Source organism: Arthrobacter oryzae (assembly GCF_030812315.1).
Taxonomy (GTDB): domain Bacteria; phylum Actinomycetota; class Actinomycetes; order Actinomycetales; family Micrococcaceae; genus Arthrobacter; species Arthrobacter oryzae_B.
Window position 1 is genome coordinate 1 of the sequence record NZ_JAUSSM010000021.1, and the last position, 41707, is coordinate 41707.

General features: G+C 65.3%; 37 protein-coding genes and 1 tRNA gene. 21 read left to right on the plus strand and 17 right to left on the minus strand.

What is annotated here, in order from left to right:
• Positions 1–322: 322 nt before the first annotated feature.
• The 4 genes from J2S97_RS22880 to J2S97_RS22895 all read left to right on the plus strand — a co-directional run bounded on the left by J2S97_RS22880 (position 323) and on the right by J2S97_RS22895 (position 4513).
• Positions 323–1633 (plus strand): ABC transporter substrate-binding protein, encoded by a 1311-nt coding sequence (locus J2S97_RS22880; RefSeq protein WP_307052225.1) that lies wholly within the window; start codon positions 323–325, stop codon positions 1631–1633.
• Positions 1634–1765: 132 nt separating this feature from the next.
• Positions 1766–2737, plus strand: a complete 972-nt coding sequence (locus J2S97_RS22885; RefSeq protein ID WP_307052226.1) for a carbohydrate ABC transporter permease — start codon at positions 1766–1768, stop codon at positions 2735–2737.
• Positions 2734–3663, plus strand: coding sequence for a carbohydrate ABC transporter permease (locus J2S97_RS22890; RefSeq protein WP_307052227.1), 930 nt, complete (start codon positions 2734–2736; stop codon positions 3661–3663). Before J2S97_RS22885 ends, J2S97_RS22890 begins: the two co-directional genes overlap by 4 nt.
• A 58-nt stretch (positions 3664–3721) precedes the next feature.
• On the plus strand, positions 3722–4513 hold the full coding sequence (locus J2S97_RS22895; RefSeq protein WP_307052228.1) for a DeoR/GlpR family DNA-binding transcription regulator: 792 nt from the start codon (positions 3722–3724) through the stop codon (positions 4511–4513).
• Positions 4514–4544: 31 nt separating this feature from the next.
• Here J2S97_RS22895 and J2S97_RS22900 read toward each other — a convergent pair whose 3' ends face one another.
• The gene (locus J2S97_RS22900) at positions 4545–5573 is read right to left on the minus strand and encodes a LacI family DNA-binding transcriptional regulator (protein ID WP_307052229.1); all 1029 of its coding nucleotides are present in this window, start codon (positions 5571–5573) and stop codon (positions 4545–4547) included.
• 5 nt (positions 5574–5578) lie between these two features.
• Complete coding sequence (locus J2S97_RS22905; RefSeq protein ID WP_307052230.1) at positions 5579–6781, minus strand: Gfo/Idh/MocA family protein; 1203 nt, start codon at positions 6779–6781, stop codon at positions 5579–5581.
• Positions 6782–6995: 214 nt separating this feature from the next.
• On the opposite strand from J2S97_RS22905, the gene J2S97_RS22910 reads away from it, so the two are divergent.
• The 4 genes from J2S97_RS22910 to J2S97_RS22925 all read left to right on the plus strand — a co-directional run bounded on the left by J2S97_RS22910 (position 6996) and on the right by J2S97_RS22925 (position 12653).
• Entirely contained in the window at positions 6996–7937 is a 942-nt protein-coding gene (locus J2S97_RS22910; RefSeq protein WP_307052231.1) for a carbohydrate ABC transporter permease, read from the plus strand.
• Positions 7938–7946: 9 nt separating this feature from the next.
• Complete coding sequence (locus J2S97_RS22915) at positions 7947–8873, plus strand: carbohydrate ABC transporter permease (protein WP_307052232.1); 927 nt, start codon at positions 7947–7949, stop codon at positions 8871–8873.
• A gap of 56 nt (positions 8874–8929) precedes the next feature.
• Positions 8930–10270 carry an ABC transporter substrate-binding protein gene (locus J2S97_RS22920; protein ID WP_307052233.1) on the plus strand — a complete coding sequence of 447 codons (1341 nt, stop codon included), beginning with the start codon at positions 8930–8932 and terminating at the stop codon, positions 10268–10270.
• A gap of 160 nt (positions 10271–10430) precedes the next feature.
• Positions 10431–12653 (plus strand): alpha-galactosidase, encoded by a 2223-nt coding sequence (locus tag J2S97_RS22925; protein ID WP_307052234.1) that lies wholly within the window; start codon positions 10431–10433, stop codon positions 12651–12653.
• A gap of 105 nt (positions 12654–12758) precedes the next feature.
• Here the strand turns inward: J2S97_RS22925 and J2S97_RS22930 are convergent, their stop codons facing one another.
• Positions 12759–13727, minus strand: a complete 969-nt coding sequence (locus tag J2S97_RS22930) for a hypothetical protein (protein WP_307052235.1) — start codon at positions 13725–13727, stop codon at positions 12759–12761.
• A gap of 165 nt (positions 13728–13892) precedes the next feature.
• Between J2S97_RS22930 and J2S97_RS22935 the strand changes: the two genes are divergently transcribed.
• From J2S97_RS22935 to J2S97_RS22945, 3 genes are read left to right on the plus strand one after another with little or no spacing between them, the layout of a single operon-like run.
• Positions 13893–14141, plus strand: a complete 249-nt coding sequence (locus J2S97_RS22935) for a hypothetical protein (protein WP_307052236.1) — start codon at positions 13893–13895, stop codon at positions 14139–14141.
• A 41-nt stretch (positions 14142–14182) separates the two neighbouring features.
• A complete protein-coding gene (gene aroQ / locus J2S97_RS22940) occupies positions 14183–14659 on the plus strand; it encodes a type II 3-dehydroquinate dehydratase (protein ID WP_307052237.1) in 477 nt (158 codons plus the stop codon).
• Between the two features lies 1 nt (position 14660).
• Positions 14661–15701, plus strand: coding sequence for a DUF2332 domain-containing protein (locus tag J2S97_RS22945; protein WP_307052238.1), 1041 nt, complete (start codon positions 14661–14663; stop codon positions 15699–15701).
• Positions 15702–15759: 58 nt separating this feature from the next.
• Here the strand turns inward: J2S97_RS22945 and J2S97_RS22950 are convergent, their stop codons facing one another.
• On the minus strand, positions 15760–16944 hold the full coding sequence (locus tag J2S97_RS22950) for a MarP family serine protease (RefSeq protein ID WP_307052239.1): 1185 nt from the start codon (positions 16942–16944) through the stop codon (positions 15760–15762).
• Positions 16945–17216: 272 nt separating this feature from the next.
• Between J2S97_RS22950 and J2S97_RS22955 the strand changes: the two genes are divergently transcribed.
• Positions 17217–17894, plus strand: coding sequence for a Crp/Fnr family transcriptional regulator (locus J2S97_RS22955; RefSeq protein ID WP_123254700.1), 678 nt, complete (start codon positions 17217–17219; stop codon positions 17892–17894).
• Between the two features lie 249 nt (positions 17895–18143).
• Here J2S97_RS22955 and J2S97_RS22960 read toward each other — a convergent pair whose 3' ends face one another.
• Genes J2S97_RS22960 through J2S97_RS22970 form a run of 3 tightly spaced genes read right to left on the minus strand, consistent with a single transcriptional unit; the run spans position 18144 to position 19798 of the window.
• Positions 18144–19055, minus strand: coding sequence for an NUDIX hydrolase (locus J2S97_RS22960; RefSeq protein ID WP_307052240.1), 912 nt, complete (start codon positions 19053–19055; stop codon positions 18144–18146).
• Positions 19056–19070: 15 nt separating this feature from the next.
• Positions 19071–19640 (minus strand): RidA family protein, encoded by a 570-nt coding sequence (locus J2S97_RS22965; RefSeq protein ID WP_307052241.1) that lies wholly within the window; start codon positions 19638–19640, stop codon positions 19071–19073.
• Positions 19641–19642: 2 nt separating this feature from the next.
• Complete coding sequence (locus J2S97_RS22970; protein ID WP_011693223.1) at positions 19643–19798, minus strand: DUF4177 domain-containing protein; 156 nt, start codon at positions 19796–19798, stop codon at positions 19643–19645.
• 37 nt (positions 19799–19835) lie between these two features.
• Between J2S97_RS22970 and J2S97_RS22975 the strand changes: the two genes are divergently transcribed.
• The 5 genes from J2S97_RS22975 (at position 19836) to J2S97_RS22995 (ending at position 27124) form a co-directional block, all read left to right on the plus strand.
• Positions 19836–22127, plus strand: a complete 2292-nt coding sequence (locus tag J2S97_RS22975; RefSeq protein WP_307052242.1) for a transglycosylase domain-containing protein — start codon at positions 19836–19838, stop codon at positions 22125–22127.
• Between the two features lie 7 nt (positions 22128–22134).
• Positions 22135–23079, plus strand: coding sequence for a metallophosphoesterase (locus J2S97_RS22980; RefSeq protein WP_307052243.1), 945 nt, complete (start codon positions 22135–22137; stop codon positions 23077–23079).
• 232 nt (positions 23080–23311) lie between these two features.
• Positions 23312–25129: an ABC transporter ATP-binding protein gene (locus tag J2S97_RS22985; protein ID WP_307052244.1), complete on the plus strand. Its 1818-nt coding sequence runs from the start codon at positions 23312–23314 to the stop codon at positions 25127–25129.
• Positions 25126–26958, plus strand: a complete 1833-nt coding sequence (locus J2S97_RS22990) for an ABC transporter ATP-binding protein (protein WP_307052245.1) — start codon at positions 25126–25128, stop codon at positions 26956–26958. Before J2S97_RS22985 ends, J2S97_RS22990 begins: the two co-directional genes overlap by 4 nt.
• Before the next feature lie 89 nt (positions 26959–27047).
• Positions 27048–27124: transfer RNA gene (locus J2S97_RS22995), tRNA-Pro, on the plus strand.
• A 68-nt stretch (positions 27125–27192) separates the two neighbouring features.
• Here J2S97_RS22995 and J2S97_RS23000 read toward each other — a convergent pair.
• Together J2S97_RS23000 and J2S97_RS23005 are read right to left on the minus strand one after the other, a co-directional pair.
• Positions 27193–27537, minus strand: a complete 345-nt coding sequence (locus J2S97_RS23000) for a hypothetical protein (RefSeq protein WP_307052246.1) — start codon at positions 27535–27537, stop codon at positions 27193–27195.
• 99 nt (positions 27538–27636) lie between these two features.
• Entirely contained in the window at positions 27637–27861 is a 225-nt protein-coding gene (locus tag J2S97_RS23005) for a hypothetical protein (RefSeq protein ID WP_307052247.1), read from the minus strand.
• A 131-nt stretch (positions 27862–27992) separates the two neighbouring features.
• On the opposite strand from J2S97_RS23005, the gene J2S97_RS23010 reads away from it, so the two are divergent.
• Entirely contained in the window at positions 27993–29267 is a 1275-nt protein-coding gene (locus J2S97_RS23010; protein ID WP_307052248.1) for a helix-turn-helix domain-containing protein, read from the plus strand.
• Between the two features lie 22 nt (positions 29268–29289).
• On the opposite strand, the gene J2S97_RS23015 is transcribed toward J2S97_RS23010, so the two are convergent.
• Complete coding sequence (locus J2S97_RS23015; RefSeq protein ID WP_307052249.1) at positions 29290–30243, minus strand: phosphoribosylaminoimidazolesuccinocarboxamide synthase; 954 nt, start codon at positions 30241–30243, stop codon at positions 29290–29292.
• A gap of 1 nt (position 30244) precedes the next feature.
• The gene (gene purD / locus J2S97_RS23020; protein WP_307052250.1) at positions 30245–31585 is read right to left on the minus strand and encodes a phosphoribosylamine--glycine ligase; all 1341 of its coding nucleotides are present in this window, start codon (positions 31583–31585) and stop codon (positions 30245–30247) included.
• A gap of 91 nt (positions 31586–31676) precedes the next feature.
• Between purD and J2S97_RS23025 the strand changes: the two genes are divergently transcribed.
• Genes J2S97_RS23025 through J2S97_RS23035 form a run of 3 tightly spaced genes read left to right on the plus strand, consistent with a single transcriptional unit; the run spans position 31677 to position 34746 of the window.
• The gene (locus tag J2S97_RS23025; protein WP_307052251.1) at positions 31677–33254 is read left to right on the plus strand and encodes a molybdopterin-dependent oxidoreductase; all 1578 of its coding nucleotides are present in this window, start codon (positions 31677–31679) and stop codon (positions 33252–33254) included.
• A gap of 57 nt (positions 33255–33311) precedes the next feature.
• Positions 33312–34328 carry an asparaginase gene (locus tag J2S97_RS23030; RefSeq protein ID WP_307052252.1) on the plus strand — a complete coding sequence of 339 codons (1017 nt, stop codon included), beginning with the start codon at positions 33312–33314 and terminating at the stop codon, positions 34326–34328.
• Between the two features lies 1 nt (position 34329).
• Positions 34330–34746 carry a sterol carrier family protein gene (locus J2S97_RS23035; RefSeq protein ID WP_307052253.1) on the plus strand — a complete coding sequence of 139 codons (417 nt, stop codon included), beginning with the start codon at positions 34330–34332 and terminating at the stop codon, positions 34744–34746.
• 111 nt (positions 34747–34857) lie between these two features.
• Here J2S97_RS23035 and J2S97_RS23040 read toward each other — a convergent pair whose 3' ends face one another.
• From J2S97_RS23040 to J2S97_RS23065, 6 genes are all read right to left on the minus strand, one after another.
• The gene (locus tag J2S97_RS23040; protein WP_307052254.1) at positions 34858–35169 is read right to left on the minus strand and encodes a hypothetical protein; all 312 of its coding nucleotides are present in this window, start codon (positions 35167–35169) and stop codon (positions 34858–34860) included.
• Positions 35170–35278: 109 nt separating this feature from the next.
• Positions 35279–36790: a cation:dicarboxylate symporter family transporter gene (locus tag J2S97_RS23045; protein ID WP_307052255.1), complete on the minus strand. Its 1512-nt coding sequence runs from the start codon at positions 36788–36790 to the stop codon at positions 35279–35281.
• Between the two features lie 200 nt (positions 36791–36990).
• Positions 36991–38004: an endonuclease domain-containing protein gene (locus J2S97_RS23050; RefSeq protein WP_307052256.1), complete on the minus strand. Its 1014-nt coding sequence runs from the start codon at positions 38002–38004 to the stop codon at positions 36991–36993.
• 134 nt (positions 38005–38138) lie between these two features.
• Positions 38139–38918, minus strand: coding sequence for an SDR family oxidoreductase (locus J2S97_RS23055; RefSeq protein WP_307052257.1), 780 nt, complete (start codon positions 38916–38918; stop codon positions 38139–38141).
• A gap of 42 nt (positions 38919–38960) precedes the next feature.
• Positions 38961–39704, minus strand: a complete 744-nt coding sequence (locus J2S97_RS23060) for an aspartate/glutamate racemase family protein (RefSeq protein WP_307052258.1) — start codon at positions 39702–39704, stop codon at positions 38961–38963.
• 29 nt (positions 39705–39733) lie between these two features.
• On the minus strand, positions 39734–41302 hold the full coding sequence (locus J2S97_RS23065) for an NCS1 family nucleobase:cation symporter-1 (RefSeq protein WP_307052259.1): 1569 nt from the start codon (positions 41300–41302) through the stop codon (positions 39734–39736).
• Between the last annotated feature and the right edge of the window lie 405 nt (positions 41303–41707).

Genomic DNA, 41707 nt, shown 5'->3' on the forward strand with positions numbered 1-41707 from the left:
CTGCTGAAGGACGTGGCAGAAGGCCGCGAAGTAGGCGACGCCACCACACTGGCAGACAACACCGTCATGGCCCAGATCGCACAGTCGCTCAAAAAGTAACAGGCGCTCCCGGAACGCGGCTCCACGGCCACCGGTCCGCGCGCGCATCCAGCGGCCCCGATTTCCCGTTTCACGACGGGAAAACGGGGCCGTATTTTTTTGTGACGATTCAAACACTGACCTTGGCAGAAATGTTGTTTCCCGTTCTTTCCTGTTCTCTTTTGAGAGGTTATAGTCGGGAATGTGAGGTGTCTCACAAGCGGCTTTTTTCAAGGGAGAGAACATGGCAGCACAGTTTGACGCGTCGGCAGTCCCGTATCCGAGCAGGCGGACCATCCTCAAGACCGTCGGAGTCGGTGCGGCAGGCCTGGCCGGCATCCCGTTCCTCGCGGCCTGCACCGGGGGCAGCGGGCCGTCGGCCACCGGCTCCGACTCCCCCGGCCTGACGTTTGGTTCGGGGTCCTCGGACGATGTCCCCAAGCGGGCGTACCAGGCTGTCACCGATGCATTCACCGCCAAGACAGGCAAGAAAGTCACCACCAACGTGGTGCCGCACAACGACTTCCAGAACAAGATCAACTCCTACCTGCAGGGCTCCCCGGACGACACCTTCACCTGGTTCGCCGGCTACCGCATGCAGTACTACGCGGAGAAAGGACTCCTGGCTCCCATCGACGACGTCTGGGAGAGTATCGGGGGCAATTACTCCGAGGCGCTGAAGAAAGCCTCCACCGGCCCCGACGGGAAGCTGTACTTCGTACCCAACTACAACTACCCGTGGGGATTCTTCTACCGGAAGAGCCTCTGGGCGGAGAGAGGCTACGAAGTTCCCGAAACCTTCGACGCACTCAAGGCCCTGGCCACAAGGATGAAGGCCGACGGCATCATTCCCATCGGCTTTGCCGACAAGGACGGCTGGCCGGCCATGGGCACCTTCGACTACATCAACATGCGGCTCAACGGCTACCAGTTCCACGTGGACCTGTGCGCGCACAAGGAGTCCTGGGACCAGCAAAAGGTCAGCGCCGTTTTTGACACGTGGGCCGAACTTCTCCCCTTCCAGGACCCGGCAGCCCTCGGCCAGACGTGGCAGGATGCCGCCAAGGCGCTGGAGGCCAAGAAGACCGGAATGTACCTGCTGGGCTCCTTCGTGACCCAGCAGTTCACGGATCCCGCCGTCCTGGCCGACATCGGATTCTTCGCCTTCCCGGAGATCGCCATGGAAGGCCGGGACGCCGTCGAGGCCCCGATCGATGGCCTCCTGCTGTCCAAGAAGGGCGGCGAGAACACGGCTGCCCGCGACTTCATGTCGTTCCTCGGAACCGCCGAAGCGCAGGACGCGTACGCCGCGGTGGACGCGTCGAATATTGCCACTGCCAAGGGGACGGACACGTCCAAGTTCAGCCCCCTGAACAAAACATGCGCGGACACCATCGCGGACGCCAAGTACATCAGCCAGTTCTTCGACCGCGACGCCCTGCCGGCCATGGCCAACAACGTGATGATCCCGGCACTGCAAAGTTTCATCAAGGACGGCAGGATGGACGTCAAGAACCTCGAAACCCAGGCCAAGACGCTCTACGCCGCGCAGTAGTTCCAGCCCAGTCGTTCCAGCCTGGTCGGCCCCGTATCACAGCCGGCCCGGCAGGAAGGAACGACGGCGGCGGCACCGCCTGCCGCCGTCGTCGTTCCTTCCCTGCATCCGGACCAAGCGAGGGAAAACGTTATGAGCAGCACCGCAAGAGAACTGGTTCCGCCCGAAGCAAGGGAGCCCGAAGGCGCTCCCGTCAGGCGTACCAAAGGCGGGCGGGTCCGCCGCCTGTCCGGACGCGACAAGCTTGTCCTGTCGCTGATGGTGGGCATTCCCACCCTGATCGAGCTAACGCTGGTGTGGCTGCCGACACTGATGTCGGTGGGCCTCAGTTTCACCCGGTGGAACGGCCTGGACCTTGGCGGCATCCGCCCGGCAGGCCTGGACAACTACCAGTACGTCACCCAGGACTACCCGCCGTTCTGGCCCGCCGTGCAGCACAACCTGCTGTGGCTCCTGTTCCTGGCCCTCGTGGCCACCCCGCTGGGTCTGCTCCTGGCCGTGCTGCTGGACCAGAACATCCGCGGCAGCAAGATCTACCAGAGCATCTTCTTTGCACCCGTCATGCTCTCGCTTGCCCTCATCGGCATCATCTGGCAGCTCTTCTACCAGCGCGACAACGGGCTGCTGAACTTCCTCCTCGGCACTGCCGGGACGCCACAGGCCGTGGACTGGTTCGGGGACTCGTCCGTCAATATCTGGGCCGCCATGATCGCTGCCACGTGGCGGCACGCCGGCTACGTCATGCTCCTGTACCTGGCAGGGCTCAAAGGTGTGGACCCCAGCCTCAAGGAGGCCGCGGCCATCGATGGCGCCAACGGCTTCCAGACCTTCTTCCGCGTCGTCTTTCCCGCCATGCGCCCCATCAACATCGTGATTGTGGTCATCACCATCATCGAATCCCTGCGCGCCTTTGACGTTGTCTACGTCATCAACCGCGGCACCAACGGCCTGGAGATGCTCAGCGCGCTGGTGATCCAGAACCTGGTGGGCGAAGGCCAGGTGATCGGCGTCGGCTCGGCACTGGCCGTGGTGCTGCTGGTCATTTCCCTCGTCCCCATCGTTTTCTACCTAAGCCGCACCTTCGGCAAGGAGGGCAAAGCATGAGCACCACCACCACCGCCCGGGGCGGCAGTCGCGCAGGCAGAACCGATTCGGCTGCCGGGCTTCGCTCCGGCAGCCGGCCAAAGCGCCACTACGGCACCCACATCTTCCTCGCCGTCATGGCCGTCATGTGGCTGGTCCCACTGGGCTGGTCGCTCTTCACCGCCCTGCGACCGGTGGCGTCGACCAACGAGCACGGCTATTTCAGCCTGGCCGGCGACTTCAACTTCAACAACTTCGCCCAGGCCTGGACGCAGGGCGGATTTGCCACCTACTTCTGGAACTCCGTGATCATTACGGTCCCGGCAGTGCTGCTGACCCTGTTCCTGGCGTCCCTGATGGCGTTCGCCGTGAGCCGCGTGAGCTGGAAGTTCAACATCACCCTGCTCATCATGTTCACGGCCGGCAACCTGCTGCCGCCGCAGGTCCTTGCCGCCCCGCTGTTCGAAATGGCAAAGCACTTCGAGGTGCCGTATTCCTTCAGCGATTCCGGCAACATGCTGAATACGTACATCGTGGTGATCGCCGTCAACACGGCCTTCCAGATGGGTTTCTGCACCTTCGTCCTGTCCAACTACATGAAGGCGCTCTCCGCAGATCTGACCGAAGCCGCGCTGGTGGACGGCGCCGGCATCTGGCGACAGTACCGGGAGATCATCATGCCGCTGTGCCGGCCCGCGTTTGCCGCCCTCGGCACCCTGCAGGTCATCTTCATCTACAACGACTACTTCTGGCCGCTGATCTTCATCCAGAGCGGCAACCGGCTCCCCATCACCACCGCAATCAACAACCTCCAGGGCCAGTTCCTGAACAACTACAACCTCCTGGCGGCCGGCGCCGTCATTACCGTGATCCCCACGCTGGTGATCTACCTGCTCCTGCAACGGCAGTTTGTTGCAGGGCTGACTCTTGGTTCCAGCAAGGGGTAGACCATGATGGACTCTGACGGGGACAGCCTCCCCCGAGCCGCAGCCCGAAAGGAATTCCATGCTTCCCGCAGCACGCCATCAGGCAATTGTGGACGCCGTCCAGCGCGAAAGGGTGGTCCGTGTCTCGGACCTCGCCCAGCAGCTGGGCGTGTCGCTGATGACCGTCCGGCGGGACATCGAGCTGCTCGAGGAAGGCGGCCGGGTGGAGCGGATCCATGGCGGTGCCAAGCTCCCCGGGGATGCCAGCACCCATGAGCCCGGCTTCGAGCAGAAGTCCACGCAGCTAACAGCGGAGAAAAGGGCCATTGCGCTGGAAGCGGCCTCCCTGGTCCATGAGGGGATGGCCGTGGGACTGGGTGCGGGAACCACCACGTGGGCGCTGGCAAAGGAACTGGTCAACGGCCCGCGCATCACGGTGGTGACCAACTCCATCCGCATTGCCGACCTCTTCCACCACGGCTCGTCCTCCGGTGCGGGACGTTACGGCTCCACGGTGATCCTGATCGGCGGCGAGCGCACGCCGTCGGACGCGCTGGTGGGGCCCATCGCAACGGCGGCCCTCAAGCAGTTGCACCTGGACCTGCTGTTCCTGGGCGTGCACGGCATGGACCCCGATGCCGGCTTCACCACTCCCAACCTGCTTGAGGCCGAGACCGACCGGGCGTTCGTGGCGGCCTCACGCAGGGTGGTGGTAGTGGCCGACCACACCAAATGGGGGACGCAGGGGATGAGCACCATCGCTGAGTTCGAGGAGGCCGACGAGGTCATCAGCGACGCCGGCCTCAGCGCGGACGCGCGGCGCCTCCTGGAGGAAAGCGTCAGCCGGCTGCGGATCGTCAGCGCGGGCTAACCCCGGCGCCGGGCCGTTTGCCGTCCTGCTGCTACGGGCAGCCGCAGGACTGCCTGACCAGCAGCCGTGTGGGGAAGACGTGGTGACGGGGCGGTTCGCCGCGGTCCGCTCCGACCAGCGCCCGCACCGCGGCGTCCGCCATGTCGCGCACCGGCTGTTCCACGGTGGTCAGCGGGGGCCACGAATATTCGGCCTCCACCGAACCATCGAAGGCGGCCAGGGCAATGTCCTCGGGAACGGAGAGTCCGGCTTCATGGAGGGCCCGGAGGATGCCCACCGCCTGCATGTCCGAGCTCGCGAAAATAGCGGTGGGGCGGTGGCCCGACGCCAAGAGGCGCTTACCTGCCGCGTAGCCCCCGTCCCGGGTGAAGGCGCTGCGCGCGATCGGGCCCTCCGGGAGGCCCGCGGCCTTGAGCGCCTGCAGCCAGCCCTGTTCGCGATCATCGGCCTCGTTGGCCGTGGTGGTACCCATGGCGAGTCCGATATTGGTATGCCCATGCCCGATCAGGTGTTCCACGGCAGTGCGGGCGCCCCCGGCGAGGTCCACGCCGACGCTCGTGACGCCGGCAGGCTTCTCGCTGTGGCTGAGCAGGACCGATGAAATCTCCGCCGATTCAAGATCCGCAAGGTCCGGTTCGGAGAGGACGCTCGCAAGCACGACGCCGTCCACCTGACGGGCGGCCAGGTTGCGGATGTGCCGGCGTTCCTTGGCAAGATCGCCGTCGGAGTTGGTCAGGAACAAGGCATAACCGAGTTCGCCGGCGGCGTCCTCCACGGCGTGCGCCAGCAGCGAAAAGAACGGGTTGCTGTTGTCCGGGATGATCAGGCCGATGGTCTCGCTGGATCCCAGTTTCAGCGCGCGTGCCGCCGCGTTGGGGCGGTAGCCCAGGACGCGGATCGCGTCCTGGACCTTCGCCTCGGTGGCCGGCGCAACCCGCTTGGGCCCGCCGTTGACAACGTAACTGACCACGGCCGTGCTCACGCCTGCGTAGCGGGCAACATCCTTGCGTGTTACCGGGCCTCGGGGAGTGTGCGTTGCGGAAGTGGTCATGGAGTACATGCTAGCTATGCACCCTGCGGAGCGTCGCCAAAATCGCGGATGGGCAGGCGTTCGCCGTTCTGCCGGGCCGAGGCATGGGCCACGATTCCGGGAAGCGTGAACCGCGCGGCTACCCAGGCATTGACGGGCGGCAGCGTTCCATCGTTGACCGCCGTCACGAAGTCGTCCACCAGGAACTGGTGGCTGCCTTCGTGGCCGGTCGGAGCGCCGAGGAATTCGTCCGGCAGGCGTCCACGGTCGTGCACCGGGGCAAGCCCGGAGATAAAGGCATCACGCAGTTCGGGGGCAACGCCGGACAGCGAGGGATCATCCAGCGGGATGCTGGGCCGGGTTTCCACCTGGTCCGAGATGTCGTGGACGTTTTCCTTGTCCTGCCACACCGTCACCTTTGCGAGCTGCTCGAAGCTGGCCTCGGTGCCGAAAAAGCGGAACCGGGATTCGCGGATGTGGGAGGGGTAGCCCACCCGGCGCATCTCGTTGGTGCGCATCGCACCGCCGTCGTTCAGCTCAAAGAGCGCGGTGGCGTTGGAGAAGTCGTTGTCGAACATGCTCACGTCCTTGTCGAAGACGCCGTCCCGCCGGTCATCCTTGACGCCGATGCAGCTGACGCTGACTGCGTGCGAGGGCAGGACACCCAGGACGCCGCCGATTGCGTGTGTGGGGTACAGCATCGGCGGGTAGCTGGCCGTCGCCTTCCATTCCTCTCCGCCGCTGTACTGGTAGGCGTCGTAGAAGCCGAGGTCCATGTCATGGACGTAGTCGCCTTCGCTGTAGAAGATCCTTCCGAATTTGCCGGCGGCGTGCTGGTTGCGGGCGTAGACCGTGGCGGGGTTGTAGTAGCTGGTCTCCCCCATGGCGTAAACGAGGCCGGTTTCCTTCACGGCCTTGATGATGCGTTCGATCTCTTCTTCCGAGACTGCCATGGGAACAGCGGAGTAGACGTGCTTTCCGGCGCGCAGCGCCTGCTCCACGAGGGGACCGTGGGTCCAGCGCTGCGTGAAAATGGCGACGGCGTCGACGTCGGACGCCAGCAGTTCCTCGAAGCTCGCCTTGGTGCCGTCGAGCCCCCAGTGCTCCAGCGCCGCGGCGGCGCGCTCCGGCCGTTCGTCCACGACAAAGACCTCGCTCACGCCCGGGTGGAGTTTGAAGAGGTGGGCAAAGTGGCCGCCGAACTGTCCGACGCCGACGACTCCGATAGAAAACGTCATTGTTTACCTTTCCTGACTGCCCGCAGGTCCGGGCATGAAGAGCCCCGTGTGGGCTTGCCGAAAGTCTTGCACTGCAATCTACTCGAGTCAACAGATTGAGAGAGTCCAGAAGTAACTTTCAATGTTTTCAAGGGAAATAGCTTGCCTCCCTCAATCTACTCGTGTAGATTTCTATCCAGTTGTTACCCACATCACAGTCAGGAAAGGGTCGAAGATGACCACCCTTACCAAGCACGCGAGTACTGCCCCGCTCCGGGCGGGAGCTCAAAAGCCACGCGGCGGCCTACGCCGGTTCGGCGACATCAAGATCGCACTCCTCTTCATTGCCCCGGCCATGATCGGGTTCATCTTTTTCTACGTTGTCCCAACCATCCGCGGCGTGTACCTGAGCTTCACGGAGTACAACATCCTCGGAGACCCGGAATGGGTGGGGATGGACAATTACTCGGCGATCGCCAAGGATCCGCTCTTCTGGAATTCCCTGGCCGTCACAGGCCAGTACGTCTTCCTCAACATCGTCCTCCAGACCGCCCTTGCCCTGGGCCTGGCCCTCCTGATGCACAAGGTCGCGAAGTCCACCCTCATCCGCGGCGCCTTGCTGCTGCCCTGGATGATGTCAAACGTCATCGCGGCACTGCTCTGGTTCTGGATGCTCGATTATCAGATCGGCGTCGTCAACCAGTTCATCGAATGGGCCGGCCTCCCCCGTGTCGCGTTCTTTGGAAGCGAGGAGTGGGCCATCCCCACCCAGGCCGTGATCAACACCTGGCGCCACATGGGCTACACCGCCCTGCTCATCTTCGCCGGCATGCAGGCCATCCCGGGCCACATCTATGAAGTAGCCAAACTCGACGGCGCTTCACCGTTCCAGACCTTCCGCAAGATCACTATTCCGCTGCTGCGGCCGGTGCTGGTCCTCGTCCTCGTCGTAACGGTGATCGGCTCCTTCCAGGTCTTCGACACCGTTTCCGTAACGACACAGGGCGGCCCGGTCAACGCCACCCGCGTCATCCAGTACTACATCTACCAGCGCGCCTTCACCGAGTCGGACTTCGGCTACGGATCTGCAATCGCCGTCATTCTCTTCCTCATCCTCGCCCTCGTGGCCTTCATCCAGATGAAGTTCCTCAAGGGCAACGAGTCGGACCTGGACTAGGAGCCCCGCATGACCACCACCACCAGCCGCGCACCGTTGCCGGCTCAAACCCGCCGCCGTCGTCCTTTCAACGCCCGCCGCGCGGGTGCCTGGGCCCTCATTGCCCTGGCCATCGCGGTCTCCGTCGTCCCGTTCCTGTGGGTGCTGCGCACGGCGCTGTCCACCAACTCGGCGCTGGCTTCCAACTCGGCCAGTCTGCTTCCGGCGGAATTCACCTTTGGCGCCTTTATGCGGGTGTTCGGGCTGCAGAGCCCGGCCGACGCCGTCGCAGAAGGCGGTTCCGGTGCCGCCATCGACTTCTGGCTCTACCTGCGGAACTCCATCATCTTCTCCTCCATCACCACTGCCGGGGCCGTGTTCTTCAGTGCGATGGCTGCCTACGCCTTTGCCCGGCTGCGCTGGAAGGGCCGGAACGTGGTGTTCAGCCTGTTCCTGGGCACCATGCTGGTCCCGCCGATCTTCACGGCCCTGCCCAACTTCCTGTTGATCAAGAACCTGGACCTGCTCAACACGATGCTCGGAATGGTCCTGCCGTACATCTTCATGACCCCGTTCGCAATCTTCTTCCTCCGGCAGTTCTTCCTGAACATGTCCCGCGAGGTCGAAGAGGCGGCCATGCTCGACGGCGCCAAGCACCTGCGCATCTTCTTCCAGATTGTCCTCCCCAACGCCGCGGCACCCCTGGCCACGCTTGCGCTGCTGACCTTCATCGGCCAGTGGAACGAATACTTCTGGCCACTGCTGGTCGGTTCGCAGGACGACGTACGGGTCCTGCAGGTGGGGCTCGGCGTCTTCAAGTCGCAGTCCCCGCAGGGCGCACCCGACTGGTCCGGCCTCATGGCCGCAACCCTGGTTTCCGCACTGCCCGTCCTGATCCTCTTCGCCGCCTTCGGCAAGAAGATCGTCAACTCCATCGGTTTCTCCGGCATCAAATAGGCGCCCCGCCTCCACCCCTCTCCTCTTCCCCTCCCATCCCCAACGGAAAGAAAATCATGAAGAAATCCCTCGGCACCGTCGCCGTCGCGGCAGCCATCGCGCTCTCCCTCTCCGCCTGTGGCGGCTCAGGATCCTCTGCAGAATCAGCCAAGGGCGAGCTCAGCTATTGGCTCTGGGACGCCAACCAGCTTCCCGCGTACCAGCAGTGCGCCGATGACTTCACCAAGGCCAACCCGGACATCAAGGTCAAGATCACCCAGCGCGGGTGGGACGACTACTGGAGCACACTCACGAACGGGTTCGTCGGCGGCACCGCCCCCGACGTCTTCACCAACCACCTCGGACGCTACGGCGAGCTTGCCGAGAACAAGCAGCTGCTTCCCATTGACGACGCCGTCGAAAAGGACAATGTCGACCTGGCCGCCTACAACGACGGCCTTGCGGACCTCTGGGTGGGCCAGGACGGCAAGCGCTACGGCCTGCCGAAGGATTGGGACACCATCGGGCTGTTCTACAACAAGGCCATGCTCACAAGCGCCGGTGTCACCGACGAACAGATGAAAAACCTCACCTGGAACGCGCAGGACGGCGGCACATACGAGAAGGTCATCGCCCACCTGACCGTTGACAAGAACGGCAAACGCGGGGATGAGGCCGGCTTCGACAAGAACAACGTCGACGTCTACGGACTGGGCCTCAACGGCGGCGGCGACTCGTCCGGCCAGACCGAGTGGAGCTACCTCACCAACACCACCGGCTGGTCCCACACGGATAAGAATCCGTGGGGCACGCACTACAACTACGACGACTCCAAGTTCCAGGAAAGCATGGACTGGTTCGCCGGACTGGCTGCCAAGGGCTACATGCCCAAGCTGGAAACCACTGTCGGTGCTGCCATGGCCGACACCTTCGCAGCGGGCAAGTCGGCCATCAACGCCCACGGCTCATGGATGGTCGGCCAGTACACAGGGTACAAGGGCATCGAGGTAGGCATCGCCCCGACCCCGACGGGTCCGGAAGGCAAGCGGGCGTCGATGTTCAACGGCCTGGCCGATTCGATCTGGGCCGGGACCAAGAAGAAGGATGCGGCCATCAAGTGGGTCGAGTACCTCGCCTCGGCACCCTGCCAGGATGTGGTTGCGTCCAAGGCTGTAGTCTTCCCCGCACTCAAGGCATCGTCCGACAAGGCTGCGGAGGCGTTCAAGGCCAAGGGTGTTGACGTGACTGCGTTCACCGAGCACATCAAGAACGAAACCACTTTCCTCTACCCCATCACTGACAATACTGCCAAGGTCAAGGGCATCATGGAACCTGCAATGGACGCCGTGGTATCCGGCAAGAAGCCTGCCAGCTCCTTGACCGAAGCCAACAACCAGGTGAACGATCTCTTCAAGTAGACCGCACCTGTAGTGGCTGCGTAAGTGGTCGCAGTCACAGCTCCGGATGCCGCCGCTTCTCCTCGCGGGCGGCGGCGTCCGGGCACCCCACCCCCACACACATACGAAACCCACGGGCCGCGTCGCAGTACGCTTACCGCCACAACGAAAGAGAACCCCTATGAAGCCCCTGCACCTCCGCTCCGCCGGCACCAGCCTGGTGATCAGCTTCGACAGCGGGGAGGCCGAGGTCATTCACTGGGGCGCCGATCTGGGCTCTTCACTGCCCGATCTGGCCATCCTCGGCGAACCGATCCCCCACTCTGCCATCGATGCCACTGTCCCTGCCGGACTGCTGCCGCAGGCATCCTCCAGCTGGCGCGGACGCCCGGCCCTCCGCGGACACCGCATCGCCGACGGCGTCCCCGGCTACGACTTCTCCGTCCGCCTACGCGTCGCCGCGGTCAACGCTGGCGCAAGTACCGCCGTCGGGAATTCTGCCGTGATCGTCCAGTCCGATCCGGATGCGGGCATCACTGTTGAATCCACGCTGCAACTGCACGACGGCGGGCTGCTGGAAATGCGCCACACCGTCACCAACACCGGCACATCGCCATTTCAGCTCGACGAACTGGCCACCGTGCTGCCGGTGGCTCGTGACGCCGTCGAACTCCTCGACCTGACCGGCCGCTGGTGCCGTGAACGCCACCCACAGCGCCGCGCCATCCAGCAGGGCACCTGGGTGCGGACCGGCCGGCACGGACGCACCGGCCACGACTCCTCCCTCCTGCTGGCCGCCGGCACGGCGGGCTTCGGCAACCGCCACGGCAAAGTCTGGGCCACCCACCTTGCCTGGAGCGGCAACCACGAGCAGTTCGCGGACAGCATCGCGGACGGACGTACGGTGATCGGCGGCTCAGAGCTGTTGGGCCCCGCCGAGGTCGTTCTCCAGCCGAACGGCAGCTATACCACGCCCGCCCTGTTTGCCGCATACTCGGACCGCGGCCTGGACGGCATCAGCGAAGCCTTCTACAGCTGGTTCCGGAACCGTCCGCACCACGTGCTGCCGGCGGCTTCAGCCAAGTCAGGAACAGGCAAAGCGGGAGCCGGCAAGGCGCGCCCTGTGGTGCTGAACGTCTGGGAAGCTGTCTACTTCAACCACGATCTCGGCACGCTCATCGAACTGGCTGACTCCGCCGCTGACCTGGGCGTGGAACGCTTCGTCCTCGACGACGGCTGGTTCCGCGGCCGCCGGCACGACCAGGCCGGACTGGGCGACTGGTACGTCGACGAAGGCCTGTGGCCCGACGGCCTGACACCGCTGATCGAGGCCGTCACGTCCCGTGGCATGGAGTTCGGCCTCTGGGTCGAGCCGGAGATGATCAACCTGGACTCCGACATCGCGCGCGCCCATCCGGAGTGGATCGTAGGCCCCGCCGCGCTGTCGCACAAGGACGGCGGCCGCCTGCCGCTGCCGTGGCGCCACCAGCACATCATCGATCTGGTCAACCCCTCGGCCTGGCAGTACATCTTCGACCGCATCGACGCCCTGCTCCGCGAGAACAACGTCAGCTACCTGAAGTGGGACCAGAACCGGGACCTGACCGAGCACGGCCACGCCGGGCGCTCCTCCGTCCACGAACAGACCCTGGCCGCCTACCGGCTGTTCGATGAGCTCAAGAAGGCCCACCCGGGCATCGAGATCGAAAGCTGCTCCTCCGGCGGGGCACGCGTGGACTTGGGCATCCTGGAGCGGACGGACCGGATCTGGGGCTCGGACTGCAACGATGCCCTGGAACGCCAGACCATCCAGCGCTGGACCGGGCTGGTGGTGCCGCCGGAGCTGGTGGGCGGGCACATCGGCCCCACCACGTCCCACACCACGGCCCGCACGCACGATGTGTCGTTCCGCGCGATCACGGCCCTCTTCGGGCACTTCGGCCTGGAATGGGACGTCCGCCAGGTCCACGGCGCCGAGCGGGAAGAGCTCAAGCGCTTCATCGGCATCTACAAGGAGCACCGCGGCCTCATCCACTCCGGCCGGATGGTCCGCGCGGACGTGGCCGACGATTCCCTGATGTTTCACGGTGTGGTCTCGCAGCGTCCCGCCGCGCAGGGTGAAACGGCCGCGCTGTTCGCACTGGTCAGCACCAAAACGGCCTTTGCAGAGCAGCCGGGACGCATCACCGTGCCGGGGCTCGAACCGGAGCAGAGCTACCGGGTGGAGGCCATCTTCCCGGCGCCAGGCGACGCCGACTATGCACACAACTTCACCCAGGTTCAGCCGCCGGCGTGGCTAGCGGCAGGGGCAGAAGCCAGCGGTCGGTTCCTGGGTGAGGTGGGCCTCCCGATGCCCATCCTCAACCCGGAGCACGCGGTGCTCCTGCGCTTCACGGGCGCGTAGAAAAACCGTTCGTAGGCCGCCGCATCACAAAGAGTCTGCCGGCCGGGTAACCACCCGCCGGCAGACTCTTTTGTCCTCAATCTCAACCAGCTTCCTCAAACCCAATTATCGGGCGTCCACCAGGACCACTTCGTATTTGCTGGCCCCGGCAACGCCGAATTTCGCATTGACCACGGCGAGCGTATCGCCGAAGAGGGCTCCCGTCGCCGGGACCTGGAACTCGGGGCTGGTGATGACGTCCTTGACGTCGAAGGAATCCAGCCGGGAGTCCAACCGGACGCGGCTGACTTGGTTGAGTTCGTTCTGCACCGCCCAGAGGGTATTCCCCTTCACCACGATCCCGTCCACGAAGGGCAGGCTGGTTCCGGTGATCTCGGCGCTGGACCCGGTCTCCGGGTCCACCGTGTACAGGGCCTGATTGCCGGTGTGGGCAACAATGAGCGTCCGGCCGCCGCGGACGGCGGCGATGCCATTGAGGTTGAAGGCGGCCGGGGTGGCTGCGGCCGGGCCGGTCAGCGCCAGCGTCTTAACGTCGCCCGGGTCGCCAGGCTCGCCGTCGCCGTCCACCGGAACGAAGTACAGCTCACCGCGCACGGAGTTTGTGAACCAGGCGCCGTCGCGGGTGACTGTGACGTCGTTGATTACGGCCTGCCGCTGTTCCGACACCTCGGTCAACTGATACGTCGCCACGGTCTCACGGGTGTCGGTGTCGTAAACATAGGCCTGTCCCGTGAAGCCCCCGGCCACGAAGAGCAGATCGTGGCGCACGTCCACCTTCAGGCCGACGGCCTGCCGGCCATCGGGGGCATCAATGAAAAGCTTGGCGGTCCCCTTGCGGATGTCTCCGCGGAAGATGTCCCCCTTGAAGAGGTCGCCGGCGAAGAACGTTGTTCCTTCCCCGGCCGCAATGCCTTCAGCCGACGTCGCCCCCGGAAGCTCGATCACGGACGTCCGGCGGTCGGCTGACGAGCCGGCAGAAGCCACCGGCCCCGGGACGAGCAGTGCTGCGAGGGCCACAAGCCCCACGGCGGCACGGCGAATTGCTTTTCCTGATTCCACATTTTTGCAGCGCATGATGACGCTCTTTCCAGATCGGGCTTTCCGCGCGAGCTGACCGGTACGGGAGCTCCGCACGATGGTCCTTCAAGTCTAGGCACCGCCACAACCAGTGGCCAGAGGCGCAGGATTATCCCCCGTTGCCGGGTTTCTCCGGTTCCCGAACTGGGAGCACCCTGCCTCATGGCCGGAAGCACAGGGCGGGTCCGCGCAGTGCTCGGCATCAGCCTGACGTTCAGGGGCACCGATTTCCAGGAGGGCCGCTCCTGGTCCTGGTCCGTGGCCGGGCTCCGCGCCACCGGACACTCTGTGGTTCCGGAGGGCGACGGCTGCCGGGTCACGTTCACCGTCCCGTGGTGGGCGCCCGCCTACCTCCCGGTCTGTGCGGTGGCTCTGCGCCGCATCGCCAGGATGGCCGGCAGGCAGCCGTAAAGAAGAGCGCGCGCGGCACGCAAGGCGATAGATTGGCACACATGACTGAAGCCTCCCCCGCCACCGACGCCGGCCGCGGCAAGATCCTGGTCCTCAACGGGCCCAACCTCAACCTGCTCGGTACGCGGGAGCCGGAGAAGTACGGCACGGCAACCCTGGCTGATGTGGAACAGCTCGCCAAGGACGCCGGTGCGGCCCACGGCGTGGAGGTTGAATGCTTCCAGTCCAACCACGAGGGTGCACTGGTTGATGCGATCCACGCAGCGCGGGGCAAGGCCATCGGCATCGTCCTAAACGCCGGAGCGTATACGCACACGTCAGTGGCTATCCGCGATGCCATCTCCGCAGTGCAGGTGCCGGCGGTGGAGGTCCACATCACCAACGTGCACGCCCGCGAGGAATTCCGGCACCACTCCTATCTCTCGGACATTAGCAAGGCCGTGATCGCCGGCGCCGGCGTCATGGGCTACCGGTTCGCCGTCGAATACCTCGCAGAGCTGAATGCCGGCAAGGCCTGAGATGCCATCCGCCAGCGCAGGGCAGGCGGGCACGGCGGACTGGTACCGGCACTTCGGGACTGTCGATGCGCCGGGTTCCTCCCCCTGCTACGCCGAATGGTCGCTGGGAATCGCCGACGACCCTGAAGTGATAGGCCGCATCGAGCAGTGGCCGCATAACAAGCGCCAGCCGCTGCTGATCCTGGCCGCCGCGCGCTTCCTCGGCGCCGGAATCAGCCCGTACCGCGAATTCCGTGAGTTCCTGCTGGCCCGCTGGGATGAGGTCTCCCGGACTGTGCTTTCCCGCGCCACCCAGACCAACGAAGCCGGCCGCTGCGCCACGCTGCTGCCGTCCCTCGCCGGCATCGCCGCGGCGGAAGGCCGTCCCCTTGCCCTGATCGAGGTGGGGGCGTCGGCCGGCCTGGCGCTGTTTCCCGACAAATACGCCTACGAGTACGACGACGGCACGTTCGTCACGCGGCTGGCTCCGGACCCGGATGCCCGCCCAGCGGCGGACGGACCGCCTGTACTTCGGTGCACGGTGGAAGGTGCCGTGCCGCTCCCCATGGACCTCCCCGAGGTGGTGTGGCGGGCCGGGATTGACCTGAACCCCCTCGACATCAACAATCCCGACGACGTCGCCTGGCTGGAGGCCCTCGTCTGGCCCGAGCAGGACTTCCGCCGTGACCGTCTGCGGCGGGCCATCGCCGTGGCGCAGCAGGATCCGCCGCTCCTCGTGGCGGGTGACCTGAACGAACAGCTCGTAGCCTTGGCCGCCCACGCACCTTCCGACGCTGCCCTGGTGGTGTTCCACAGCGCCGTGATGGCCTACCTAGACGCCTCCGGGCGGCAAGCCTTCCGAGCCACAATCGGCAGGCTTGCGGCAGAGCGCGGCTGCCATTGGCTGTCCAACGAGGGCCACACGGTGATCGCCCAGGCGGACGGTTCGGTGGTGGTGCCGGAAATGGATGATGCCCGGTTGCGGGGCCGTTTCCTCCTGCTGCAGGACGGAGTTCCGGTGGGCATCGCCGGTCCGCACGGCCAAAGCCTGGAGTGGCTCTAGGCCGGTTGCGTGCCGGCGGCAGCCGCAGGCGTGCGTGCCGCCGCGGATGGCAACACCGCTACTTCTGGATGCACTGCCCGGACGACACTGCACTGCTCAGGGCCGGTGCCTGCGCGGCGACCGGTCCAAGATCGTCCATGGTGATGGCGAAGCCCATGTCGGCATCCGAGGTGGCCTTGGCGAAGATCACGCCGGCGACCTGGCCTTCGGTGGTCAGGAGCGGCCCGCCCGAGTTGCCCGGCTGGACATCGCCGGCGAGCCGGTAGACGTCTTCGGGTGCCGCATTGCTGCCGTAGATGTCCGGCACCAGGACAGCGGCGATGTCCTGCACCGTTGCCGGTTTGGATTGGAACGGCCCGCCGTGCGGATAGCCGGCGAAAGCGGCCGGACTGCCCGCCGGCAGGTCGGCACCCAGCTGGAGCGGGGACGACGGCAGTCCGTCTACGGCAAGGACGGCGAGGTCGTGCTGGCTGTCGAAGTAGACCACCCGGCCGGGCATGGCTCCGCCGCCGGGAACCTCCACCACCGGCTGCGACACGCCCGCCACCACATGGGCGTTGGTCACAACGCGCCCCGGCGACACCACGAAGCCGCTCCCGGTCTGGTTCTGGCCGCACTCGTACGCAGTGCCCGCAATTTTCAGGACCGACTCCGCCGCCCGGTTCAGGGCCGGTGTGTCGGTGCTCGCGTTGGGAATGGCCACCTTCTGGCCCTGCCCGAGTCCCTCGATGAGCGTGGGAATGCCGTCACCGATCACCGTGGAGCGCAGCTGCGCCACGGCAGTCTTCACCGGCACGGGAGTGAGGCCGTCGATAAAGCGGATGACCTTGGACTCCGCCAGTTGCTGGGACACAAACGGCACGCCCAGCGCGCTGATGCTGAAGGACAGCATGGACATAACCAGTGCGGCCACCACCACGTTGACGCCGCCGCCGACCACACGGTCCATGGCCCGCAGTGGCTGGATCCGCACGGCACTGCGGATTTTGCGGCCGATCATGGTCCCCAGCGCATGCCCCAGGACGATCAGCACGACGGCGGTGGCCACGATCGCGGTGAGCCTCCAGCCGCTGTCCTCCACGAGGTTGCTGACGATGGGCACGGACACGAACGCGGCCAGGGCGCCGACAACAAACCCGGCGATGCCGCCAAGCGTCACCAGGAAGCCATTGCGAAGGCCATAGATCAGGTAGGACAGCAGCGTCAGGATCAAGGCCAGGTCCAGGATGGTCAAGCCGAACACACGGGCTCCTCACAAAACAGGTAAACCCCAATTCTAGTGGCGAACCCTGACAGTTTGCCGATGGCCGGCGGACCCGGGCGCAACCCGCAAGACGCCCAGTAAATGCCCTGCGGGTGCTCCGCAAAACCGCGTCCCGCATGCCGATTCCGCCCCTCGAGGGGCTTCCAGGCCCCGTTTCAGGCGTTTCGCGTGCCAAGTACGTCACAGAAGCTTCAAAATTCTGAAACAATGGCTGAAGCGCCCCAGCCGACACATTTTACTCAGGAGATTTCATGGACATCGAGGTATTGCGCCGCGCACCCCTATTCGCCACGCTCGACGACGAAGCATTCCGTCTGCTCACAGACGAACTCACAGAGGTGGACCTGTCACGCGGAGCATCGGTTTTCCGTGAAGGCGACCAGGGTGATCAGCTCTACTTCATCGTCTCCGGCAAGGTGAAGCTGGGCCGCACGTCCCCCGACGGGCGGGAGTCCCTGCTGGCCATCCTCGGTCCGGGGGAGCTTTTCGGCGAAATGGCACTGTTTGACCCGAGCCCGCGTACCGCCACGGCAACCGCCGTCTCGGAGACCCGCCTCGCCGGCCTGAAGAACGAGAGCCTCAACGGCCTGCTGCGTACGCGCCCGGAGGTCTCGGCGCAGCTCCTGCAGGCCCTGGCCCGCCGCCTGCGCCGCACCAACGATTCCCTTTCGGACCTCGTATTCTCCGACGTTCCGGGCCGCGTGGCCAAGGCACTGCTGGACCTGGCCGACCGCTTCGGCCGCCCGGCAACCGACGGCGTCCTGGTGGCCCACGAGCTCACCCAGGAAGAACTGGCCCAGCTGGTGGGCGCATCCCGCGAAACCGTGAACAAGGCCCTGGCCGAGTTCGTGCAGCGCGGCTGGCTCCGCCTCGAAGCCCGCGCCGTCGTGATCCTGGACATGCAGCGCCTCCGCCAGCGCTCCCGCTAGCCACTAACGTCGAGGCCCACAGCCCGACATCCCCGCGCGCTCGCCCGTACCTCGCTTGGACGCACGCTTCCGGATGTCGCGCCGTGGGCCTCTTTCGTGTTCCCGCGACGTTCACGGCTCAAAGACACGACAAGAACTGCAGCAGCGTCGCAGAAAAAGCCGTAGAAACTGCGAGAGCGTCGCAGAAAAAGCGTCAAGAATTGCTGGAGCGTCCGAGAAAGCCGGGTGGCGGTTCTTCGCGAAAGAAGCCTAGCGCTCCCGCTGGGGCTCGCCGGCGACCGTTTTGGCGGCCTCGACTTCAAGCATGAGCCGGCCATCTTCCTCGACCAGCTTCGGCTGGTACACGTGGGCCTTGCGCTTGTAGCTCAGGTAGGCGATGCAGCCGTTGGCGGCTGCCATTTTCTCGAGCATGATCTCGGAGCCGGGCACCAGCAGTTGGCCGAGCTTCAGGCCGGTGGTGTTTTCCTGGCCCACTTCGTCGCCCAGGGCAGTGGTGTCGCGTTCGGCGATGACCTTGCTGGCGCAGACCCAGCGGCCCCACACGCCTTTGCTCTCCAGCAGGGTGGGCTGCTGGTTCACGGGCACGGTGGCAGCGAAGTAGCGGGTGTTGAAGCGGCGGTGGGTGAAGTCCGGGCTGAGCCAGTTGACCAGCGGCTTGAGCAGGTCCGTGCGGATGGACAGGCCGCGCTTGGCCAGGACGTCCGTGAAGGATTTCTCCTGGTTGGCTACAGCCTCGCGGGCACGCATCCATTCGGGGGTGGAGGTGGCTTCCACGGTGGTGGAGAGGTCCGGGCCGGCCAGCAGGACGCCTGTTTCCTCGAAGAGTTCACGGATGGCGCCCACCACGTGCCGGCGCGCCAGCCCGACGTCGTCCGTTCCCATCTGTTCCGCCCAGTGCTGCGCGGTGGGGCCAAGCCAGCTGACGGCGTCGTCGTCGGACGCATCGAGCGAGCCGCCGGGAAAGGCGAGCACACCGAGCGGGGAAGTACCCGGACGGTAACCCAGCCAGGTTTCCAGTCCTGTGGGCGCATCGCGCAGAAGGACGACGGAGGAGGCGAGACTGGCGGCACGTGGTGTCCGCTCGCCGTGTTCGAGCCAGCTTCGTGCTGCCCCCTCGAGATCGGGAGGCAGCACAAACAGGCGACGGGCTAACTGGGGCAAGGGAAGTGACCGGCCTTAGCTAAATTCGGCTATCAGTTCGACTTCCACCGGGGAGTCCAGCGGCAGAACCGACACGCCGACGGCGGAGCGGGCGTGCTGGCCGGCGTCACCGAGGACCTTGCCCAGGAGTTCCGAGGCGCCGTTGATGACTCCTGGCTGACCCGTGAAGGACGGATCGGACGCGACAAAGCCAACCACCTTGACGATCCGGGTGATGCGGTCGAGGTCCCCGATCACGCTCTTGACGGCCGCAAGCGCGTTCACGGCGCAAACTGCGGCAAAGCGTTTCGCGTCTTCGGGCGACACAGTGGGTTCGTCGGCGAAGCCTTCCGTGCCGGTCGACACCTTGCCCGTAGCTTCGAGTTTGCCGTTAATAAAGGGCAGCTGTCCGGAGGTGTAAACATGGTTGCCGGAGATGACGGCCGGAACGTAGGCAGCCACCGGGGCCGCTACCTCCGGAAGAGCCAGTCCCAGCTCGGCGAGCCGCTGTTCGACGGCGGAAGCCGGTGCTCCGTTTTCCGCGCCGGAGACCGGGTTTTCGGCGTGGGCCGGGGATTCCGGCGCCGTGCCTGCGGGGCTTGTCATAACTACTGCTTCTCCCTCTTGAGGTAGGCAACGAGGCCGTTGCCGTCAGGACCGGTGACGACCTGGACAAGCTCCCAGCCGTCCTCTCCCCACTGGTCCAGGATCTGCTTCGTGGCGTGAATAATGAGCGGAATCGTGGCGTACTCCCATTTGGTCATGAGCTAAAGACTAGTCCTTGCCGGTAAAGTGGAAAACATGGCGACTGGTAAGAACCCTTTATTCGACACGGCCACCACCCTCGGAAAGATCTTTGCTTTCCTTGGCGTGAGCGCGATTTGTGGTGTCCTGGTGGCAGGCCTGCTGGTCCCTGCGGCTGCTGTTTCCGGCAGCACAGCCAGCGGTTCCATCGAGTTCTTCGACACGCTCCCGGCAGAGCTGCAGGTGGACCCGCCCAGCCAGTCCACCAAAATCCTTGCCGCTGACGGCAGCCTGATCGCCAACCTCTACGCCGAAAACCGCACCCGCGTTTCACTGGACCAGATGTCGCCATACATCAAGGACGCAGTGATCGCCATCGAGGACAGCCGCTTCTATGAGCACGGCGGCGTGGACACCACGGGCATCATGCGTGCGCTGGTGAGCACCGCCCGCGGCAACAAGCAGGGCGCGTCCACCATCACGCAGCAGTACGTGAACAACGTCATCAACGCCTCGCTCGAAGCAGAAGGCAACACCGAGGACATCAAGCTCAACGGCGTCAACAAGGGCGTGGGCGACAAGCTCCGCGAGATGAAGCTGGCCATCGCCCTGGAGAAGAAGTTCACCAAGGAGCAGATCCTAGAGGGCTACCTCAACATCGTGTTCTTCAACCGGGACGCCTACGGCATCGAAGCCGCGTCCAAGTTCTTCTTCAGCACGGCAGCCAAGGACCTCACGCTCCCCCAGGCCGCACTGCTGGCCGGTGTGGTGAACAGCCCGTCGTTCTATGACCCCATCAACAACCCGGACAACGCGAAGAACCGCCGCGACCAGGTGCTGAACGCCATGTACACCCAGGGCAAGATCAACCAGGCCGACTATGAGGCGGCAGTGGCCACTCCAGTGGAAACAAAGGTCACCCCCGCCCGCCAGGGTTGCGCTTATGCCTCCACGGCCCCGTACTTCTGTGACTACGTCCTGCACCTGCTGCTGAACGATCCCGCCTACGGTGCCGATGCCACCGAGAGGGAACGCAAGATCTTCCGCGGCGGCCTGACCATCACCACCACCCTTGACCCCAAGGCCCAGAACGCGGCTCAGGCCCAGGTGGACGCGTCGGCAGGCGCCAACCCGGACAAGTGGGGGGCGGCCGTCGTCTCGGTCCAGCCGAATACCGGCAAGATCACGAATATGGCCCAGAACACGGTGTGGTTCGCCGGCGATGGCAAGTTCGATAGCCAACTCAACTTCAGCGTTGACCAGTACGATCCGAACGGCAACGACCTCAACGGCCTCGGTGGTGCCCAGCCCGGTTCCACCATGAAGCCCTTCACATTTGCCGAATGGCTCAACGAGGGCAATTCGATGAACACCATCCTCAATGGCGCCGTTCGCCGTTACCCGCAGAGCTTCCCGTGGAGAAACACCTGCGAGACTCCGACCGTCGGCTGGTATGACAGCACCAACGGCGAATCCACGGACCTGCAGAACGCCGAGGAAGGCTACTACCGTTCGATGACCGTCCTGGACGGGCTGGCGAACTCGATCAACACCATGACCTTCGCCACCGCCGCCAGGGTGGACCTGTGCGGCATCCAGAAGGTCGTTGACGCGGTAGGCCTCCACGAAGGCCTTCCCCAGCGGGATGACGCGGGAAAGATCGTCAATCCGACGCCGCCCATCACCATGACGACTATTGGTAACCTCCTTGGTTCCAGGCAGACGTCACCGCTGTCGATGGCCAGCGCCTTCGCCACCTTCGCCAACGACGGCAAGTACTGCGCCCCAATCGCCGTCACCTCGGTGACGGATCAGACGGGAGCCCAGTTGCCTGCCCAGACCACGAACTGCCGTGACGCCCTCAAGCCCGAGGTGGCCCGCGGCGTGAACTACGCCCTGCAGGAAGTCCTTAACCGTGGATCCGGCTCCCTGATCCAGCCGCGGATTTCCACCAAGACCAACTTCCCCATCGCCGCCAAGACCGGTACCTCGAACAACAACGGTTCCACCTGGGTGGTGGGCCACACCACCGGTTTGGCAACCGCTGCATGGTTCGGCGACGCCCTCGGATCGCAGCAGCGCTCCGGGCAGAACGTGACCATCAACGGCAAGTTCTACAAGGGCATCGACGGCTACATGATCGCGGGACCGATGTTCTCGAACTTCATGACGCAGGTGGCTCCGGCGTACGGCACCAACCCCTTCACTGCGCCGCCGTCCAACATGATCAGCGGAGCGCCCACCCGCCAGACCACGCCGTCGACGCAGAACTCTGCGCCCGCTCCGGCACCCTCGTCCCCCGCGCCGCAGCCCAGCAAGGGCAACGGTAACGGCAACGGCAACGGGTAGCGCACCGATGGGGGACGCACCGTCGCTGGCAAGCCGTGCCCGAGGCATCGGGCGCGGCTTTGCCGTCACCGCTGCTGCCGGCGCAGCCGCAGGACTGGCTACTGCGGGATACGGGCTGTGGGAAAAGAACCAGTTCGTCCTCCGCGAGGAGACCCTGCCCATCCTTCCCGCCGGTTTCGATCCGTTCCGTGTCCTGCACCTGAGTGACATCCACTTTGTGCCGGGGCAGGACCGGAAGGCACAGTGGCTGTCCTCGCTGGCGGCACTGGAACCGGACCTGGTGGTCAACACCGGCGACAATCTCAGCCACGCCAAGGGGATTGATCCGCTCCTAAAGGCACTGGGACCGCTGCTGGAGTTTCCGGGCGTCTTCGTGCCGGGATCCAATGACTATTTCGCGCCCACCCTCAAGAACCCGGCGTCCTATTTACTTGGGCCCTCAAAGGCCCAGAAGAAGCCGGTGGAACTCGACTGGCCGCGGCTGCGCTCCTACTTCGGGATGTCCGGCTGGGTGGACCTGACCAACCGCAACCAGTCCGTGGTGCTAAACGGCCTGCGCTTCGATTTCTCCGGCGTGGACGATCCCCACCTGGGGCTGGAACGCTACGCCGGCTGGCCCCGCGGGACCAGGGGCCAGGACACCACGCCCCACCTTCGGGTTGCGGTTGTCCACGCCCCCTACCAGCGCGTCCTGGACCACTTCACCGAGGACGGCGCGGACCTGCTGCTGGCGGGCCACACCCACGGGGGCCAGATCTGCGTGCCCGGGTTCGGCGCCCTGGTGGCCAACTGCGACCTCCCCACGTGGCGTGCCAAGGGCCTCAACGACTGGGAAAGCAACGGGAGCACGACGCCGGTGAACGTGTCCGGCGGGATCGGCACCTCGCGCTTCGCCCCCGTCCGCATCGCCTGCCGGCCTGAGGCCGTACTGCTGACGCTGACCGCACGCTGACTCGCCACCGGTAATCGAGCCGCGCCGACACGCCACCGGCACGGTGGTGGAAAGGCTTCATAAGTCCAACAACCCGGGCTTGGCGCGGTCAGTCACCGGTCCGGGGTATTGCGAAACGCAATGACTGGGCAAGATCCCCGCCCCGCCCGGAATCCTGTGAACCGTGTCACGGCATGGCATAAGGTAGTTGCTAAAGGAAACTACATTCGCAGTTGAGCTTTAAGAAGCGGGCATGGCCAAGCAGACTCCATTCTTCACGTCAATCAGCCGACTCTATCCCCACGTAAAGCCGATCATCCCCCGGCTTTTTATGGGGCTCCTGTGCGCACTCCTGGCCAGCATCGTGGCATTGGCCATCCCGCAGGTGCTGCGGGTCCTCATCAACGACTCGCTCCAGCCGGGCGGCGCGACGGAGGCAGTCTGGATCGCCTCGCTGGTCATCCTGGGCCTGGGCATTGCCGAAGCGGGGCTGGTGGCCCTGCGCCGCCAGTTCGTCATCAACCCGGCAACCACCGTGGAAACGCGGATGCGGGTTTCGCTTTACGGCCATCTCCAGGACCTGACGGTGTCCTTCCACGACCGCTGGGGTTCCGGACAGCTGCTCTCCCGGGCGATGACGGACCTGAACTTCCTGCGGCGCTGGATGGCGTTCGGCGCCATCATGCTGGTGGTGACCACCCTGACGGTGGTGATCGGCGTCGTCGTGATGTTTTCCATGAGCTGGCAACTGGCTTTGATCTTCCTGGCCGCTGCCGTGCCGATCATGATCTACGGTTTCCGGTTCCGGACGCGCTTCAGCAAGGTGGCCCGCCGGAGCCAAGACCAGGCCGGCGACCTCGCCACCACCGTGGAGGAATCGGTCCACGGCATCCGCGTACTCAAGGCGTTCGGCCGCAGCCGCGAGGCCCTGGAGAACTTCAACGAACAGGCCGAGGAACTTCGCCAGACCGAGATCGCCAAAGCCAAACACCAGGCCATCTTCAGCATGGTGGTAACCCTTCTCCCTGAACTCGCGCTCGGCGCCGGGCTGGTGGCGGGCATCATGCTGGCTGCGGACGGCCAGCTCAGCATCGGTGCCCTCGTGGCGTTCTTCGCCACCGCAGCCGTGGTTGCCGCGCCCGTGGAATTCAGCGGCATGCTGCTGGCCATGGCTCTGACCGCCAAGTCGGCCATCGACCGGCACTTTGAGGTGATGGACGCGGCCAACACCATCACCAGCCCGGAGCAGCCCCGGGAACCCGCGCAGCTTGCCGGCGCGCTCAGCTTCAACTCGGCCACGTTCGCTTTCGAGGACACCCCGGACAAGCCCATCCTCAAGGAAGTCAGCCTGGACATCCGTCCCGGCGAAACCATGGCCCTGGTGGGCATCACGGGCAGCGGCAAGAGCGCGCTGCTCCAGCTGGTCCCCCGCCTTTACGACGTCACCGCAGGCTCCATCACCATCGACGGCGTTGACCTGCGCGAGTTCTCCATGGACGAACTGCGCACGGTAGTGGGCGTGGCCTTCGAAGACACCACGCTGTTTTCCAGTTCCGTCCGCGACAACGTCCTGCTCGGCGCCAAGGATCGGAGCCAGGAAACGCTGGAAGAAGCCCTCGATGTTGCGCAGGCACACTTCGCCTACTCCCTTCCGGACGGGCTGGACACGCTGATCGGCGAGGAAGGCCTCAGCCTCTCGGGCGGTCAGCGGCAACGCATCGCCCTGGCCCGCGCCATCGCTGCGAAGCCCAAGGTGCTGGTGTTGGATGACCCGCTGTCCGCCCTGGACGTCAACACCGAGGAACTCGTGGAAGCCCGGCTGCGCGAGGTCCTGGCCGACACCACCACGCTGATCGTCGCGCACCGGCCGTCCACCGTGGCGCTGGCCGACCGCGTGGCGCTGCTCGAGGAAGGCCGGATCGCCGCCGTCGGGACCCATGCGGAACTGCTGGCGCACAACGGGCATTACCGCTACGTGATCGCCAGCCTCGAGACGGAGCCCCGGGACCTGGATTCCGAACTGTCGGACCTCTCGGAATTAAGTGATGAGTCCGAGGAGATTTCCCGATGAGCACCGCAACGTTCGGCACCGCCAACGAGGACAACGCCCACCTGACCAAAAGCGAAAGCAAGGCCGTCCGACGGCGGTCGCTCGCTTTGCTCGGGTCCCTCATCCGTCCCGTCCGGCTGAGGTTCTGGCTCACCATCGCCATGGTGGTGCTCTCGCAGGCCGCTCGGGTGGCAGGACCGGCACTGATCGCCTTCGGCATCGACCACGCCCTGCCGGCTCTCCGGGCCGGGGACAACGTCCCGCTGGTGCTCACGGGCGTCGCGTACCTGGCCGCGGCGGCTGCAACCGCCGGCCTCACCGCCCTGTACGTGACGTCGACTGCGAAACTGAGCCAGGCGATGCTGCTTGACCTGCGCGTCCGCGTCTTCCGGCAAACGCAGCGGCTCAGCCTCGAATTCCATGAGAAGTACACGTCCGGCCGCATCATTGCGCGGCAGACTTCGGACCTCGAGGCCCTGCGCGAACTCCTGGACTCCGGCGTCAGTTCACTGGCCTCGGGGATGCTCTTCATGGTTTTCACCGCCATCACGGTCTTCGCCCTGGACTGGCGCAGCGGCTTCATTGTGCTGGCCGCGGGTGTTCCCATGTACTTCCTGGCCCGCTGGTACCAGAAGCACTCCCAGATCGCTTTCCGCGAATCCCGAGTGGTGTCCGCACGGCTGATCGTGCACTTCGTGGAAACCATGACCGGCATCCGGGCCGTCAAGGCCTTCCGCAAGGAGCGCGAAAACGCAGCCCGCTACGGCGAACTGTCCGAGGACTACCGCAAGGTCACCGTCCGGTCGATCAACCTCAACGGCGTCTTCCAGCCGGGGCTGGTCCTGATCGGCAACGTCTGCGTCGCTGCAGTGCTGCTCTTCGGCGGTTTCCGGGTCCTGGGAGGGGAACTGGCCGTCGGCGTGCTGCTGGCCCTGATCCTGTCCACCAAGCGTTTCTTCCAGCCCGTGGACCAGATGGCCATGTTCTACAACTCCTTCCAGAGCGCCCAGGCGGCCCTGGAGAAGGTCTCCGGCCTCCTGGAGGAGGTTCCCACCGTCAGGCCTCCGAAAAACCCCGTAGCGCTCCGCGACGCCCGCGGCACCGTCGACTTCAACGGGGTGGAGTTCCGCTACGGCGACGGACCGGTCATCATTCCGACGCTTGACCTGCACATTCCGGCCGGGCAGATCGTGGCACTGGTGGGTCAGACCGGCGCCGGCAAGTCCACCCTGGCCAAACTCATCGCCCGGTTCTACGACGTGTCCGAGGGGGCGGTGACACTGGACGGCGTGGACCTTCGGAGCCTCACCACGCCGGACCTGCGGCGGAACGTGGTGATGGTCACCCAGGAGGCCTTCCTGTTCAGCGGGTCGGTGGCGGACAACATTGCCCTCGGCCGTCCGGAAGCGTCCCGCGAGGAGATAGAGGAAGCGGCGCGGGCGGTGGGCGCCCATGAATTCATCATGGAACTGCCGGAAGGCTTCGACACCGACGTGAACAAGCGCGGCGGCCGTGTCTCGGCCGGCCAGCGCCAGCTCATCAGCTTTGCCCGGGCCTTCCTGGCCCGACCGGCAGTGCTCATCCTCGACGAGGCCACGTCCTCCCTGGACATCCCCTCGGAGCGCCTGGTCCAGCATGGCCTCGCCAGCCTCCTGGCGGGAGTGGCGGGCCACGACGCCGGGCGTACGGCCTTGATCATCGCCCACCGGCTGTCCACGGTGGAGACAGCGGACCGTGTCCTGGTGGTCCATGACGGACGGGTCGTGGAGGACGGCAGCCCGGAGGAACTGATCGGCGGGGGCGGGCGGTTCGCTCAGCTGCACGGGGCGTGGAAGGACTCGCTTGTGTAGTGAACGCGGTAGCCGCCAGCCGATTGCGCGCCGATTTCACATCCGGGGCAACCATCCGCTATTCTTGTAAAGTTGCTTTTGCAGCGGATCGGGATGTAGCGCAGCTTGGTAGCGCGCTTCGTTCGGGACGAAGAGGTCGCAGGTTCAAATCCTGTCATCCCGACCAAAAGCAAAGAGGGTCTTCCATTTGGAAGGCCCTCTTTGCTTTGTCCTTGCCGCCCCACCGGGCAGGCGTCAGAGGCTGTCGAAAGTGGTTCTCTGGTTGATCTGGCCGTCGCCGAGCAGGGGAACCCCGGACCGGTTGGACCCCTTATCCTCGCGGTAGTCCCCTCGCGTCTCGTAGGTCTGGACCTGGTTCACGTACCGGTGCCGTAGCCGGAGTCCGTAGCCAAAGAGCACCAGCGCTTCCAGCAGCAACGCGATGCCAATAATCCCCCACACCAGGGTTCCGGCGTCGGCCGTTCCACTGAGCACAGCGAAGATCGCGGACCCGGCCACAGCAGCCACGATCAAGGAGGTCCCCGCAAGGGTCCACATGGCGTAGGCATGCTTCAAGTCATTCGATTCCCAGCGCTTCATGACGTCCCCCTGCGTCGTTGAGGTAAAAAAAATAGCTCCGGGACATGGTTCGCGCATGTCCCGGAGCCTGCGTTCCCTTGCGGGAGGTACGACAGCTGCCTACATCGGGTCCGGCCAGTTGCCGATGGAAGCCTGGAACGACATGGGATCCGGCCAGTTGCCGATCGCCTGCATGGGATCGGGCCAGTTGCCGATGGCCGTAGTAGTGCTTCCCAGCTGATCCGCCCAGTTACCGACAGGCCCTGCAGACAACACTGCGGGGGCCGCCGCTGAAAACGCCAGTGCGCCTGCCAAAGCGGCGGCGGCTGCGATCTTCTTCAACATTAGGTTTCCTCAATACGAGTCGGATTCGTTACAAAGTCAGCACTGCCCTTGTTGACATACATTGTAAAATGTTTTCCACAGAGACTGTCAAGCATTTGGTATAAAGACTGTCCGGAATAAGGAGGAAACCCGTGGGGAACGGATTCGGGGAGAAGCTCCGCGCCGAACGACTCGAACGTGGGTTGACGCAAGCAGAACTGGGAAAGGACCTCTATTCTCCCAGCTACATCTCCCTCTTGGAAACAGGTCGGCGTGAACCAACCGCCGATGTTATAGAAGAGTTAGCCCGCCGGCTCGAGCTCGCCCCCAAGGCATTGGAAGCGTGGAGCCAGCCCATCTCGGTCAGCGACGCCGAGTACGTACTGGCCGGCCTCTACGCACGCCAGGCCTGGGACCTCCGGGACTACCCGCTCGCGGCGGCCCACGCAGCCACTGCCGCCCAGATAGCCCTTGAAGGCAAGAACACCAGCGCCTGGTGGAACATGACCTACATGCAGGCGGAATGCCTCATGAAGCAGGGCCAGCTGCAGGAATGCCAGAACATCATGCTGCACCTCCTCGAGCACCCCATGGCCACCGAGTCCGCCGGCCTGGGGGTGCGGGCCCGGCAGATGCTCGCCGCGGTGTGCCACGGGCAGGGCCAGCTGGCCACCGCCGTCGAACATGCCCAAAAGGCCGTGGAACTGTGCTCGCAGCTGCCGAAGGGATCAACGCTGATCATCGGTGCCCTGCGGGCGCTGATCGGCGCCCTGGCCGAAAGCGGCCGGCTGGACGAAGCCTGGACGTACTGCCAGGCCATGAACGACCAGATGGACGACCAATCCATTTCGCAGCTCGCAGGCGAAGTGGCCTGGGTGATCGGCAACGTCGCCTTTATGCGGCATGACTATCCCGAGGGCATTAAGTACCACGAGCGGGCCGCCAAACTGCTCTCGCCGGCCAACGACATCGAGCTCTGGGCCCGCTTCAACAAAGCCTCCGCTGCAGTGCGGCTATCGTCCGGCATCGTGGAACCGGAAACCCTCTCCGCGATCGAACGTGCCGAACTGGCCCTGTCCATCGTGGGCGGAAACAAAACGGATCAGCTCGAGGTGGCGTTCATCCGCGCCCGCTGGCTGTACCTCACCGGCGACATCCCTGCCGCGGTGGAGAAGCTGCGCGAGATCCATGCCGAGCGCAAGGCCCTGGCCCGCCACACTGCCGGTGAAGTGTCGCTCCTGCTGGGGAAGTCACTCAAGGCCGCCGGGGAATCAGACGAGGCGCTGGTGCTCCTCGAGGAAGCCCAGAAGGAATTCAGTGCCGCCGGTGCCTCCGACCGGGTGCAGCAGGCCATGGACGCCGTACTGGAGATCAAACTGGCCCAGCGGCGCGCTGCCGCGGCCGAAGCCGCGGCAGAGGCCAGCTAAGCAACTCGCTTGGGCGAACCTGTCAGGCGAACGTGAGCCCGGTGAGCTTTTCGTACGCCTCAACGTAGCGACCGCGCGTTCGGTTCACCACGTCCTCCGGCAATGCGGGCGGGGGCACGTCCGAGGCCCGGTCCCAGCCGGACTCGGGGGACGTCAGCCAGTCGCGGACGTACTGCTTGTCGTAGGACGGCTGGGACTTGCCGGGCTCGTAAGTGGCCGCATCCCAGAACCGCGATGAGTCCGGGGTGAGGACCTCATCACCCAGGGTGATGACGCCGGTGGCCACGTCGAAGCCGAACTCCACCTTGGTGTCCGCGAGGATGATGCCGCGTTCACGGGCGATTTCCTCGGCCCTGGTGTAGATCTTCAGCGTCAGCTCACGCAGTCGCGCGGCAACGTCCTCGCCCACAAGCCCCACCACCGCGTCGTAGGTGATGTTTTCGTCGTGCTCCCCCACCTCCGCCTTGGCGGACGGCGTGAAGATAGCCTCGTCGAGGGGCGAGCCGTCCACCAGGCCCTCCGGCAGGGGAATGCTGCACACGGTGCGGGACTGCTGGTATTCCAGGAGCCCGGAGCCGGTGAGGTACCCGCGGGCGATGCATTCCACCGGGAACATATCCAGCTTCTTGCAGATCATGGCGCGGCCCTCGACTGCTGCGGGGACGCCATCCTGCACGGTCGATGCCAGTACGTGGTGCTCCACGTCCAGTTGGCCGAACCACCACAGGCTGAGCTGGGTGAGGATGCGGCCCTTGTCCGGGATCTCGCTCGAAAGCACGTGGTCGTAGGCGCTGATGCGGTCGCTGGCCACCACCAGGACGCAGTCCTGGCCGAACTGCTCTGTGAGGGAATCGTCCGCGGGGACGTACAGGTCCCGGACTTTCCCGGAGTAGACGTGGCGCCAGCCCGGCAGGTCCAGCGTTTCGGTGTCCAGGCCCGCCTTGGGGACCGCGTCCTGCGGGGAATTCTCAGTCATGCTACGCCTTTGTCTTCGTCACGGGCAGCGATCCGGTGATGGATCCGTTGACAGATCCGTTGGCCGGGGCCGTTACCTTGATTTCGCCGCGCGCCGCCTTGCGCCCGATATCGGTGCGGAACTGGCCGCCTTCAAGCTGCACCAGCTCCACGCCGTCGTAGGCGCGTTCCCGGGCCTCCACGAGGTCGGTTCCCAGCGCCACCACGGCGAGCACGCGGCCGCCGGCGGAGACTACCTTGCCTTCCTCGTCCAGCTTGGTGCCGGCGTGGATCACGTGCACGCCTTCCAGCTCATCAACCTTCTTGAGCCCGCGGATGCGGTCCCCCGTCCGCGGGGTGTCCGGGTAGTTCTCGGAGGCGACGACGACGGCGACTGCGGTGTCCTTGGACCAGCGCAGCTCTTCCGCCTTGTCCAGTTCGCCCTTGGCGGCTGCCAGCAGCAGCGAACCGAGCGGGGTCTTGAGCCGGGCCAGGACGGCCTGGGTTTCGGGATCGCCGAAGCGGACGTTGAACTCGATGACGCGGGTGCCGCGCCTGGTCAGGGCAAGGCCCACGAACAGTACGCCGACGAACGGGGTGCCGCGGTGCGCCATCTCATTGACCGTGGGCTGTGCCACGCGGTCAATGACCTCCTGGACCAGGCCTTCCGGAGCCCATTCCAGCGGGGTGTAGGCACCCATGCCGCCGGTGTTGGGGCCTTCGTCGTTGTCGAAGATGCGCTTGAAGTCCTGCGCCGGGGAGAGCGCCACGGTGTTGCGGCCGTCGCACAGGACGAACACGGAGACCTCGGGGCCGTCCAGGAATTCCTCGATCACCACGGAGCCGCCCACGTCAAAGCAGGTCTGGGCGTGCGCGAGGGCTTCGTCCCGGTTGTTGGTGACTACGACGCCCTTGCCCGCGGCCAGGCCGTCGTCCTTCACCACGTAGGGGGCGCCGAAGGTATCCAGCGCATCGGCGGCTTCCTCGGCGTTGCTGGCGACGCGCGCCATGGCGGTGGGCACTCCGGCCTCGGCCATGACCTGCTTGGCGAAGGCCTTGGAGGCCTCGAGCTGGGCGGCCGCCTTGCTGGGCCCGAACACCGGGATCCCGGCTGCACGGACGGCGTCGGACACACCAGCCGCCAAGGGTGCTTCGGGACCAACCACTACGAGGTCCACCGTGAGCCTGGTGGCCAGGGCGGCAACGGCGTCCGGGTCGTTGGCGTCGATGGCATGCGTGGGGACCAGTTTGCCGATGCCCGCGTTGCCCGGAGCCGAGTGGACTTCCGAAACGTTGGGGTCTGCAAGCAGGGAACGGACAATGGCGTGTTCGCGGCCACCAGGGCCAATGACTAGTACCTTCACAGTCTCCAAGGGTACTTTGTGCACCCGGTCCGGTCCTAAGCCGTGACCTGTCCCGATCAATCCTTCAGCCCGGCAGCTACGAACCCTCGTCATGAAGAAGCTCACGAACTGGCTCAAGGGCCCCACTGCGCTGGCCGCGCTGGCAGGCGTGGCCGCGGCCGCCGTCGTCCTTTCCGTTGCGGAACTGATCGGCGCCTTCTTCACGGCGCGGGCAACGCCGCTCATCGCCCTCGGCTCCACTTTTATCGACTTCACGCCGCCGTGGCTCAAGGACTTTGCCATCGCCACGTTCGGCACCAATGACAAGGCAGCACTGTTCGCGGGGATGGGGCTGACCATCCTCCTGCTGGCCTGCGTGCTGGGCGTGGTGGCCTACCGGAAATGGGCGCTGGGCGTGGCCGGCGTCCTGCTGATGGGCGCAGTGATTGTTGCCAGCGTGGTCACCCGGGCCAGCGTGAAGCCGCTGGATGCCATCCCCTCGCTGATCGGCACCGTGGCCGGGCTGGTGGTACTGCGCCTGCTGATGACCCGGCTGTGGCGGATGCGCCCATGGCCGGCTGCCGCCGCGGATGTGGCAGCCAAGGACACCGAACGTCCTGCCACAACGCGCCGCGCCTTCTTCGCCGCGACCGGGATTACTGCTGCGGCGGCGGCCACCGCGGCCACCGGAGGCCGGCTGCTCAGCGCGGCACGGAGCAACGTGGCCCAGGCGCGTGGATCCCTGCAGCTCCCGTCACCGGCCAAGGCCGCCGCTGCCGTCCCGGCCGGCGTGCAGTCGGCAGCTCCGGGAGTCACACCGTGGGTCACTCCGAACAATGAGTTCTACCGGATCGACACCGCCCTGAGCGTGCCGGAGATCAACGCCCAGGAATGGGAGCTCCGCGTCCACGGCCTGGTGGAACAGGAAATCACACTGACCTTCCAGGACCTGCTCGACGCCGAGCTGATCGAGTCGCACGTGACCCTCACCTGTGTGTCGAATCCCGTCGGTGGAAACCTCGCCGGCAACGCCAAATGGCTGGGCCTCCCCATCCGCGAGGTCCTCAAGATGGCGCGCCCCAAGGACGGCGCCGACATGGTGCTGTCCACGTCCGAGGACGGATTCAGCGCCTCGACTCCGCTCGAAGTGCTGCAGGACGACCGGGACGCCATGCTGGCGATCGGCATGAACGGCGAGCCCCTGCCGCTTGAGCACGGGTATCCCGTGCGCATGGTGGTCCCGGGCCTGTACGGCTTTGTCTCCGCCACGAAGTGGGTGGTTGACCTGGAAGTCACCCGCTTTGCGGACAGCAAGGCGTACTGGACGGACCGCGGCTGGTCCGAGCGCGGCCCCATCAAGACCATGGCCCGCGTGGAGGTGCCCAGGTCCTTCGCGCAGGTCCCGGCCGGCAAGGTGGCTGTCGGTGGCACCGCCTGGGCGCAGACTCGCGGAATCACCAAGGTGGAAGTGCAGATCGACAACGGTCCCTGGACTGCAGCGGTATTGTCCACGGAAGCCTCCGTGGTGACGTGGCGTCAGTGGTCCTTCGAATGGGAGGCCACGCCCGGGCCGCACTACATCAAGGCACGGGCCACCGACGGCACCGGCGAGGTGCAGACGGACAAGCGCGCCGATCCTGTGCCCGACGGCGCTTCCGGCTGGCAGTCAGTCATGGTGACGGTGCAATAGCCCGGGAATGGCCCCGGATTTCCCGGGTTTCCAGCACCTGCACCATAGACTTTAGCCATGCCAGAAAATCCGCATGCCACATTCACAGTGGAGTCCGCCGTCGAACTGGCAGTCGTGGAACGAAGCGGTTTCGTCGAATCCCGGCACATCGGCTCAGCCGTGGTTCTTGCCGCCGACGGAACAGTGGTCACGCAGCTCGGCGACATCACCACCCCCATCTACGCCCGCTCTGCGCTGAAGCCGCTGCAGGCCCTCGCGGCCATGCAGGCGGGCGTCCCACTGCGGGGCGCCCAGGTTGCCCTGGCCTGCGCCAGCCACACCGGGTCACTGGACCACATGGATGTGGTGGAGGGGATGCTCAAGGCCGCGGGCGTCAAGGAAGAGCAGCTGCAGTGCCCCACCGCCTGGCCGCAGGACGAGAACGCCCGCCACTGGCTCATCCGGTCCGAGCAGGGCAAGTCCAAGCTCGCGTTCAACTGCTCGGGAAAGCACGCCGCCTTCCTGTGGGCCTGCACGGAGAACGGCTGGGATACCCACAGCTACCTTGAGCCCAACCATCCGCTGCAGCAGCGGGTCCGTTCGGTGATCGAGGAGTACTCCGGCGAGCGGATTGCGCATCTGGGCATCGACGGCTGCGGCGCTCCGGTGGCGGCCATTTCCCTGACGGGGCTGGCACGGGCCTACTCCCGGCTGGCCAAGGCTCCCGGCGACAAGAACTCCAACGCACGTGCTGCCACCATCGCCACGTCCATGCTCGACTACCCGTGGGCCGTCCAGGGCAGGGGCGAGCCCAACACCATCGTGATGGACGAACTGGAGATCATCGCCAAGATCGGTGCCGAAGGTGTGCTGGCCATGGCCACGGCCACGGGCGTTTCCGTGGCGATCAAGGTCCTGGACGGAAACCTGCGCGCCACCACCCTGGTGGGCCTTACCCTGCTGGCCGCCTCCGGCGCTGTGGACATCCCGGGCGTCTCCAGCGTCCTGGAAAAGGTGGTGGAGCCCGTACTCGGCGGGGGGCGGCCCGTGGGCAAGATCCGGCTGGGCCACGCTGTCTCGGCGCTGTTGGACTGACATGGCTGTTTCACGCCGCCGCATCGGCATCGAAGAGGGCCGCGCCGCATTGGCCGCCTGGATGGAAGCCGCCGTCCCGGCGTCGGCCGTCCCGGCGTCGGCCGTCCCGGCGTCGGGCGTTCCGGTGTCTGGCGTCCCGCGTGCGGTGACCGCTACGGCGGTGCGCTACACGCTGGAGGAGGTCACCGCGAGGGCGCCGGGCAACTCGGTGGAAGTACGCGTTCCGCCGTTCGGCGTCACGCAGTGCGTGGAGGGCCCGCGCCATACGCGCGGGACTCCCCCGAACGTCATAGAGTGTGACGCCGCCACCTGGCTGGCGATGGTCACGGGCCGGTTGGGCTGGTCAGACGCCGTGGCGTCCGGGAAGGTGGCAGCATCAGGGCTGCGGGCGGACCTGTCGGAACTGCTCCCGCTGTAAACCCCTGGCCGGCATCCTAGGCCCCCCGACAGCCGGAGTTTTTGTCCAGATCAAGCGACTTAATTGCCTCCGAACGCGCATTATGTGGACAAAAACCCGGCGGGTGGAGCCTTAGCGAACGTTGGCCGGAAGCTCGGCGGCCGGGTGCGGGACGGTGTGCTGGAGCCTGGTGGACAGCATAGTGGCCGCGCCGCGCAACAACTCCAGCCACTGGGTGGTTCGGCCCTTCCAGGCGTACCAGCCCGCGAGGCCGAAGGTTGCGGTGGCGATGATGTTCGACTCAACGGTGAAGAAGCTGAAGTAGTTCAGCGGCCGGTAACTGGCGATGTTCTGGACGTTGTACGTGAACTGTCCCACGAGCGCGGCGAGGCAGAGCGCCGCGAAGAAAAGCCTGAATAGTGCAAGTCCCCCGTTAGCCGCCATGAGGAGATCCTAGGCGCCCCCCGGTTTGAAGCTCCTCAACGCGCAGCCCCGCCCCGGTGGGTTCCGGGGCGGGGCTGCGTTGTATGGGTTCTGTTTAGGTGTGCTGCCGCTATTCGTGGTTGATGGCGGCCGAGCTGCGCTCCGGCGGCCCTGCGTGGGCGCCGGCGGGCCGGCTCATTTGGAACCCGGGGATGTCTTCGGGGTTGGGTCCGCCGCGGAACTTGGGGGACGGCTCCTGGCCACCGCTGATCCGTTCAAGCTCCTGGTCCTCGAAGTCATCCTCGACGCCGAGCATGATGGCGGAGTCGTGGTTGGTGATTTCGCCGCGGAAGGCACGGACCATGACGCTGCGGTCGAACTGGCCCTCCCACTTGGAGACCACGAACGTGGCCACGCAGTTGCCCAGCAGGTTGACCACAACCCGCATGGAATCCATGAGGCGGTCAGCCCCAAGGAGCAGGGCCACACCGGCTACGGGGAAGATTCCGAGGGCGGCCGCGGTGGCGGACAGCGCCAGGAACGAGGAGCCGGGCACACCGGCCATGCCTTTGGAGGTCAGGAGCAGGACGCCGAGCGCAGCCAACTGCTGACCGAGGTCAAGATTGTGGCCGAAGGCCTGCGCCAGGAAGAGCAGGGAGATCGACAGGTAGATCGCGGCGCCGTCGAGGTTGAACGAATAGCCGGTGGGAACCACCAGGCCGGTGGTGGCGCGGGAGCAGCCGGCGTTGGTCAGCTTGGTCATGATACGCGGCATCACAGCCTCGGTGGAGGCGGTGCCGAGCGCCAGCAGGAACTCCTCGCGGGTGTACTTCAGGAAGTGCCAGAGCGGGACGCGGGCAAAGCCCCAGGCCACGAGGAACAGCAAGCCGATAAAGACGATGGCCGCGCCGTAGCAGGCGGCTATGAGCAACGCATACGTGCTGAGTGTGTCGAGTCCGTACTGGCCGATGATGAAGGCCATGGCGCCGAACGCACCGATCGGTGCCACCTTCATGATCCAGGACATGATCTTGAAGATGAGCTCCAGGACGGTCTCCATGAGGCTGATGACCGGCATGCAGCGCTCGCGTCCGATGACCACGATGGCCGCTCCGAAGAACACCGAGAAGAACAGGACCTGCAGGAGGCTGTTGTTCGCAAAGGCGCCGATGACGCTGGTGGGGATGACATCCAGGATGAAGGCTGCAGCGTCCTTGGGCACGGCATGGCCGGTCTTGGCGTCCAGGGCCTCTTGGGACAGAGTGGCCGGATCAATGTTCAGCCCGGCACCGGGCTGGACGATGTTGCCTACGATCAGGCCGAAGACCAGCGCGAATAGCGTGGCCGCGGTGAAGTAGAGAAGGGCTTTGACTCCGACCCTTCCGACCGCCTTGACGTCGCCTACGGCCGAAATGCCGGTGACGATCACCAGGAAAATCAGCGGCGCGATGATCATCTTGATGAGCTGGATAAATCCATCGCCGAGAGGCCTCAGCTGCGAGCCGAGGTCCGGCCAGAAATGTCCGATAAGAACACCTGCCACGACGGCGATCAGAATTTGGAAGAAGAGCGACCTATACAGGGGCTTCTTCTTCGACGGCGCCGAACTCGCCTTCAGCGCCGCGGAATCTGGGATCTTCATTGATCTGTACCTATCAATCGGGAACAGCCCCGGAGATCGGGGTCTGTTTCCAAAGTAACCCCGCTCACATTATTCCGCAAGGGGAAATAGAGTTTTCACGATGTGGAACTCGGTAAGGGACTTCCGCCGCGGGAATCCGGGGTTTTTGTCCACGTAATGGGGGTTGGATGCTCTTGGACGCGGTATGTGACCAGAAACGCTCAACGCTGCCAGCCTTGTTTGCGGAGGGCGTGTTTGACCCGTGACGCCACCCACCCGGGGCCGTGCTCCATGTCTATTCTGTTGATCCGGACCTGCCTCCACCCCGCTTCGGCTACTCGCTGGTCACGATAAGCGTCCAGGGCCTGTTGCTCAGGGCTCAGGTGATGCGCGCCGTCGTACTCGATGCACGTCCGGAACTCCTCGCACCCCAGGTCAGTCCACACGGGCCGTCGCGTCACATCGTCGACCCGGAAGTTAGGGGTGAAAGCGGGGAGGCCTGCGTCGTCCAACAGCAGGCGGAGTTTGCTTTCGGGCGGCGAATCGACGCCGACCCGGAGCAGCTCAAGCGCGATCCTCGCTTTCCGCACGCCATGGATCCCGTGGGCGTGGTCCACGAACGTCCGCAGCTGTCCCAGCGGCACCATGGCCCGCTTCGGCGGCCCGAACGACCTGGCATGTTCGCTGACGATGGCATCGCCGGCCACAACCAAGTCGTCGATGTGCAGCACCGATCCAAGATCCACCCACGTCCGCGCGACCGACGTCAATCGCAGTCCCTCGATTTCGATGAGGTCGCCGTCGCGAATCTTTAGGCGGTGCCCCGCGACACCCTTCCGCCGCGGCAGCGTTCCGCCGCCCTGGCGGGCGAGATGAAGGAAGCGGCCGGGTTCGCGGAAATGCGGGCCCGTTTTCTTCCCCCACGGAACAGGTTCGACGACGGCGGTCACCGGGCCGCCGTCGTCGGGCTGGAACTTCGCCCACGGAGGCAGCGGAATCCGCAGGATTTCGGCGGCGCTGATGAGGGTCGCAAAGGTACCGGCATCGAGCTCTGTGTGCGACCGTGCGAGCGCGGCGAGGTCCGGGCGACACGACGCCGGCACCCGGATCCCGCGGCTGGGCCGGTACAGGTCGGAGCCCCGCAGCCGGCCTACTGGCACGCCGGCCACGGCCGCTTCGGGAACGGTGAAGGGCCGGCCGCTGATTTCCCCGGGAAGCCGTGACAATCTGCTCATGGTCCATTGAGACACTCCGTGGACGGCAGCCGAAGGTTATCCACAGGACAGCTTCCCGGCTCGTGAGTTTTTGTCCAGCTACGGGGACTTGAGGCCGTCTAAAGTCGCGTTATGTGGACAAAAACTCCAATGGGCTAGCCCCGGCCGATGAACGGCATTCCGGCGGCCGTGATCACCACCGAGCCCACGCTGGCTGACGGCGGCATGCCGGCCATCAGGAGCACGGCCCGTGCGGCGTCCTGCACCGGGAACGTGGGCTCCACCCTGCGGCTGCCGTCAGCCTGCAGGGCGCCGGAGTCCACGCCGATGGTGCCCATGATGTCCGTGGCTGTATTGCCGATGTCGATCTGGCCGCACGTAATGCCAAATTCCCGGCCATCCAGCTCGATGCTCTTGGTCAGGCCTGTCATGGCGTGCTTGGTAACCGTGTAGGCCACTGTGCGGGGCCGCGGTGAATGCGCTGATATGGACCCGTTGTTGATGATTCGGCCGCCCCGCGGCTCCTGGGCCTTCATGACCCGTACGGCCGCGGCGGCGCAGAGCATGGAGCCGGTGAGGTTCACGGCCACCACCGCGTCCCAGTCGGCCACGGTGATTTCATCCACCGATGCGGCCGGTCCGAAGACTCCGGCGTTGTTAAACAGGACGTCAACCCTCCCCCACTTCCCGAGGGCCGCGGCGAAAGGGCGCTCGACGTCGTCGGGCACTGTCACGTCGCAGGGCACCGTCAGTGCCTGGCGGTGGCCGGCCGCGGACTCCAGCAGCGGAGCCTCGCGGCGGCCAGCCAACACTACGCGGTACCCCTCGGCGAGCATGAGCCGCGCCACCGCCCTGCCAATCCCGGAACCTGCACCAGTCACGACGGCGACCGGCCCCGGCCGGTGGGGTGGTACGGGCCTGTGGGTTGCAGTCATTCGTCGCTCCTTGCGTTGAGGGCCGGGCTGCCGAGGCCCAGGCTACCGTGCAGCGGGCACTTCCGCTGCCGTTATGGGCCAGCCTATGACTGTCTTGGGCCGCGGGGTGGCGTAGGTCCGGACTTTGGACGTCGACAACCCCAGCCGCACGAGGGATTCCGCGATGGTCACGGCCGCCGCCACTCCGTCCACGACAGGGACACCGGCACGCTGGCGGATCTCCTCGTCCAGTCCGGCCATGCCGCCACAGCCCAGGACAATGACCTCGGCCTTATCCTCGCGGACGGCAACCAGTGCCTGTTCGATGATCGCTTCGACGGCCCTCTCCGGTTCCTCTTCCAGCTCCAGGACGGCCATGCCGCTGGCCCGCACCGAGGCGCACCGGGCATCGAGTCCGGCCAGCTTCAGCCGGTCCTCGATGAGCGGAACCGCCCGGTCCAAGGTGGTGACCACGGAGTATTTGTGGCCCAGGAACATGGCCGTGGAGGCGGCGGCCTCGGTGATGTCGACGACAGGAACGTCCAGGAGCTCCTGCAGCCCTTCCCGGCCGTGCTCGCCGTAACCGGCCTGGATGACGGCGTCGAACGGTTCCGGGTAGTTGACCACGGCGTCCATGACGGCGATCGCTGCGAGGTAGCTTTCGAAGTTGCCCTCGCAGGAGTCCGCTCCGAACCGCGGCGTGATCCCGATGATCTCAGTGCCCGGGGCGGCGGCGGACCGCGCCTGGGCGGCGATGGAATCGGTCATGGACTGCGTGGTGTTCACGTTGGCGACAAGTATGCGCATGGTGGGGTCTTCCGTTTTGGGGCGGGTTGTCAGTGGGTGCTCGCGACGGCGATGGATTCGCCGTCGACGTCTTCCAGCCGCTGTGAGCGGTCCGCGATGAAGTAGTACACCACCGCGGCGATGCCGGCCGCGAAGAACCAGGCGAACGGGGCTGCAGCCTCCAGCGCGGGAACAAACGCGATCAGGAGCGCGACGGCGGCGGCCGGGACCAGGGCGATGATGGCCCGGGGGTTGAAGCCCTTCTTGTAGTAATAGGCTCCGGAGGGGTCTTCCGAGTACAGCTCGAGGACGTTGACCCGGCCGCGTCGCAGAAGCCAGTAGTCGGCCATAACGACGCCGAACAGCGGGCCGAGCAGTGCCCCGAGTCCACCCAGGAAGTACACGATCACGAGCGGATTGTTGTACAGGTTCCACGGCAGGATGATGAGCCCGATGGTGCCGCTGACCCAGGCCGCCTTGCGGAAGTTCAGGTGCTTCGGGAAGAGATTCGTCAGGGCGTAGACCGGAGCCACGAAGTTGGCCATCAGGTTCACGGCGATGGTCAGGATGAGGAGCGCGAGGCAGGCCAGGACCAGGAACAGCGTGTTCGGAATGGTCTGGACAATGTCGGACGGGCTCTGGATGACCGTGCCGTTGATCTTGAACTGGCCGCCTGCCATGACCACCACGATGGCGCCGAAGAGGAGCATGTTGATGGGGATGCCCCAGAAGTTGCCCCGTACCACTGCCTTCTTGGACACGGCGGACCGGGTGAAGTCGCAGAAGTTCAGGACGAAGGTTCCGTAGATGGCCACCCAGAGGGCGCCGCCGGCGAAGATGGTGCGCCACATGTCCGCGCCTTCGAGGGCGTTATCCGAAGCCCAGGCGATGGAGCCGCCGGCTTCCACGAAGATCCAGACGGCAATGGCTGCCATGGTCACCAGGATGATGGGGCCGGCAAAGGCCTCGTACTTGCGGATCATTTCCATGCCGAAGCTGACGATGACCAGCTGGACGATCCAGAGGAACACAAAGGCGGCCCAGCCGAGCGTCGAGAGGCCGAGGATGGAGTTGGTGTCCAGTTCGTGGAGCGCCGGGACCATGGCCACGAGCATGACGCGGAGAACCACGGATGCCAGGTAGGTCTGGATGCCGAACCAGGCCACGGCTACAGCGCCGCGGAGAAGGCTGGCGATCTGGGCTCCCCTGATGCCGAAGCTGATCCGGCTCATGACGGGGAACGGCACGCCGGTCTTGACGCCCATGAACCCTGAGAAGCTCAGGAGGGCGAACAGCAGGATGGCGCCGACGCCCAGGGCCAGGAGGATCTGCCAGCCGCCCAGCCCAAGTGCGAACAGACCGATGGCGAAGGCATAGTTTCCGAGGCTGTGGACGTCATTGGCCCACAGGGTGAAGATGCTGTAGCTGGTCCAGCGTCGGCCTTCCCGCTTCGTCGGGGCAAGGTCGATGTTGTAGAGGCTGGGGCTGATGGTGCGCCCGGCAGCGGCGCTTGCTGTTTCACACAGGGCTTCAACGCCCGTTGCGGGATGGACCGGCTGGCCCGACAACTCTGTCGGGGAGGGAGCCGTTTCGACGCCGACTGATGGGGTCGTCTGCATCTGGATCTCCAGTTCTAAGGGATGGGTGGAGGTCGGAAGCCAGGGCTTCCGGAGTCTAATTCCACAAAGCGGAAATTAGGTTTTGAAGAGTGGAATAACTTTATGACCTGGATCACCTTCAGGTCAAGAAGCTTAAAGGGGTGCCGGTGGTCACAATCGGTCCGCGAGGTCCGCCTCACGGCTTTGCGGGACCAGCCTGGCGTCATCACCTTGACCGTGCGCACTCTTCTGCATAATCTCGAATGGCAAGAATGTTTTCTCACAATATGAAAACTTGAAGCCCAGACATTCAAAGATGAAAAGAGGCTGCCGTGGCTGCAGGAGAAGATACCTCCCATATCCTCAGCGGGTTGACTAACCAGCTGCCTGATCGTGATCCGGAAGAGACCGCCGAATGGATTGAGT

Bases quoted from the DNA above. Each gene is read 5' to 3' on its own strand.
- J2S97_RS23040 (WP_307052254.1), bottom strand. From the start codon at position 35,169: ATGGCGGCTAACGGGGGACTTGCACTATTCAGGCTTTTCTTCGCGGCG.
- J2S97_RS23060 (WP_307052258.1), bottom strand. From the start codon at position 39,704: ATGCGCATACTTGTCGCCAACGTGAACACCACGCAGTCCATGACCGAT.
- J2S97_RS23055 (WP_307052257.1), bottom strand. From the start codon at position 38,918: ATGACTGCAACCCACAGGCCCGTACCACCCCACCGGCCGGGGCCGGTC.
- J2S97_RS22955 (WP_123254700.1), top strand. From the start codon at position 17,217: ATGGACATCGAGGTATTGCGCCGCGCACCCCTATTCGCCACGCTCGAC.
- J2S97_RS22900 (WP_307052229.1), bottom strand. From the start codon at position 5,573: ATGTACTCCATGACCACTTCCGCAACGCACACTCCCCGAGGCCCGGTA.
- J2S97_RS22970 (WP_011693223.1), bottom strand. From the start codon at position 19,798: ATGACCAAATGGGAGTACGCCACGATTCCGCTCATTATTCACGCCACG.
- J2S97_RS22885 (WP_307052226.1), top strand. From the start codon at position 1,766: ATGAGCAGCACCGCAAGAGAACTGGTTCCGCCCGAAGCAAGGGAGCCC.
- J2S97_RS22920 (WP_307052233.1), top strand. From the start codon at position 8,930: ATGAAGAAATCCCTCGGCACCGTCGCCGTCGCGGCAGCCATCGCGCTC.
- J2S97_RS22915 (WP_307052232.1), top strand. From the start codon at position 7,947: ATGACCACCACCACCAGCCGCGCACCGTTGCCGGCTCAAACCCGCCGC.
- J2S97_RS22935 (WP_307052236.1), top strand. From the start codon at position 13,893: ATGGCCGGAAGCACAGGGCGGGTCCGCGCAGTGCTCGGCATCAGCCTG.
- J2S97_RS22965 (WP_307052241.1), bottom strand. From the start codon at position 19,640: ATGACAAGCCCCGCAGGCACGGCGCCGGAATCCCCGGCCCACGCCGAA.
- J2S97_RS22980 (WP_307052243.1), top strand. From the start codon at position 22,135: ATGGGGGACGCACCGTCGCTGGCAAGCCGTGCCCGAGGCATCGGGCGC.
- J2S97_RS23005 (WP_307052247.1), bottom strand. From the start codon at position 27,861: ATGTTGAAGAAGATCGCAGCCGCCGCCGCTTTGGCAGGCGCACTGGCG.
- J2S97_RS22990 (WP_307052245.1), top strand. From the start codon at position 25,126: ATGAGCACCGCAACGTTCGGCACCGCCAACGAGGACAACGCCCACCTG.
- J2S97_RS23045 (WP_307052255.1), bottom strand. From the start codon at position 36,790: ATGAAGATCCCAGATTCCGCGGCGCTGAAGGCGAGTTCGGCGCCGTCG.
- aroQ (WP_307052237.1), top strand. From the start codon at position 14,183: ATGACTGAAGCCTCCCCCGCCACCGACGCCGGCCGCGGCAAGATCCTG.
- J2S97_RS23065 (WP_307052259.1), bottom strand. From the start codon at position 41,302: ATGCAGACGACCCCATCAGTCGGCGTCGAAACGGCTCCCTCCCCGACA.
- J2S97_RS22880 (WP_307052225.1), top strand. From the start codon at position 323: ATGGCAGCACAGTTTGACGCGTCGGCAGTCCCGTATCCGAGCAGGCGG.
- J2S97_RS22890 (WP_307052227.1), top strand. From the start codon at position 2,734: ATGAGCACCACCACCACCGCCCGGGGCGGCAGTCGCGCAGGCAGAACC.
- J2S97_RS22930 (WP_307052235.1), bottom strand. From the start codon at position 13,727: ATGCGCTGCAAAAATGTGGAATCAGGAAAAGCAATTCGCCGTGCCGCC.
- J2S97_RS22945 (WP_307052238.1), top strand. From the start codon at position 14,661: ATGCCATCCGCCAGCGCAGGGCAGGCGGGCACGGCGGACTGGTACCGG.
- J2S97_RS23035 (WP_307052253.1), top strand. From the start codon at position 34,330: ATGGCTGTTTCACGCCGCCGCATCGGCATCGAAGAGGGCCGCGCCGCA.
- J2S97_RS23030 (WP_307052252.1), top strand. From the start codon at position 33,312: ATGCCAGAAAATCCGCATGCCACATTCACAGTGGAGTCCGCCGTCGAA.
- J2S97_RS23015 (WP_307052249.1), bottom strand. From the start codon at position 30,243: ATGACTGAGAATTCCCCGCAGGACGCGGTCCCCAAGGCGGGCCTGGAC.
- J2S97_RS23000 (WP_307052246.1), bottom strand. From the start codon at position 27,537: ATGAAGCGCTGGGAATCGAATGACTTGAAGCATGCCTACGCCATGTGG.
- J2S97_RS23050 (WP_307052256.1), bottom strand. From the start codon at position 38,004: ATGAGCAGATTGTCACGGCTTCCCGGGGAAATCAGCGGCCGGCCCTTC.
- J2S97_RS22905 (WP_307052230.1), bottom strand. From the start codon at position 6,781: ATGACGTTTTCTATCGGAGTCGTCGGCGTCGGACAGTTCGGCGGCCAC.
- J2S97_RS23025 (WP_307052251.1), top strand. From the start codon at position 31,677: ATGAAGAAGCTCACGAACTGGCTCAAGGGCCCCACTGCGCTGGCCGCG.
- J2S97_RS22985 (WP_307052244.1), top strand. From the start codon at position 23,312: ATGGCCAAGCAGACTCCATTCTTCACGTCAATCAGCCGACTCTATCCC.
- J2S97_RS22895 (WP_307052228.1), top strand. From the start codon at position 3,722: ATGCTTCCCGCAGCACGCCATCAGGCAATTGTGGACGCCGTCCAGCGC.
- J2S97_RS22925 (WP_307052234.1), top strand. From the start codon at position 10,431: ATGAAGCCCCTGCACCTCCGCTCCGCCGGCACCAGCCTGGTGATCAGC.
- J2S97_RS22975 (WP_307052242.1), top strand. From the start codon at position 19,836: ATGGCGACTGGTAAGAACCCTTTATTCGACACGGCCACCACCCTCGGA.
- J2S97_RS22910 (WP_307052231.1), top strand. From the start codon at position 6,996: ATGACCACCCTTACCAAGCACGCGAGTACTGCCCCGCTCCGGGCGGGA.